This window comes from Vibrio mytili (assembly GCF_049563345.1).
GTDB lineage: Bacteria > Pseudomonadota > Gammaproteobacteria > Enterobacterales > Vibrionaceae > Vibrio > Vibrio mytili.
The window spans coordinates 1-57,671 of sequence record NZ_CP110482.1; the positions used below are offsets into that span (position 1 = coordinate 1).

At 44.6% G+C, this 57,671-nt stretch carries 47 protein-coding genes and 1 pseudogene (1 of these 48 running past the window's edge); 24 read left to right on the forward strand and 24 right to left on the reverse strand.

The annotated features are described in order from the left end of the window. The first annotated feature begins 27 nt into the window (after window positions 1-27). The 4 genes from ONE56_RS13695 (at window position 28) to ONE56_RS13710 (ending at window position 6,496) form a co-directional block, all read left to right on the forward strand. Entirely contained in the window at window positions 28-1,245 is a 1,218-nt protein-coding gene (locus ONE56_RS13695; RefSeq protein ID WP_041155229.1) for an AAA family ATPase, read from the forward strand. 7 nt (window positions 1,246-1,252) lie between these two features. After that, a complete protein-coding gene (locus ONE56_RS13700) occupies window positions 1,253-2,227 on the forward strand; it encodes a ParB/RepB/Spo0J family partition protein (protein ID WP_331437951.1) in 975 nt (324 codons plus the stop codon). 121 nt (window positions 2,228-2,348) lie between these two features. Continuing rightward, entirely contained in the window at window positions 2,349-4,385 is a 2,037-nt protein-coding gene (locus tag ONE56_RS13705; protein ID WP_423840819.1) for a tRNA(Met) cytidine acetyltransferase TmcA, read from the forward strand. Window positions 4,386-4,819: 434 nt separating this feature from the next. Beyond that, on the forward strand, window positions 4,820-6,496 hold the full coding sequence (locus tag ONE56_RS13710; protein ID WP_423840820.1) for a DUF342 domain-containing protein: 1,677 nt from the start codon (window positions 4,820-4,822) through the stop codon (window positions 6,494-6,496). A 71-nt stretch (window positions 6,497-6,567) separates the two neighbouring features. Here the strand turns inward: ONE56_RS13710 and ONE56_RS13715 are convergent, their stop codons facing one another. Next, window positions 6,568-7,221, reverse strand: coding sequence for a glutathione S-transferase family protein (locus ONE56_RS13715; RefSeq protein ID WP_041155167.1), 654 nt, complete (start codon window positions 7,219-7,221; stop codon window positions 6,568-6,570). A gap of 101 nt (window positions 7,222-7,322) precedes the next feature. On the opposite strand from ONE56_RS13715, the gene ONE56_RS13720 reads away from it, so the two are divergent. The 3 genes from ONE56_RS13720 (at window position 7,323) to ONE56_RS13730 (ending at window position 10,314) form a co-directional block, all read left to right on the forward strand. Continuing rightward, window positions 7,323-8,222: a LysR family transcriptional regulator gene (locus ONE56_RS13720; RefSeq protein ID WP_423840821.1), complete on the forward strand. Its 900-nt coding sequence runs from the start codon at window positions 7,323-7,325 to the stop codon at window positions 8,220-8,222. A gap of 122 nt (window positions 8,223-8,344) precedes the next feature. After that, window positions 8,345-8,770, forward strand: a complete 426-nt coding sequence (locus tag ONE56_RS13725; protein ID WP_423840822.1) for an NUDIX hydrolase — start codon at window positions 8,345-8,347, stop codon at window positions 8,768-8,770. A 518-nt stretch (window positions 8,771-9,288) separates the two neighbouring features. Next, window positions 9,289-10,314 carry a zinc-binding alcohol dehydrogenase family protein gene (locus tag ONE56_RS13730; RefSeq protein WP_423840823.1) on the forward strand — a complete coding sequence of 342 codons (1,026 nt, stop codon included), beginning with the start codon at window positions 9,289-9,291 and terminating at the stop codon, window positions 10,312-10,314. 228 nt (window positions 10,315-10,542) lie between these two features. Here the strand turns inward: ONE56_RS13730 and mpaA are convergent, their stop codons facing one another. Further along, window positions 10,543-11,256, reverse strand: a complete 714-nt coding sequence (mpaA, locus tag ONE56_RS13735; RefSeq protein ID WP_041155164.1) for a murein tripeptide amidase MpaA — start codon at window positions 11,254-11,256, stop codon at window positions 10,543-10,545. Between the two features lie 232 nt (window positions 11,257-11,488). Between mpaA and ONE56_RS13740 the strand changes: the two genes are divergently transcribed. Continuing rightward, window positions 11,489-13,114, forward strand: coding sequence for an ABC transporter substrate-binding protein (locus tag ONE56_RS13740; protein WP_423840824.1), 1,626 nt, complete (start codon window positions 11,489-11,491; stop codon window positions 13,112-13,114). A 44-nt stretch (window positions 13,115-13,158) separates the two neighbouring features. Here ONE56_RS13740 and ONE56_RS13745 read toward each other — a convergent pair whose 3' ends face one another. Beyond that, a complete protein-coding gene (locus ONE56_RS13745) occupies window positions 13,159-13,752 on the reverse strand; it encodes a mechanosensitive ion channel family protein (RefSeq protein ID WP_331437944.1) in 594 nt (197 codons plus the stop codon). 530 nt (window positions 13,753-14,282) lie between these two features. Here ONE56_RS13745 and cyaB point away from each other — a divergent pair. Continuing rightward, the gene (cyaB, locus tag ONE56_RS13750; protein ID WP_331437943.1) at window positions 14,283-14,876 is read left to right on the forward strand and encodes a class IV adenylate cyclase; all 594 of its coding nucleotides are present in this window, start codon (window positions 14,283-14,285) and stop codon (window positions 14,874-14,876) included. Window positions 14,877-15,251: 375 nt separating this feature from the next. Here the strand turns inward: cyaB and ONE56_RS13755 are convergent, their stop codons facing one another. Beyond that, window positions 15,252-15,452: a hypothetical protein gene (locus ONE56_RS13755; RefSeq protein ID WP_423840825.1), complete on the reverse strand. Its 201-nt coding sequence runs from the start codon at window positions 15,450-15,452 to the stop codon at window positions 15,252-15,254. Window positions 15,453-15,626: 174 nt separating this feature from the next. Between ONE56_RS13755 and ONE56_RS13760 the strand changes: the two genes are divergently transcribed. The 5 genes from ONE56_RS13760 (at window position 15,627) to ONE56_RS13780 (ending at window position 20,039) form a co-directional block, all read left to right on the forward strand. Next, window positions 15,627-16,424 carry a hypothetical protein gene (locus ONE56_RS13760; protein ID WP_423840826.1) on the forward strand — a complete coding sequence of 266 codons (798 nt, stop codon included), beginning with the start codon at window positions 15,627-15,629 and terminating at the stop codon, window positions 16,422-16,424. 263 nt (window positions 16,425-16,687) lie between these two features. Continuing rightward, window positions 16,688-17,284 carry a tyrosine-type recombinase/integrase gene (locus ONE56_RS13765; RefSeq protein WP_423840827.1) on the forward strand — a complete coding sequence of 199 codons (597 nt, stop codon included), beginning with the start codon at window positions 16,688-16,690 and terminating at the stop codon, window positions 17,282-17,284. A 243-nt stretch (window positions 17,285-17,527) separates the two neighbouring features. Next, entirely contained in the window at window positions 17,528-18,304 is a 777-nt protein-coding gene (locus ONE56_RS13770) for an MBL fold metallo-hydrolase (RefSeq protein ID WP_069522899.1), read from the forward strand. Window positions 18,305-18,400: 96 nt separating this feature from the next. Further along, the gene (locus tag ONE56_RS13775) at window positions 18,401-19,372 is read left to right on the forward strand and encodes a GlxA family transcriptional regulator (protein ID WP_065771895.1); all 972 of its coding nucleotides are present in this window, start codon (window positions 18,401-18,403) and stop codon (window positions 19,370-19,372) included. Between the two features lie 310 nt (window positions 19,373-19,682). Further along, the gene (locus tag ONE56_RS13780) at window positions 19,683-20,039 is read left to right on the forward strand and encodes a hypothetical protein (protein ID WP_423840828.1); all 357 of its coding nucleotides are present in this window, start codon (window positions 19,683-19,685) and stop codon (window positions 20,037-20,039) included. A 398-nt stretch (window positions 20,040-20,437) separates the two neighbouring features. On the opposite strand, the gene ONE56_RS13785 is transcribed toward ONE56_RS13780, so the two are convergent. From ONE56_RS13785 to ONE56_RS13810, 6 genes are all read right to left on the reverse strand, one after another. Then, complete coding sequence (locus ONE56_RS13785; RefSeq protein ID WP_423840829.1) at window positions 20,438-22,549, reverse strand: type I secretion system permease/ATPase; 2,112 nt, start codon at window positions 22,547-22,549, stop codon at window positions 20,438-20,440. Window positions 22,550-22,561: 12 nt separating this feature from the next. Then, window positions 22,562-24,475: a bifunctional diguanylate cyclase/phosphodiesterase gene (locus ONE56_RS13790; RefSeq protein WP_331437932.1), complete on the reverse strand. Its 1,914-nt coding sequence runs from the start codon at window positions 24,473-24,475 to the stop codon at window positions 22,562-22,564. 5 nt (window positions 24,476-24,480) lie between these two features. Continuing rightward, a complete protein-coding gene (locus tag ONE56_RS13795) occupies window positions 24,481-25,185 on the reverse strand; it encodes a transglutaminase-like cysteine peptidase (protein ID WP_041155137.1) in 705 nt (234 codons plus the stop codon). Between the two features lie 114 nt (window positions 25,186-25,299). Further along, complete coding sequence (locus tag ONE56_RS13800) at window positions 25,300-26,691, reverse strand: HlyD family type I secretion periplasmic adaptor subunit (RefSeq protein WP_041155136.1); 1,392 nt, start codon at window positions 26,689-26,691, stop codon at window positions 25,300-25,302. 142 nt (window positions 26,692-26,833) lie between these two features. Next, window positions 26,834-28,063 (reverse strand): sigma-54-dependent transcriptional regulator, encoded by a 1,230-nt coding sequence (locus ONE56_RS13805; RefSeq protein WP_331437930.1) that lies wholly within the window; start codon window positions 28,061-28,063, stop codon window positions 26,834-26,836. A 12-nt stretch (window positions 28,064-28,075) separates the two neighbouring features. After that, on the reverse strand, window positions 28,076-30,016 hold the full coding sequence (locus ONE56_RS13810) for a sensor histidine kinase (protein WP_423840830.1): 1,941 nt from the start codon (window positions 30,014-30,016) through the stop codon (window positions 28,076-28,078). 41 nt (window positions 30,017-30,057) lie between these two features. Here ONE56_RS13810 and pdxH point away from each other — a divergent pair, with 41 nt between their 5' ends. From pdxH to ONE56_RS13845, 7 genes are all read left to right on the forward strand, one after another. After that, the gene (pdxH, locus tag ONE56_RS13815) at window positions 30,058-30,693 is read left to right on the forward strand and encodes a pyridoxamine 5'-phosphate oxidase (RefSeq protein WP_423840831.1); all 636 of its coding nucleotides are present in this window, start codon (window positions 30,058-30,060) and stop codon (window positions 30,691-30,693) included. Between the two features lie 486 nt (window positions 30,694-31,179). Next, window positions 31,180-31,986 (forward strand): AraC family transcriptional regulator, encoded by an 807-nt coding sequence (locus ONE56_RS13820; RefSeq protein WP_423840832.1) that lies wholly within the window; start codon window positions 31,180-31,182, stop codon window positions 31,984-31,986. Window positions 31,987-32,414: 428 nt separating this feature from the next. Beyond that, window positions 32,415-35,546: a bifunctional proline dehydrogenase/L-glutamate gamma-semialdehyde dehydrogenase PutA gene (gene putA, locus ONE56_RS13825; RefSeq protein ID WP_423840833.1), complete on the forward strand. Its 3,132-nt coding sequence runs from the start codon at window positions 32,415-32,417 to the stop codon at window positions 35,544-35,546. Window positions 35,547-35,557: 11 nt separating this feature from the next. After that, window positions 35,558-36,283: a 1-pyrroline-5-carboxylate dehydrogenase gene (locus ONE56_RS13830; protein ID WP_423840834.1), complete on the forward strand. Its 726-nt coding sequence runs from the start codon at window positions 35,558-35,560 to the stop codon at window positions 36,281-36,283. Between the two features lie 136 nt (window positions 36,284-36,419). Further along, window positions 36,420-37,913 (forward strand): sodium/proline symporter PutP, encoded by a 1,494-nt coding sequence (gene putP, locus ONE56_RS13835; RefSeq protein WP_423840835.1) that lies wholly within the window; start codon window positions 36,420-36,422, stop codon window positions 37,911-37,913. A gap of 443 nt (window positions 37,914-38,356) precedes the next feature. Further along, window positions 38,357-38,605 carry a hypothetical protein gene (locus tag ONE56_RS13840; RefSeq protein WP_041155131.1) on the forward strand — a complete coding sequence of 83 codons (249 nt, stop codon included), beginning with the start codon at window positions 38,357-38,359 and terminating at the stop codon, window positions 38,603-38,605. Between the two features lie 561 nt (window positions 38,606-39,166). Continuing rightward, on the forward strand, window positions 39,167-39,643 hold the full coding sequence (locus ONE56_RS13845) for an Lrp/AsnC family transcriptional regulator (protein ID WP_041155130.1): 477 nt from the start codon (window positions 39,167-39,169) through the stop codon (window positions 39,641-39,643). Window positions 39,644-39,755: 112 nt separating this feature from the next. Here the strand turns inward: ONE56_RS13845 and ONE56_RS13850 are convergent, their stop codons facing one another. After that, the gene (locus ONE56_RS13850) at window positions 39,756-40,463 is read right to left on the reverse strand and encodes a DUF445 domain-containing protein (RefSeq protein ID WP_041155223.1); all 708 of its coding nucleotides are present in this window, start codon (window positions 40,461-40,463) and stop codon (window positions 39,756-39,758) included. Between the two features lie 1,201 nt (window positions 40,464-41,664). Between ONE56_RS13850 and ONE56_RS13855 the strand changes: the two genes are divergently transcribed. Then, complete coding sequence (locus ONE56_RS13855; protein WP_041155129.1) at window positions 41,665-42,657, forward strand: arginine deiminase-related protein; 993 nt, start codon at window positions 41,665-41,667, stop codon at window positions 42,655-42,657. A gap of 179 nt (window positions 42,658-42,836) precedes the next feature. Here the strand turns inward: ONE56_RS13855 and ahpF are convergent, their stop codons facing one another. From ahpF to ONE56_RS13870, 3 genes are all read right to left on the reverse strand, one after another. Next, window positions 42,837-44,405: an alkyl hydroperoxide reductase subunit F gene (gene ahpF, locus ONE56_RS13860; RefSeq protein ID WP_415679430.1), complete on the reverse strand. Its 1,569-nt coding sequence runs from the start codon at window positions 44,403-44,405 to the stop codon at window positions 42,837-42,839. A 162-nt stretch (window positions 44,406-44,567) separates the two neighbouring features. Beyond that, a complete protein-coding gene (ahpC, locus tag ONE56_RS13865) occupies window positions 44,568-45,125 on the reverse strand; it encodes an alkyl hydroperoxide reductase subunit C (RefSeq protein ID WP_331437924.1) in 558 nt (185 codons plus the stop codon). A 209-nt stretch (window positions 45,126-45,334) separates the two neighbouring features. Beyond that, on the reverse strand, window positions 45,335-45,793 hold the full coding sequence (locus ONE56_RS13870) for a MarR family winged helix-turn-helix transcriptional regulator (RefSeq protein ID WP_041155127.1): 459 nt from the start codon (window positions 45,791-45,793) through the stop codon (window positions 45,335-45,337). A gap of 136 nt (window positions 45,794-45,929) precedes the next feature. Here ONE56_RS13870 and ONE56_RS13875 point away from each other — a divergent pair, with 136 nt between their 5' ends. Next, on the forward strand, window positions 45,930-46,352 hold the full coding sequence (locus ONE56_RS13875) for an organic hydroperoxide resistance protein (RefSeq protein ID WP_041155126.1): 423 nt from the start codon (window positions 45,930-45,932) through the stop codon (window positions 46,350-46,352). A gap of 54 nt (window positions 46,353-46,406) precedes the next feature. Here the strand turns inward: ONE56_RS13875 and ONE56_RS13880 are convergent. From ONE56_RS13880 to ONE56_RS13925, 10 genes and pseudogenes are all read right to left on the reverse strand, one after another. Then, window positions 46,407-46,862 (reverse strand): annotated as a pseudogene (locus ONE56_RS13880) (AraC family transcriptional regulator); the annotation flags it as partial. A 127-nt stretch (window positions 46,863-46,989) separates the two neighbouring features. Then, on the reverse strand, window positions 46,990-48,099 hold the full coding sequence (locus ONE56_RS13885) for a lipocalin-like domain-containing protein (protein WP_423840836.1): 1,110 nt from the start codon (window positions 48,097-48,099) through the stop codon (window positions 46,990-46,992). Next, on the reverse strand, window positions 48,099-50,588 hold the full coding sequence (locus tag ONE56_RS13890) for an FtsX-like permease family protein (protein ID WP_423840837.1): 2,490 nt from the start codon (window positions 50,586-50,588) through the stop codon (window positions 48,099-48,101). Before ONE56_RS13890 ends, ONE56_RS13885 begins: the two co-directional genes overlap by 1 nt. Beyond that, on the reverse strand, window positions 50,585-51,310 hold the full coding sequence (locus ONE56_RS13895; protein ID WP_331437921.1) for an ABC transporter ATP-binding protein: 726 nt from the start codon (window positions 51,308-51,310) through the stop codon (window positions 50,585-50,587). Before ONE56_RS13895 ends, ONE56_RS13890 begins: the two co-directional genes overlap by 4 nt. Window positions 51,311-51,522: 212 nt before the next feature. Then, window positions 51,523-51,768: a DUF3297 family protein gene (locus tag ONE56_RS13900; protein WP_041155123.1), complete on the reverse strand. Its 246-nt coding sequence runs from the start codon at window positions 51,766-51,768 to the stop codon at window positions 51,523-51,525. Between the two features lie 86 nt (window positions 51,769-51,854). Next, on the reverse strand, window positions 51,855-52,694 hold the full coding sequence (gene araC / locus ONE56_RS13905) for an arabinose operon transcriptional regulator AraC (RefSeq protein WP_041155122.1): 840 nt from the start codon (window positions 52,692-52,694) through the stop codon (window positions 51,855-51,857). 64 nt (window positions 52,695-52,758) lie between these two features. Then, on the reverse strand, window positions 52,759-53,268 hold the full coding sequence (locus tag ONE56_RS13910; protein WP_423840838.1) for a hypothetical protein: 510 nt from the start codon (window positions 53,266-53,268) through the stop codon (window positions 52,759-52,761). 49 nt (window positions 53,269-53,317) lie between these two features. Continuing rightward, window positions 53,318-54,808 carry an L-arabinose isomerase gene (gene araA, locus ONE56_RS13915; RefSeq protein WP_041155120.1) on the reverse strand — a complete coding sequence of 497 codons (1,491 nt, stop codon included), beginning with the start codon at window positions 54,806-54,808 and terminating at the stop codon, window positions 53,318-53,320. 9 nt (window positions 54,809-54,817) lie between these two features. Then, entirely contained in the window at window positions 54,818-55,558 is a 741-nt protein-coding gene (locus tag ONE56_RS13920; RefSeq protein WP_041155119.1) for an L-ribulose-5-phosphate 4-epimerase, read from the reverse strand. Beyond that, window positions 55,551-57,251 (reverse strand): ribulokinase, encoded by a 1,701-nt coding sequence (locus tag ONE56_RS13925; protein WP_423840839.1) that lies wholly within the window; start codon window positions 57,249-57,251, stop codon window positions 55,551-55,553. Before ONE56_RS13925 ends, ONE56_RS13920 begins: the two co-directional genes overlap by 8 nt. Before the next feature lie 370 nt (window positions 57,252-57,621). Between ONE56_RS13925 and ONE56_RS13930 the strand changes: the two genes are divergently transcribed. After that, on the forward strand, window positions 57,622-57,671 hold the 5' end (the start) of the coding sequence (locus tag ONE56_RS13930) for an arabinose ABC transporter substrate-binding protein (RefSeq protein ID WP_331437916.1). The gene runs 949 nt beyond the window's last position; 50 of the gene's 999 nt are visible here — the first part of the coding sequence; it begins with the start codon at window positions 57,622-57,624; its stop codon lies off the right edge, out of view.

A 57,671-nucleotide genomic window follows, 5' to 3' on the forward strand; every position in this document is an offset into this window, starting at 1 on the left:
TTCTACATCCTTTCAACGGAATTTGGCATGAAAAGAGAAAAAACGATTGAGAATCTTCATGAGTTAGCTGAATTGACACAACAGGTTCAGGCTGACCGTATAGAGATTGTTTTAGAAGAGCGAAGTGATAACTACTTCCCTCCAATGTCTAAGGCAATGATGGAAACGCGTTCTGGTTTGACTCGTCGTAAACTGGACGACGCTATCGGCAAAATGGAAGCAAAAGGCCATCAATTTACAAAAAACAATGCCAACCACTACTCCATTACGTTAGAAGAAGCGCACATGCTTATGGATGCGGCGGAAGTACCAAAATTCCATGAGCGTAAAAAAAATTCAAACAACAAGCCTTGGATTATCAACGTACAAAACCAAAAGGGTGGTACGGGTAAATCAATGACGGCCGTACATCTGGCAGCATGTCTCGCATTGAATTTGGATAAACGTTACCGTATCTGTCTGATTGACTTGGACCCTCAAGGTTCTTTACGTCTATTTTTGAATCCACAAATCAGTATGGCCGAGCATGACAACATCTATTCTGCTGTCGATATTATGTTAGGTAACGTGCCGGATGAAGTTGAAATTGATAGTGAGTTCTTACGTAAGAATGTGTTGTTGCCCACACAATATCCAAACCTAAAATCCATTTCAGCTTTTCCTGAAGATGCGATGTTTAATGCTGAAGCATGGCAAACACTTTCCGAAGACCCATCGCTGGATATTGTTCGTTTACTCAAAGAGCAACTGATTGACAAAATTGCTGACGATTTCGATATCATTATGATTGATACGGGTCCTCACGTTGATCCACTTGTTTGGAATGCCATGTATGCGTCTAACGCGCTGCTTATTCCATGTGCGGCTAAGCGTCTTGACTGGGCTTCTACTGTGAACTTTTTCCAACATTTACCGACGGTATATGAGATGTTCCCAGAAGACTGGAATGGCCTTGAATTTGTGCGCATGATGCCGACCATGTTTGAGGACGATAACAAGAAGCAAGTTTCTGTATTAACTGAGATGAATTACTTACTTGGTGACCAAGTGATGATGGCAACGATACCGCGTAGCCGTGCATTCGAGACGTGTGCAGATACTTACAGTACAGTGTTTGACTTAACCGTTAGTGATTTTGAAGGTGGTAAGAAAACGCTGGCAACCGCTCAAGATGCAGTGCAGAAGAGCGCTTTGGAACTAGAGCGTGTATTACACTCTAACTGGCCATCATTAAATCAGGGGTAATAAGTAAATGGCTTTAAAAACGTCTGAATTAAACGCAAAATTGTTTGGTAAAACCAACAAACGTCGTGTAGCGACTCCGCAAGAAGCACAAACTGCAGCAAAAGATAAAGCGCAGGTGATCGAGTTGGCAGTTGCGGGTGAGAATACGGTTCAATTTGAACTGGTTCGTGTACCTGCCCATAAAGTAGAGACTGATACCACGGTCTTTGAAAACAATGCTCGTGAACAATCGTTTTTAAATGAACATGCTTTGTCTGATGTTCTGATTACGCTAAAAGAACGAGGACAGCAATATCCCGCGGTTGGTCGTCGTACTAAAGATGGCAAGATAGAAGTTCTTGATGGTAGTCGTCGACGCAAATCTTGTATTTTGGCTGAGCAAGATTTCCTTGTTTATGTTGGCGAAGAGATTAACTCTAATCACGCTAAATTTTTATCTGATGTCGCAAACGCGCACAAGCCGCTATCACTTTACGAGAAAGGTAAAGAGATGCAGGCCAAGCTAGAAAATGGTGAAGCGGAAGATCAAAAAGCGTTAGCAAAAATGTTTCAATGTAGCGAGGCGTTAGTTAGCGGTGCCTTAAAAGCAGCGGCGCTGCCATTGGAATTGCTGCAAGCGTATCCTAATGTAGCGGATCTTGGCCGACCAACGATCGTCAAGTTGCACAAACAGTTTTCGACTCTAACACCTGACAAGCAGCAAGAACTTTTAGATAAATGCCGCACAAGCGAAGGCTTTTTATGGCAAAGAAGCCAGGCTCAAGGCGTTGCTCGCTTAACTAAAGAAGTCACAGAGAATCTTGAGTATTGGATTAAAGAGTTGTTACCAGCGAAGCCGAGTGAAAAAGCTGAAAAAGTTGAGCTGATTAAGGGCCGCGCTAGTTATAGTCGTAAAGGCAGTAATTTAGCCTTAAACCTTAAAAAGGTGGACGATACCTTGATGGAGGAAATACTTGCCTTTGTGCAGAGTAAGATGCAATAGCCTCTTTTTTTGACGTTTCAAGCCGCCTCCGGGCGGTTTTTTTATCGCTGTCATTTATAGTCAGAGAGCATAGAGTTAGTGATGTGATACCATAGATTCAGTTCAACGTCGGATAGCTTACATGTACGCACATTCTCAATTTCTTTCACAGCTTCAACACCAAGTATCGGCAGCTTTTCAGCGTGTCGGTGTCGTGATTAGCGGAGATTCTGATTGGCAAGATCAAGTCATTAATGAGTTTCACCAATACCAACAACATCAAACCTGGTTTTGTATGGGAGATTGGCAATGGGCTGATGACTATTGTGTCTCCGTGAAGCAAGGTCATATGTTGCTCGGTAGAGAGTGTGAAGTCTTGTTATTTGACGCGAGGCAAGGCTTCGATGCTAATAGCTTCAGCGCCGCGATTGGCTCGCTCGTCGGCGGGGGTATTTTGATTATTGTTGTACCGACACAAACGTCAAACGACCCTGCGCAACAGTGGCTGAAAGCACAATGGGATAAACTGATAGTACTTGAACAACATCGCCCAGTACCCTCCGTGCCGGCATTCTCATCGGCGGCACGACCCACGAAGTATCTACAACAATTGGATGCAATTGCAGCGATTGAAAAAGTGATCACTGGTCATCGCAAGCGTCCACTTGTTTTAACTGCCGATCGCGGGCGAGGAAAAAGTAGTGCTCTTGGTATCGCAAGCGCTAATTTGCTGGTAAAAAAGCCATTGCGTATATTAGTTACCGCACCATCGCTCAATGCGGTAGAGCCCGTTTTCGTTCACGCTTCACGTGGAACGAAGGATGGACATAGAATCAGAAAAGATCGATTAGATGTCGGGCAGGGCAGTCTTCAATTTGTTGCCCCAGACGAGCTGCTTAATCGCTTACCTGAGTGTGATCTACTTCTTGTTGACGAAGCAGCAGCGATTCCCGTTCCGTTATTAAAAAGAATAACCGAGCACTACCATCGTCTTGTGTTTTCCTCTACGGTACATGGTTACGAAGGGTGTGGCCGCGGTTTTACCTTAAAGTTTGTTGACTGGCTAAAAGCCAACAGACCTGGGATGCATGTTTGTCATTTAAAACAACCGATACGTTGGAGCGAGACGGACCATTTAGAAGCGTGGTCTTATGACGCGTTTTTGCTGGATGCTGAAATCAGGCAGTCATCATTAGAACTCTCTGGGCAGATACAATTAACAAAAATGGATAAGCAACAACTTATCGCTTCCCCTATGCTGTTGCGCGAGTGTTTTGCGCTGCTCGTTAATGCACATTATCAAACTTCACCCAATGATTTACTTCACCTGTTGCAAGACGAACGTAGCCATATGTGGGTTGCCAAAGATCAACATCATATTGTAGGGGTCATGCTCACTGTCGAAGAGGGCGATTTAGACGATGATATTATTTGCGATATCGCCATCGGTAAACGTCGTCCTCGAGGGCATCTGACGCCTATTACCATCGTGAATCAACTTGGCTACCCTCAAGTTGGGCGCCTTTCAACATTACGTATAATGCGAATTGCTGTTCATCCGTCACTTCACCGACATGGCGTAGGTCAGTCGATGTTGAAACTTCTAGAGGCCACGCTCGACTCCCATATATCGTATTTGTCCACCAGCTTCGGCGCGACAGACGAGCTTATTCAGTTTTGGCTTAAAGCGGGATACCAACCGATTCGGCTCGGTACTACTCGCGATGCTGCTAGCGGATGCTATTCATTATTGATGGTTAGGCAAACCGAACATCAACAGCAGGTATGGATCGATGAAGCGAGCGCATTAATGCACGAACTATTATCGCGAAGTGTCATTCAAACGTATCCGAAAATTGAAGCTAGTTTGTATCGTCGCTTATTACAATCACCATCCCGGACAGACAAATTACATCCGAATAAACTCACGCTGATTCACAATTATTGCCAAGGTGGTGGGAGCTACGAATCGGTACTTTTATGGTTGCAACAGTGGTTGCTGCAGTCTGGCTTAGACTCGACTTCCGATTTACTCATTAGCAAGGTTTTTCTCAATCATGACTGGGCTATGTGTGCGAAGCAGTTTCAACTGGCTGGCAGAAAGCAAGTAGAGCAGCGGCTACGAAGTGAGATCAATCAACGTTTAAAGCAAATTTACACTGTAAAAGGCGTATCTTGAATTTACACTGTAAACTTAGCCCGACGAAAAGAGAGAGGTTTACACTGTAAATTTGTCTTTTGCTTTTCAATATAGAGAAGCTTAACTTAAACGCAAACAACGACGGCCATCCGAGTTTTTAATCATGTCGGAGTGATAACGTTTATTGATAGTTTGCCGTTGGTGCTGCTCACGTATATCGACATCGTAAGATTCTATTGATAGAAAGCCCCCCAAAATAGTCAAAATACATAACCGAAAAGAGAGAGACGGACATCCCAAATCAGAACTGAGTAATAGGTATCCAACACTTTGTTTCGTAAGCCATAACTATAACTCTGCTTTAGTGACGTACTGCTTATATTCACTACGGAATTCTTTTCCAAAAAATTATTTGAAGTAGACTGGATACGTTGATAGAAAACTAAATCAGTTATAAAAAGAGCGGTGTCGAAATGTGGAACTTATGTCTTGGTTGGTCTGAAAATAAAACAGAAATTGTTGCCAGTCTTCCGAGGGATGCGGACGTTAGTTTTGAGCTAAACCCACAACAACTCGAAGACGAGTTAAAAGTGCTAAAAGCAGACAAGTTGCTCGTCGACCAAAAGGAAGTGGACGCTTTCATTGTTAATGCGAGAGAACACAAACCAGAAGCTTACGAAGGAACGGTCATTGCTCGGAAAACCAATGCCCAACTCGATGTTGTATTGTCTGATGATAATATGTTGGCGAGTATTAAAGTGACTGGGGCGTACGGTGGACGTGGTTTGCGTGGCCCTGAAGTGATCTATGCACTTGCTAATGCTCGAGTAACGAAAGGCATCAATAAATTAGCGCTCAAAAAAGTGCTAGTTGTCAGCACAAAGCTTAAACCAGGTAGCACCTTTGTCCAACCAGTCGCCGTCGGTAAACAACCAATCAAAGGCAAAGACTCTGTCTTCAAACCACTTGTTAAAGATATCACTAAGAGAATCCTCAAGCCGAAAGAGGGACAATCAACCAGTGATAAAATCGACTTAAGAAACCTCGGAGAAATCATTGATGTGGGGGTAGGGGATCAGGTGATGCGCCGCATCCCAGCAACAAAAGGGACAGCTGGTTATACTGTACAAGGCATTCCTGTCCCTGCGCAAGAAGGGCAAGAGCGGCCCTTAAAGCCAGGTAAGGGAACGCAAATCAGCCCTAATGATCCGAACCTTCTCATCGCGAGTGTCTCTGGTACGCCGCTCATTAAAGATAGGACAATCGAAGTCGACAATGCGATGTTTCTGAATAATGTGGGTGTGAACACAGGGCACGTGAAGTTCAAAGGCAATGTCATTATCGGTGGTAACATTGAATCAGGGATGATCGTGAAAGCAACAGGGTCTATTACAGTTGGTGGGTTCATTGAATCTGCTGACGTTGAGGCTCATGGTGATATTCAAGTAAGCAAAGGTATCATCGGACATACAGTCAGTGACGGCCAGCCAAAAAGCTGTCTGGTAAAAACCAAGGGCACAATACGAGCGAGCTACGCACAATATTCCGATCTTGTCGCCGACGAGGATATTGAGTTATCGGTACATAGCATGAACAACGACATCGTTTGTGGAAATAATCTGACGGTGATGGACGCTTCTGAAAAGAATGGCACATTAAGCGGCGGTATGGCAAAAGTTGGCGGCCGAGTACGGTGTTTGCAGTTAGGTGTTGAAGGTGATGCAGCTACAGATGTTGAGGCATTCTCACGCTATCAAGTATTCAAAGACGGAATCGCCGATTTAAAACAGCGATATAAACAAGCACAACAAGAAACGATGGATGTCGTCCGTAAGGAACTAGAATACAAGAAACGTCCAAAGTCAGAGCGTAGCGACGAAGAGCTCGTTCTTATTGAGCAACTTAAACAACAAAACAGTACTCAACTCGAAGACATTAAACAAAAGTTAGATCTTATGGAAGCTGAGTTAGAAGTGGCACTTACGGAGTGCACTGTTGAAGCAAAAGAGAAAGTTTTTACGCGCGTTACGGTAAAATTTGGAGATGAACAAGTCACGACTAAGCGCAGTCACGGCGGATGTTCATTCCAGTTCAATCAATATGAAATCAAAGTCTCCGCTAACCTTGAAGAAGAGGACGTGCCCAATTAACTCGCCCTTCAGGCGCATTTTGACGTTTTTTGGGTGCATCAACTGCACCTCTTTTTGCAATCACATTTAAACTAACTAGTTTTTTGGCTGACATCACGCTTAAGTGCAGTTTGTCTTAGTCCGACCTTCGAACATTTCATTGGAACAAATCCTGGCAGTGCTTCTACTCGTTTAAGCCAAGCTTGCAAGCTAGGGTAGTCAGCTAAACTTATCCCACCTTCTGGCGCCACTTTGATATAACTGTATAGGGCTAAATCAGCAATAGTTGGACCTGTACCAACCAACCATTGGCGGTTGCTTTGGTAATGCTCAACTTGTGTGAGGAGCTTATATGCTTCATGACTGAGCGGAGCACTGTCTATGCTGCGATTAAACAAATTCGCCGCACGCAGTTTGGCTATTGAGCCCGCCAGTCGATGAGCTGCGAGAGATAAAAACTGTTCGATATAGGCACGCATTTGAGGTGATTCTGGAAGCCACGTCAGTTCTTTATCATAGACGGTCGCAAGATAAACCAAGATCGCGTTTGAGTCAGAAATGACGGTTTCACCGTCGACCAATACGGGGATCTGACCGAAAGGATTAAGTGTCAAAAACTCTGGCTGTTGATGTTCTCCGCCAGGCAAGTCGACGGTTATGAGTTCAAAGTCTAATTCGAGCATACTTAACAGCATGTGTGCACGGTGTGCATGCCCTGAGAGAGGGTGCCAATATAGCTTTATCATCGTTTTTTCCTCAGCGAGTTGTTTATTCTATTTAAGAACAAGTTGCACAGAAGAAAAACCCCGCTACTATGGAATAACAATTTCCAAAATGTTGACAATAAATGGACACTATCGATGGAATGAGAACAGTCGTGGCGGTGATAGAGACAGGATCATTTACCGCGGCTTCAGAACGTTTAGGCATTTCCAAATCCCTAACTTCCAAATACGTTAATCGAGTCGAAGATCAGCTGGGTGTCAAATTGTTTCATCGCACGACTCGAAAACTTTCGGTTAATCAGTCAGGACAAGAATATTATCTGCAAGCGCGAGCTGTGTTAGCGAAATTCGATAAGTTATACCATCAACTCGATGTAGCGAATAAATCTGTGTCTGGGGTTATACGAGTGACTGCTTCGCAGGGATTTGCTGAGGAATTATTAAGCCCGATTATTCCTGATTTCTACGCACGCTATCCTGAGATTCAAATTGATATCATCGTTACTAATCAAAAGCTGGATTTGGTAGAACAAGCGATAGACGTTGCATTTCGTGCCAGTGAACTAGAGGATTCTGGCTTAAGGTATCGCAAGATAATGTCACTGCAAAGTTCTGTGTACGCTGCGCCCAAGTTCGCCAAAGAGTACGGACATGATGTGGAATTGGATCAGTTGCCTTGCCTTATCGATACGAACCTTCACCCCATCGCTCGCTGGCCCCTAGACAGCTCTTCTCGCCAGAGCAAAGCTTGTACGAGCCTGGCCATACGTCCGGTATACAAAAGTAATAGCCCAAGGCTGATTCGCCAATTGACTCTTTCTGCTGTTGGAGCAAGCTATCAACCTGATATTATCGCAGCGCCGTATGTAGAAAAGGGCTTACTGCAAAAGCTTGATATTGGTTTTAAAACTCTGAAGTATCCGCTATATGCTCTCTATCGCGGTGGCGAATATCACCCAGAGCGAGTGAAAGTGTTTTTAGATTTTGTTGTCGATAAACTTGGTATAATTAACCGAAAGTAAGCAAGTCCCTTTTCGCGTTAGACCTTTATCCTTTAACATGCGATCAATAGGAATCTACCTTGCTATAATCTGTGTAGAAAGCATTCGGCAATCCGGTAAAGTTTCAAATTTTGAGTAATATAATGAATAACGTAATTGATAAGCTCGCTTGGGTTTTGATTCAAGATGGTAAGTTTTTGGCTGTAAGATCTAAAGGTAAAGAGCTGTTTTATCTCCCAGGCGGTAAACGTGAAATTGGTGAAAGCGACACTGAAGCCCTAACTCGTGAAATCAAAGAAGAACTGTCAGTTGATCTTATTCCAAGCAGTATTAAATACATGGGGACATTCACGGCTCAGGCTGATGGCAAAGTACAGGGTGTCTCAGTAAAACTAACTTGTTACTTTGCTGATTACACTGGCGAACTCATTCCTGCTGCTGAAATCGAAGAGCAAAAGTTCATTGACGGTAATGATGAAATCGTTTGTTCAGTCGCAGCGTTGGTTGCGTTAAAGTGGTTAGAAGAAAAATCATTGATAGCTAGAAAAAGCTCCCATACAAGCGTTTAAGCGATCAAGAACCGTCTTACCATGTTGGCTGTGGTCTTGTGCTCACCAAGTCATCCTGTCTTATGTCAACGATTCACTCATTTTTAGGTTTATTAATCACAAACCGCAAATGACGGTTCTATTTCAACAAAAGGCTCTTTGCACAATAGCAACCACTATCCAGACCTTGCTAAGGGTTTACATCATGAGTTCTTCCTCTTGCAACTGTCCCAAAAACTCAGATTAAAGCGAATGTAAACGCAAGCTCTCCAACTGTTTAACTGTATTTTCAATTTATTTTTGATAGTTAATCAAATGAGATGCCGTTTCTCATTACTAATTGTTCCTCTATGATGATTCCATAAAGTATTTAAGTTAGCTAGATAAATTCGAAGTCGATATAGATAGGCCCCTTTCCTGCAATTCGATAGTTGGTATTTAATTGTCAAATTTAATTTGATAATTGTTGTGGGCTTTGGCGATTTATTTAGATACTGAGTTGGCTGAAATTAGCGGAATCATATCAAGGAGACAGAACAATGGCAGTACCATCAAAAATGAAAGCAATTGGCTTTACCCAATCATTTGCAATCACTGAGCAAGACAGTCTGTTTGAATTTGAAACAGACCTTCCTGAGTTAAAAGGGAGCGATCTACTGGTTAAAGTTAGCGCGACATCCATTAACCCAGCAGACGCCAAAATTCGCATTCGTAATGCTCAAGATAAAACGCTTGAGCAACCAAAAGTGCTGGGGTATGACGCAGTAGGGGAAGTGGTTAAAAAAGGCCAAGACGTTACAGGCTTTGAAGTCGGTGATCGTGTCTACTATGCAGGTGATGTGACGCGCATGGGGGCAAATGCAGAATATCAAGCGGTCGATTACCGTATTGTATCTCATGCTCCAAAGAGCCTGTCTGATGAATCTGCTGCAGCTATGCCGTTAGTGACACTTACGGCTTGGGAAGCGTTGTTTGAGCGCCTGCGTGTCCGTCCAGAAGAGAAAAAATCGCTACTGATTATTGGTGGTGCGGGTGGTGTCGGTTCTATCGCAATTCAACTGGCAAAGCAACTTACCCGTCTCAATGTTATCGCAACAGCGTCAAGGCCCGAAACTGAACAATGGGTCAGAGAGATGGGCGCTGATCATGTGGTCAATCATCGTGACCTTGTTGCGTCTGTGCGAGAGCAAGGCATTCAGCATGTTGATTATATTTTCAATGTTGCAGACACAAAGGGGCACTGGGATTCAATGGTGGAGCTGATTGCACCACAAGGCATGATAAGTTCTATAGTGGAGTTCGATAGCGGGATTGATTTATCGGCACTACAAGGTAAGTCTGCAGGTTTCGTTTGGGAGCTCATGTTTACCCGTTCACTCTTCAATACAGACGATATCCAGAAACAACAAGACATCCTATTCCAAGTGGCGAATTTGATTGATGCTGGCCGTATTAAATCTACGCTCACAAATACCTTGTATGGCTTTAGTGCGGAAACGTTGAAAGAAGCGCACAAACGGATTGAAAGCAGTACATCGATTGGTAAAACGGCCGTTAAATATTAATACCAATCAAAATACGTTATGAATCATTGTTGCTGGTTAAAATCGTGGATAGCTGCGTCATAAATTGGAATCACGTGTTACTGCAATTTATGCTTTGCTCTAAGCGATTTTTCCGGCGCAATACATCCATCACTTACTTATTCTGATTGGTATGGTGCTATCTGTTTACAGTGTAAACTGCCTCACTTGGTTGTAAACAGCGCGTCTGTGTCATTCAGTCCTGATGTTTTACTCACTTTTTTCGTCATACTGTAGAAGCGCTATGAACGCCGTGAGATAGTTTTCTATGGTGTGATCCGCGGATACGGCTGGCAACTCCGCCGTAATACAGGGCAACTGTCTTTCCTTACACCATGTTCCAAAGGACCCCGGTGTTTCATAATCCACATCTTCAACGACCTTTAGGTCAAATTGCTTTGCCAGCCATATTGATAATTCTGACTGAGCCGGATCATCGATAAACGCCAGTGGTTCATGAAACGAAACAACGAATTTGGGCTGTCGCTTTTCAATAAGGCTTATCAGCGCAGAGACTTCTGGCTCAAGCTGTTCGACTTTGCCCGTTTTTACTTTCACGTCTCGCACCGGGGTGTGAGAGCTCCAACGATAAACGCTGCCGTGTTCTGTCCAGTTTTCAGTCGGAAAGGCTCGGTTAAGATCAACCTGATTTGCGTTGGCACGGGTTCCCAGCTGATTACCATCAGGGTTCATCGACAGTATCACGTCATGACGTAAGCAGTGCGCGGGTAAGCTTCTTAACGCGCAGGATAAACCTGCTATCGAAGCGGTCTCATCACCATGCGTGCCAGCGAGTATTAAGCCGCGAGAATCACTTTGGATTTGCGCCGGAAAATAAAGCAAAGGTGCGTTCATGACAGAACGACCAAATAGTTTAGGTTGAATTAAAAACGCAGCTCTTTCTGATCTTGGAATCAAACTCACCTTGCTCTCCTAATGTGCGAGCGATTAATTAAATTAACGGCAAACTGAGCGGGTTAAAGTCGCTTTGCATCTTCCAGTTTGAAGTCGTTTTCAGTATTTCATTTTTCGTTTAGGTTAGCTAGATGCCCTCATACTCGTCAATGCTCATATTTCTGCATACGAATGGAATTGGGTATAGAATAAGACATTACAGCGTTTGCTTAACATGATGTATTAGGAGAATAAAAACAATATGGATATCAAATTACCCTCGTCAGGGTTGATTATTTCTTCACTGTTAGCGACCGGTTTATCGGCTTCAGCATTCGCTGATGCATTACCGAATGGTGTGCAACTTGATCCCGTTCAACAATTGATCCGTGCCAATGATGCTGAAGCCGCGACACTTGATCCTGCTAAAGCAGAAGGTTTGCCTGAAATGCACGTATTACGTGATTTATTTGAAGGGTTGGTGATACAGGATAGAGAAGGCAATATCGTGCCTGGGGTCGCAACCTCTTGGGAAACCAATGACAACAAAACTTTCGTGTTTCATCTGCGCAAAGATGCCAAGTGGTCGAACGGCGATCCTGTTACTGCGGATGACTTTGTCTATGGCCTCAGACGAGCTGTGGATCCTAAGTTGGCATCTCCCAATGTTTGGTATCTGAAGATGACCAATATAAAAAATCTTGCAGATGTTGCTGATGGGAAGAAACCTTTGACTGCGTTGGGTATTACTGCGGTAGACAAACACACATTACGTTTTGAACTGGAGAGTCAAGTTCCATATTTTGTAGCGATGACAGGACACACATCGATGATGCCCGTTCATCGAGCAACGGTGGAACACAATGACAAGCCTTGGAGTGAACCTAGTCAATTTGTGGGTAACGGTGCATTTGTACTAAATAAATGGGTGATCAATGAACGCATTGAATTGGTGAAAAATCCGAATTATTGGGATAGCGAGAATACACATCTTACTAAAGTGACGTACATACCGTTCGAGAACCAAAAGGCGTCTATTAACCGTTATGCAGTTGGTGAGGTAGATATCACTTCGGATGTTCCCACCAATTTGGCGCATAAGCTCAAAGAAGATTACCCTGAGGCTTATACAGCCGTGCCTTTACTGTGTACTTATTACTACGCGTTTAATACGACTCGACCACCGTTTGACGATGTAAGAGTGCGCCAGGCGTTTTCCTACTCGATCATGCGAGATGTGGTGACCAATGGTGTGACTCAAGTGGGGAACCTGCCTGCATACACGTTTGCCCACAAATACACGGCGGGCTTTGATGCGACCCAGCCCAAGTATAGCCAATGGACACAGCAACAGCGCGATGAAAAAGCCAGAGAGCTCATCCAACAAGCCGGGTACGGGGATAGCAAGCCACTTAAATTCAAGTTGCTCTATAACACCAGTGAAGCCAATAAGTCGATCGCAGTGGCAATTGCTTCGATGGTCAGTAAAAATCTCGGGGCAGATGTCGAGTTAGAAAATCAAGAGTGGAAATCCTATTTGGTTGCAAGGAAACAAGGTAATTTTGATGTGATGCGTGCGTCTTGGTGTGGCGATTACAACGAAGCGTCCACGTTTTTAAGTCTGTTGCGTTCTGGCTCGTCGGGGAACTTTGCTCGATACAGCAGCCAAGCGTATGATCAAGTAATGAAACAAGCGCTTGCTGCAACAAATGAAAAACAGCGTCAAGGGCTCTACGATCGAGCTGAGCAGTTGCTTACGGAAGATATGCCTATCGCTCCTATCTATTACTACATGCAGGCGAGACTGGTTCGGCCAAACGTTGGCGGTTTTGCTAAGAACAACGTAGAAGGGCGTATTTACTCAAAAGATCTGTACATCAAGCAGTAATCCAATACAAATGGCTCCAAGTCTTTACAATGTAAAGTTTGGGGCTACTTTTTTCTCCGCGTGTAAATTCTAGTCGCTGTTTTGACGGGTACGGGTTTGCTTTTGGCCAGTTTTAGAACGGCTTTTTGCAGAATTTGGTTGTTCGGATAGGTGATCAGGTGACCGTTGTCATGCTTGATCAACACGTGAAACATGCTGATCTCTTGGATCTCACCACTGATGTCTTCATCTTTATCGACCACTTTAATCCGATCGCCGACCCGATAGGGGAACACAAAGAAGATCAAAAAACTGGCAGTGATATTACTAAGTATCGACCACTGGGCGATAAACGCCACACCTAAGACCGCAAAGATAGATGAAATAAAGAGCGAGACGTCACCATAGCCAATGCCGGTAATAACCGCGAAGATAGATGCGGTTACGAACAAAAGGGCGACATTAAAGCAGCGTTGGATAAAGCTCACGCGCGCCTTTTTAACGCGTTTCGCGGATGCAATGTTTAAGATCGCGCGGTTGGCGATTGTCTTAAGTATGCGGTAAGCAATGAGAACGACGATCCCCATTAATATTTTGTACCCCAACGACCCTTCTGTGAGGTACGGGCTTAGTTGATCCAGTTGAATCCAATCATTCATTTTATTACTCGCAGATATCAAGAAAGTCGCTTTTAGAGCCTAAGTCATACTATAACCAAGTCTTGTTAACACCTAAACCTTACGACTAGTCATTATAAATTTGGTATTGCCATAACCATCATCAGTGTATCAGTGCAATTCGCCGGAATTATTTTGCATGACGTATCACTATTGGCACTAAATTTCGCTGTATTCAAGTGTGTTAGCTAATCTTAATGGGTTTCCTTTGTTTTGGGGAGAGTCTTGGTATGAATCGAATGAAAGAAGATGAAAAAGCCATTATGATGCTCGTGGTGATCGTTGGTTTGGTATTGATTTGGGTGGTTCTCGAAGAGCTGAATTACCTTGGCTTGAAATAAATTGGCTTGGACGAATGGTTTGGTTTTGCTGTCGGTGAACAACAAAGATTGAAACGTCTCGACGCTTTTTGTCGTAGCCTGCCTTTTGATCTAGCAAGCTTTTGATCCTTTTTGAGCTGAGATTACCACTTTCACTTATGTTAAAATTCTATTTTTATGTTGAAGTCGATTATGAATCACAATCATTTCCAAGGTAAATACGAGGTTGAGCTCAAGTATCGACTCGACTCGAAGTCGGTTTTCCTCGAAGTATTAAGATTATTACCTCACGAAGTTATGCTCGAAGATAATATTGAACGCGACTGGTATTTTGATTTACCAACTAAAGCCTTACAGACCGAGGGTAAAAGCGTTTGTATTCGAACGATGGAGCCTTCGGGGATCAAGTTGTGGATAGTAAAGGGACCGGAAGCTGATCGCTGTGAGGCGACAAATATTGCTGATGCTTCAATCGCTCGTAGCATGTTGGAAACTATGGGGTTTGAAGTGGTGCTAAAAGCGGAGAAAACTCGGAGTATCTACTTTGTTGGCGATTTTCATATTACCGTTGATTCCTTGGCGGGTATCGGTGATTTTGCCGAGTTCGCAATCATGACAGATGATGAATCTATGTTATCGTCTTACAAAGTTGAGTTGGAAGCTTTGGCTAATAAATTTGGCTTAACACGGGCAGCATTGCAAACGAAATCGTACAAGCAAATGTTTGCTGAAAAAAGTGCATCACAAACGACTAAGGTTTCAGATACTTTTTCTTATCCGAACTGATGTCTCTAAGTCATTTAAGTTAAGAAGCTTTGTCCGTGTGACCTGAAACCGTATCGAGCGTTGCTCACCACAACATAATCCAACGTGACCAGCCACATCTTGGAAAATTGTGTTTTTCAACTTAAGAGGCGCAGCTATGTTTTTCGGCGACCAACCAGACCTAATGCTCTTTGATGTTATACATCCCGTACACTTGATCTTTGGCATCATTGTCTTTTATAGCTTGTTTTATGTCGTCAGAAAGATCCACCTACGTATCAACCGTCTCAAAGTGGAGCGTGAAATATTTGAGTCCGAGCTGGCTAAGATCCGTGCGAGCCATAGAGTCAATGGCGCTCCGTTTCACAGTGATACCAACGGGTATCTTTCCGGGTTTCACCCCGGTACACCCTGCATCCGTACTTCCCCTAGAAGCAGTAGCGCGGCCAAAGACGATGTTTGATGCGCTTGGCTTGTTCGATTAATACCATTAATGCGGTTGTAGTCTTCGGCCTGTGCGGTGTTACGAATGTTCAATGGCTCGATGTCATAAAAGGCCGCAATATGAAGTAAAGCTTGGTCACATTCATTTGACATTAGTTTGCCAATTATTGAGTCAATCATTACTGAGCTGACTCATTTATGCCCCTTTCTGTGCTAGAGCTGATACTCGCAACATTTATATAAATTCCTCTTTGACTTAATTTATCTAATTTCCCTATTATGAAACTAAGTGTCTATATGGTTAGTAACAGTTCAAAGGAGGCATTGATGTTGATATACGAAGTAACCAAACCTGGTACTTGGATAGTTCACGAAGATCAAGATTGGGCATTCGAAGTTGAATCGCTCCTTAGGCACATAGAAGGTCAATTCTATGAAGCTAACTTAACGCTCAATATGTTCTTAGAATCGATTAGTTACCACCGTTCACCACCTAGCCGTGACCAGTGGCAACGCGACTCTGAACGTAGACGTGTAATTCAAACTGAAATCGAAAAGGGCTACCCTGACCCATACGCCCGTGAAGTCCATGATGAAATCTACATCAAGACTGAAATCCAGTTTAAACGTGAAAAGTGGCAAGCGGGTGAACTACCAAGAGAGTTTACACACAATCAGTCGTTCATCTATGCCAGAGCATTTCTATATGCCCTTGATTCATTCGATAAATTCATTAAAGTGCTCAAGAACAAAGAAGGCACACCAGAGGTTGTCGCTGAGCTTCACAATGAAATAGGTGATAATTTCCCTGACCTACGTGGAGTACGCAATACAGCACAACACATGGAGGACAGAGCCAGAGGTCTTGGTGCTGGACATAGAGGTAAGCCGCCTCAACAATTAGACTTAAAACCTATAGACAATCAATTAGCTAAGGCTGATGGTGGCATTCTGTTATTGAACTGTCTCAATGGTACTAGGTATGGCTCTACCATGGCGGATGGCCACTATGGTGAAGTGGACGTATCGCCCGATTCAATGAATCACTTACACTCGATATTTGACCGATTACTCAATGCCTTTGAGTGGAAAGGTCCAAAGGCACATCTACCTAGTAGACCGTGAATGCTAGTTACTAGCTATTACCTCAAAGGCGAAAAAGCGCTCTTTTTGCACCAAAATGCAGTTTAAGTGCGCTTAACAAACGACTTTTAAGGCTTCAAGATACTTTTCTAATCCAAATCTCGCACGTTAGAGCCTGTACTCTAACGCGCTTTTGTCCATGGGCGTTCCTGCACGCCCTGACCGACAGCGATCGACACTGCTGCAACAGTTGTAGTCTATGGCCAGACTTTATGTTGACCAATAACACCTAAGAGGAGGTCAACATGAGAAAGTTATCTTCAGGAAAATGTAGCGGGATAAAAAGACCATTCAAGTTGGAAGAGATTTGGCGAATCAGAACCAGGCTAGAGCTTGAAAACGACCTAATGCAGCTTGCACTATTGAACCTAGCCATTGATAGCAAGTTGAGGGCGAGTGATCTACTAAAGCTGCACGTATATGATGTTTCTTCGCAAGGCGTGATATATGAGAGGGTTCAATGCATCCAGCAAAAAACAGGTACCGATGTACACTATGAGATTACTCCGAGAACGCAACAGAGTATTAGTCGGTGGGTTTACTCAGCACATCTAGAGGCAAGTAGTTTTCTATTTCCAAGCTGTCGCCGTAAAGGCCAAGCCATCAGCTATTCGTTTTATCGTACGATTATCAGGAACTGGGCTGTAAAGCTTGGTTTGAATGCAGACTATTATGGTACGAATTCTATGCGTCGTACTAAAGCTACTCTGATCTATGCCAGAACGAAAAACATCAGGGCGGTACAGATCTTACTTGGTCATTCGAAGCTAGATAACACTATTAGATATCTTGGCGTTGAACTAGAAGACGCTCTGAGACTCTCAGAGCAAACGGATTGCTAGAAGGACTGATACGGGCTTTTCATACCTCTGGAAAGCCTGTGCCCCAAACAGTGTTACGTCAGTTAATGAACACTAAAATGGTTTCTATTAGTTTCCCTCAATTTATCTAATAACAACTAATTCCAAGAATAAATTTTTGTCCCAATAGTATCCTTATGTGTCCTTTAAGCCACTTTTGAGCGTCTATCCTATTGCATAAAATGACTCCATTACAGCAAAACACAGCAATACTGGAGCACAATTATGAAAATCACACAAATTCGCAATGCAACACAAGTCATAGATTATGCAGGTAAAACATTCCTTATTGACCCAATGTTAGCGCCAAAAGGCACTTACTCTGGATTTGAAGGAACAGCAAATTCACACTTACGCAATCCAACAGTTGAATTGCCTCTGCCTCTTGAAAGCATCATCAATGTGGACGCAGTTCTTCTAACTCATACTCACCCAGACCATTGGGATGAAACAGCAGTGAATGCGATACCTAAAGATAAATTGATTTTTGTACAGCACGAAGGTGATGAAACTATTCTTCTATCACAAGGTTTTACCAACGTTAAAATCTTCTCTGAAGAGACTGAATATCACGGTATTTCATTTACACGTACAGTCTGCCAGCATGGCTCTGATGCAGCATTCCAACATGATCAAATGGCTGAAATTTTGGGTGAAGTGACAGGCGTGATTTTTTCCCATGCCGATGAAGAAAAGTTATATGTGGTTGGTGATACGATTTGGATCCCAAGTGTAGAAGAAACCATGAAAAAAGAACAACCAGGTGTCGTTATTCTCAATACAGGTTGGGCGCATGTACTGGGCTTTGGTCCTATTATTATGGGTAAAGAAGATGTACTAAAAACACACCAAGTACTACCTAAAGCGAAAATCGTTGCGACTCATATGGGGGCGGTTAACCATGTATTGGTGACTACTCAAGAAATGCGCGAATACGCAGCTGCAAATATGATTAGCGATTTTGTGTTTGTTCCAGAAGATGGTGAAACAGTGATAATCTAGTTTTGATGTCATAAAGCAAACCTATGGCCTGCGTTTATGAACCGCACAGAGTAGTGTACTAACATTGCTCTGTGCATTTTACTTTGGAAACGAACTATGTATCTCAATGAAAACCATAAAATTCCTTCCGTTGCTGTTGTTGTTTTCAATCGCTTTAGCCCGTTTCATATTTCTGTCCCTAGCATTGTGTTTGGAAGAGATACCCTTAATGAAGCTTTTTTCGAGCTTAAATTTGTCGCTGGAGAGGAAGGACCGATTTTATCTGATATCGGTATGGAAATTCATACCGAGGCGCAGCTTGATTTCCTAGAGTATTGCGACATCATCGTTGTACCTTATTGGAGAACAATTGACGAGCGCCCTAATGAAAAGTTGCTCAATGCTCTCTGTCGTGCTCATGCCCGAGGCGCATTGGTTGTCGGTTTATGTCTTGGTGGTTATGTTCTCGCTTATGCTGGCTTATTAGCGGGGAAGCGAGCTGCGACACATTGGGAATTAGAACAGGATTTTAGTCAACGCTTTCCAGAAGTTTCGCTCGATACGAATGCCTTATATGTTGAAGATAGCGGGGTGATCACCTCAGCAGGTACTGCCGCAGGTATCGATTGCTGTCTGTATGTTTTCCGAAAATACTACAGCAGTATGATTGCGAACCGAGTAGCAAGAAGAATGGTTGTGCCTCCATACAGAGATGGTGGGCAAGCTCAGTTTATCGATCAGCCTATACCTGTGACGACATCTGATTCACGTATCAATGCATTAATGGACAATATCAGGCGTGATATCAATCAAAAATATTCACTGGATGAGCTAGCAGATTCAGTGATGATGACCCGCCGAACTTTTACGAGAAAATTTAATAGAGCTACAGGTATGTCATTTGGAGAATGGCTGACGGCTGAGCGACTAAACTTGGCTCAGGACCTACTTGAATCTACAGATTTGTCTATTGAACAGATTGTCGCAAAAACAGGGTTTAGCTCAGTTCTCATTTTCAGAGATAAATTTAAAGAGCGTTATGAGGTAACCCCTAACCGATGGAGGAAAACGTTCCACCAACAGCCTTAGATAAATATTAAGCGTTCCAACTAAGGTTTGCGATACATTTCCTCATGCCAATTCCGATTATTAAGGAGGTTAGCGTAGCTCATTAATGTCCAGAAGTGGCTTATCAACACTTAATAACTGGTTGGGTAACTAGCTTGATTTCGCCCTAGTGGTTTAGGTCAACGACTGATTCATCTTTTCATTAAGTGTGCTTTCCCTCCAGCAGTCATCTTTCTGATTTTAGTGTTTAAGCTAAACTGGGGTTCGCTTTATTGGTTTGTGGTAGGATATTTGGAAACGGTAATGGAATTGATGGTAGGTGATCGAGGTTATGGAGTTTGTGATAGCGATAGTTCTATTTGCGGTTGCCTTAGTCACCCTGCCTATTTTGTTTGGGATTATTCAAACCCGAGTGTCTAATCTGGACAACATCATTGAAATAGACGAAGGCAATATAATCGTTCGCAGCCTTATGGTAGAGCGTTTTTTTCGGTTAAAGGGGAGGGTGATCGCTTCAGAAAGTATCATGAAAATACAATTTTCCAATGATCCATTAAGAGAGACGTGCATCTCTCTTTTTAACCGCGCCAACGGTGCATTTGATTTTTGGGTACCGACCCATTTAGCCTCCCCTGCAAAATCCAAACTCATGTCGATATGTTTGAATGCTGACGTTGTTGACGTCTAAACGCAAGGCTCTGTTCCCTTTAACTGTTGTAATACTTAAGTAGACAACGATTGGAGGGAACTATTATGCTTCAGTCACAGTTCCACAAGCTTATAAAACTACTCCCCTGTAGTGGATAAATGAATTTGGCCTCAAGGTTAGAGGTTTTTCGATACCTAAGATAATCCGCTAAATGCTAATTTAGAAATGACGCTAACAAGGTTTTGTACAAAAGTGTGCCAGAACCAAAACATGCAGTGACATTCAGTCTGAGAAAAGTTTCAAGCTCTCATGTACTAGTTACGAATTTATTGTCAGAGTTCGATCTTAGTTGTCCACCAACATTTGCCATAAAAAAGCCCTCAAACTTGCACTGAAGTGAGGGCTTGATTGATATCATACAAAATAGAGAGACGATGTTAATCTGCTCGTACTTTCCCTTGTTTCAAATCGTTCAAGATCTTGCTTTTTGGACCATCGGCGATGATGCTGCCTTTTTCCATAACAATGACACGATCGACAATATCGAGCATGGCCGTTTTATGCGTGATGAGTATCAGCGTTTCACTCGGTTTGAGCTGAGCCAACTGGTGCTTTATATGCATTTCAGAGCGGTTATCCATCGCACTGGTTGGCTCGTCCAGCAACAGTACTGGCGGTCTGCCCACGAACGCACGTGCAATCGTTACGGCTTGGCGCTGGCCACCCGAGAGCAGGGCACCACCTTCTCCCACCTGACGTTCTAATCCGGCAGGATCTGATTGAGTAAAGGTGGTAACCCCCGCACGATTAGCTGCATCCATGACATCTCGATCATCTGTCAGTGGACGACCTAAAGTAATGTTATCGCGAATGGAACCAAAGAACAGGTTCGGGTCTTGAGGGACACAGCCAATATTGCGGCGAATATCAACGTGATGTAGCTGAGCAATATCGGTTTCATCTATGCGGACATGACCTTCCGTTGGTTGGTACAATCCCATTATGAGGCGCTCTAATGTGGTTTTCCCTGAACCTATACGTCCAATAATGGCCACTTTCTCGCCAGGCTCTATCGTCAGGCTCAAATCACGAATCGATGGGACTGGCGCATTGGGATAGTGGAAAGTCACGTGTTCTAGCTCAATCTTACCTTGAATGATAGGACGGTGGATGTAACGCTTGCCTTCTTCCTGTTCATCAGGCATTTGCATCACTTGGTGGATGATGGTCATGGATGATTTTGCTTGATTATAGCGCGTAGAAAGTAATGAAAGTTGTACCAGCGGACCAATAGCGCGACTGCTTAACATGGTCGCTGCAATCAACCCCCCCATCGTGAGCTCACCCTCAGCGATGAGGTAAACACCTAAAATGATCATCCCTACGCTACAGCTCTGTTGTACAAATCCGGCAGAGTTTTGGATGCTATCAGTAATGCGGCGGCTCTTAATGTTCCAGTTTGCCATGTGCGCGACCGCCTCTTCCCAACGATATTGGAATTGGCTCTGCGCACTGAGCATTTTTACGGTTTCAAGTCCTGCTAAGCTTTCGATCAGGTTGGCGTACTTCTGTGAAGCGAGACGAGAACCTTCTTCTATCGAGCGTCTTAACGGTCCCTGAATGATTAAAGAATGAATCACCAGCAGCACGACACCAACTAGAGGGACGAGAACAAGGTTGCCAGTCATTAGCCAGATAATAAACAAAAATAGTAGGGCGAATGGCAAGTCAATCAGCGCACTGATCGTTGCTGAAGTGAAGAATTCTCGAATCGACTCAAACTCTTGTAAATGCCGTGCAAAAGCACCAACAGAAGGCGGTTTAGACTCCATACGAATCCCCATCACTTTACTAAACAGTTTGGACGAGATCAGTATGTCGGATTTTTTCCCCGCGACATCGATAAAGTAATTTCGTAATGATTTGAGTATAAAGTCAAAGGCGAAGACAACAAAAATACCACTGGCTAAGACCCACAAGGTTTCAAACGCAAGGTTTGGAACGACTTTGTCATACACCAAGCGTGTAAACATTGGCGCTGCGATAGCAAAAATATTAATGAGTATTGAGGCGATAAATACATCGCGATAGATTCGTTTTGATTGCCACAGCGTGGACCAAAACCAGTGCCCCTGTTTTGTGTCGAGAACTTCAGGCGAGCGCTCATCGAAACGGAATTGTTTCTTAACTAAAAAGTAGCGACCTGAGTACTGCGCTTGTAATTCTTTCAACGGAATGGAGATTGGCACAATGCCGCTTTCCATGGTGGTGATTTCAGCCTCTTGCGTCTCATGATTGATGCTGTTTAGTACGCAAGAGTCTCCGTCATTCAGAACCAATATCGCGGGCAGAATTAAGCTGGAGATATTCTCCAGCTCTGAGCGGTTTTCTTTGGCGACCAAGCCCGCTCTTTCTGCCGCTCTAGGAAGCAAAAACGGGGTAAGTTTGCCCTCTGATAGAGGGAGCCCATTAACCAGAGCTTCTGGTGAATTCGCCAGTCCATAGTAACGACTAACGTAGATAAGCGAATTCAGTAAAGGGTCTTGCATCGTTGAAGCCTTTTATTCTTTGTCGACAATAAATCCTTGGAATACTTCTACAAAGTGTTCGTTGAGGAAGTCCAATTGGATTTGAGTTTCGATACGCGATGCAATGGTCGTAATACCTAAATTATGAGCAGTACGCGAAATCGACGTTAAGGTGAATTTCTGTTTTTCGTCGTTTAAGTTATGGGTAAATAGATAGTCGAGTTTGACGTAGTTTGGACGAAACTCGTGAATGTACTCAAGCGAGTGGAAATTGCGGCCATAATTATCCACTCCGAATACTGCGCCTGCTTGACGAATGGCGTTACACAATAGGGCAGTGTGGTGTGGGTGTTCAATAAAGCATTCTTCGGGGATCTCAAAGTGCAGCTGTGAGACAACGTCGGCATGTTTTGCCAAGGTATTGGTTGCCCAACGAATGAAAGAAGGTTGAGCAATACTACTATGAGCAATATTGATTGCGACGGGATCAGTCTGTTCACCACTTTCAATCATTTTGATCATGGATTCAATCACATACTGGTCAAAAATGTTGGTCGCATTTAATTGCTCTAAAGCAAACAAATACTGGTTGGCACGGAAGGTTTCACCATCCTTTTGGATGCTTGAAAAGACCTCGTTATGAAAAACTTTGCCCCAAACATTTTTGGCAGATTGGAAACGGAAGTTCACCCAGCCACTGTGGATCGCTTCTTCGACCAATGCTTTCCACTGCTGTTTACCCATGAGGTTCGATGGCGATTCACTACCGATAAATCCGTACAATTTATCCGGTTCCGCTTTTGCTTTCGACAGCGCGTTATCCACCATCGATAGCACATCAGAGCGACTTCTGTGCTCTTTACTGTGAGCGACACCCAGAGCGGCTTTAGGTTTAGCAAGTCCGGTAGGATCAGTATTTAAGCCATTGACGCAGTTCATAATACTGTCGGCAACGATACGCAGTTCGCTTTCATCCATGTGCGGGAAGAGCAGACCGAATTCGTCACTGGAAAGGCGAGCGATGGTTGCTCCTGGAACATCAATGGTATTTTTAAGACGTTGGGAAAGCTCTTTTACGTGCGCATCGGCGCGTTGATAGTCTTTGGTTTCGTATATATCGCCGATGTATTCAGCATGGAGCAACGCGATACCGCCTTGGGTTTCCTCAGCCAGCCATTGATCCACTTGGTTTAGATAAAACGAACGGTTACCCAACTTAGAAATTGGATCGAGGTAAGCTCTCGCGCGAAGTAGTCGTGCCTCGTTGGCCTGCTCTCTGAATGATTGTTCAATCTGAGCCGACATGATGTTTATACCATCAACGACAGCGATCAGATCTTGCGTTTTAGGACGAGTCAGAGGTTCACCGAACTGGTTGTTTGCGATGTCCTTCATTTTCTGCACGATCTCTCTTAATGGTTTAAGCGATCGACGTAAGATGTATGAGATCGCAACTAATCCCGCTAAGAAAATGATACTGAACGCAGAAAGTAGGCCGACGAACCCCTTCCAAAGCTGTTCATAAGCGGCGCCCGGATGACTGATGATCTCAACTTCTGCCAGTTGCATCCATCCACTGGTGATGACCCGTTTATCATGAATCGCTTTAAACAGATTGAGATCGATAAACCACTCTGGAACGGTGCTTGGCTTGATAGGATAAGAGCGCACAACCTGGTAGTCAGAGTCAAGCGAAGTGAGTCGAACAACGGAATAAGTACTGCCATCAAACAACGCGTTGATGACTGACTCGATCGCGACCTTATCGTTGTCCTTTAGGTAAGGCGCTAACGCCAAACCTACGGTGTTTATGGTGTTATTGACCTCTGAACGCTGCTGTTGCTCCAAGCTGGTTCGAGTAGTATTGAATTGGATTACGAATACGCATGTCATCAAGAGTACAAAGACCGTAACCATTCCCACTACTAGCTTTTTATATAGGGTCATGTTTCTCACTCGTCGTAGTTTATTTTAGGTTTATTTAACTGTAACTTACGCTCGCGCGAACGTAAGTCATTCCATAGGCTCAATCGTGATGATTTTCCAGCAAGCTCTCCATTGCCTGCAGAAGACTTAATTAACCACAAATTTGTACCATTAAAACTGTATATTGGTAGCAAGTCGCCACGTTTGGAGGCTCTCACAATCTCTGGGTTGATGTTGTCGAGGATCAGCGGTTCAGAGCTTGGGGTAGGGTAATAAGCCAAAACCATGTGAAACTGATTCAGTGCTATCGCTTTTACGTAGACCAAACGCATTTTTGTGTCTGGTATCCCCAACTCAAGCAACGAGAAGTATTTGGCGATGGTGAAGTCTTCACAATCTCCGCCATTACTGCCCAAAAACTCGAGTGGTGTCGCCCAGTAATCCGCCTTTCCCCACAGCTGAATATCATCAACAAAGTATAACTGGTTGAAAAAACTGTTAACGCCCGCAAGTTTGTCACGAGTCTCCATATTGTTTAAATGGGCAAGTTCCTTTCGCCATGTTTTGACGCGGATGCCCGCTCGTTCTCCATACACTCGTGTGACTGCATTCACCCATTGCTGCTCTTCTTTCGTCAATGGTGCGTTAGTATTGTTTTGCCCGTCACTTTGGAACGAAAAACAACTTAAACTGAGTATTAATGTAACTTTACGCTTCAATTTGGCTCGCATATTAGACTCATATCACAAGTGTACTCTTCCAATGGCGTAATTAGTTACAAGTAAGTGCTTTTTATTTAACCACTTATCGAGCGCTGTCGCACATTGTGAATGCTTTTGTGTGACTCACTCCTTCAAGGCGTTCGTTTTGGCTCTTAAAATCGGTTCAAGCAAATATTCCAAAACGGTTCGCTTCCCGGTGATGATATCGATTGAAGCGGTCATACCCGGGATAATCGGTAAATCCGCGTCTTGGCCAAAATTGGTTTTGTCTGTTCTGACGCGCACGATATAAAAACTGTTGCCGTCTTCATCTTGCGTGGTATCTGCACTGATGTGTTCCAACTTACCTTCTAGGCCCCCGTACTTAGTAAAGTCATAAGCGCTAAACTTAACAATGGCGTGGAGATCTGGGCGTAGAAATGCGATGTCTTTTGGCGCAATTTTCGCTTCGACGAGTAACGTGTCTTCGGTTGGCACAATTTCGACAATATCCATTCCCGGCTGTATAACGCCACCCACAGTGTTCACGTTCAAGGTTTTTATTTTGCCTGTGACGGGCGAGTTGACGACAGTTCGATTCACTCGGTCTTCCAGCCCTACGGCAGATTCTACTAATGCGGAAAGCTGGTCTTGGGCGTCATTAAGTTTTTCTTGTTGCTCTGAGCGAAATCTTAATGCGACATCCAGGCGTTTAAGCATCGCTTCTCTTATGGCGGATTTTAGAACGGGAATTTTCAGTTCACTTGATGTCATTTCGCGACGAGTGTCGTTTACTTGTCGCTGAAGTTTAAGTAGTTCCACTCGAGGTACGACACCTTCATCTGCGAGAGGTTTGGTGATATCCAGCTCTTTGTAGGCGTATTGATAGCTTTGGCGTAAGTTGCGTACTCGAGCTTCTATTTCGACCAAGTCTTGTTGTTTTTGCTGTACTTGCTGATCGATGACAGAAAGCTGACTTCTTAAATTATCCAAATTTTCTCGGTATTCTGCCTTCTGGCGTTGCGTGAGTTTCGGTTGACTCTCTTCGAGTGCCGGCGGGAAGGTGAGTTTGCCATAATCTAACACCACACTTTGTCGCCAGTCCTTGGATTCAAAATCACGGTTCACGGTCACACTGCTGATGGACGCAGACAGTTGCAGTACTGATGCTGTAAGGTTGGCCACTTGCTGTTCGCGCTCGCGATAGTCAGAACGAAAGCGAGTGTCATCAATCAACAGTAGCTGCTGACCTTTTTCAACCAGTTGGCCTTCTTTGACCAGGATTTCTTTAACCAAGCCGCCTTCGAGATTTTGTACTACCTGGACTTGTGATGAAGGGATCACTTTGCCTTGACCAACCGTCACTTTGTCTATTTGTGCCCAAGATGCCCATGCAATGGCCGCAATAAAAAATAACATCATCACCCAGAGCATTAAGCGTGCACTGTGTGGCGTGTTGAGAAGCAACGCCGCCGTTTTATCATCGACGAAGTTCAATTCATTGTTGCTTAGCTTGCTGTAATTATCTCGGCTCATCTTACTTCTCTAATTTATGGCGACTGCTTACCCTTTTGATTCTATTTCCTTTACTAGTGTCTGTCAGCAACGACAGCCAACAATGATATGAAATTAGTGGTATTTTCTTCATTCTCGTTGGAGACAATGCTTCAACCTGTGATTAAAACGCCTTGAATTTGGTTTTATCCAGTTGATGCTTTTTCAGTTTGTCGTACAAGGTTTTACGTGATACTTGTAATTCTAGTTGAACCTCTTTGAGTCTGCCTCTATGTCGTTGTAACGCATCAAACAACAGGCAATATTCAAAGTGCTCTGTGCGTTGAGTCATGCTTTGTATTTCAATGCTTTTTTCAGAGTTCCAATCTTCCATCCGAAAGTGCTCTGGTTTAAGTGCGCGAAGTTCAGCAAATTGCCGTAACTGTCGAATGTTTTCTGGCCAAGATAAGTTGGTCAACTGCTTTACTTCCTCTGAGCTGATATGAGGAGGTTGAAGTTGATATCGACTCGCGGCGTGACGAACAAAATGTTTGTAAAGAGGGCCGATATCTTCTTTCCGTTCATCAAGAGGAGGCAAGTGAATCAATGTTGCTAGTTGGTTCAGTTCTGTTTCTTGTATTCGAGTGGTCGCACCAAACACGCGCTCTAACCCCGGATGGTTAAGTAAGCGTTGCCATTGCGAAATCGATACGTGCTCTGCGCTATGCAAATACAAGCTGCAACGCTCTTTTCCCTGCGTCAAATGGTAGATGCTTTTGTCCAAGCCTTCGAGTGAAAGCTCGCATATGTCTTCGCCAGACGCTGCAATCAATTCGCTATCAGGAAGCGCATGGATATCATGAGCGAATTGTGCCGCTAATCTTCGTCCTGTGCCCTCTTGTCCGACAAAAATTAGAGGCCGCCTTTCAGGAGCGCTGATTAATGCTCGGCGAATGTCAACGATGGCTTGACTGTGCCCAATCATTTTTGGTCCAACATGCGTTTGCATATCGAGTTCTTTTTTCAACAAAATGTTTTCTTGCAACAGGCTGAGTTTATCGCTGGCCTTATGTAGGGAACTCAGTAATTGTTCCGTTGAAAACGGCTTTTCGAGAAAGTCATAAGCGCCACTTTTCATTGCTTCCACTGCTGTTTTGACGTCTCCGTGTCCCGTTAAAACGATAAATTGGAAGTGAGGGTTTTTACTGATAAGTGTTCGCATAAATTCCAAGCCGTTCATCACTGGCATGTGGATATCAGTAATGATGATGGCAGGTAAATTGGGGTCTATCTGACGTAACGCTTCGACAGCATTGGGAAAACAAGTTACATCCACCCCCTCGATGACAAGGGCTTGTGATACCGCATCTCGAATATGCGGTTCATCATCGACAAAGAAAACAGAATTATTCACCGTTGTTTTCCTTTATTGGTTATCTTTTCTATGTTTGTGGCTTTGTGCTGTTGCCATTGGCACGGTGACCACAAACGTCATACCGGTAGGTTGATTTGACTCAAGATCGTAATGTTTGTGAGCGCTCAATGAACCTTGGTAGCTTTCTAGAATTCGCTTTGAGATAGTTAACCCAAGTCCTAGTCCTTCCGGCTTAGTGGTAAAGAATGGATCGAATATTTTATCTAGCGCTTCATCTGACATACTTGGGCCATTATCCGACACTAAGATGTCGCAATGCGATTCATGGCATTGAACCGAAATAGAAATCACAGGATTGAGACTATGCCCATCCATCGCTTGTGCGGCGTTGTGGAATAGGTTGATCAATACTTGTTCTAACTCTACGCTGTGAATGGCTAATCTCAAATTATTATCTATATCGGGCACTTTCAATGTCACCCCTTGTTTGATTAATTTGTTGCTTAATATGCTGGTGGCGTTATGAACGGCATCGTGCAATATCGATACTTCATGATGAAACCCGTGATCGGTTTTGCGGGTAAAGACTTTTAATCGTGCGATCACTTCTGCAATCGTATCATTGAGCATCAGCATCTTATCTAAATTATCTGCCACCATAGAATAGCGTTCCATGGTTAACAAACGCTGCGAGTTTTCCGTGAAGGTTTTTAATGCCGATAGAGGTTGATTGATTTCGTGGTTAATACTGGCAGAGAGTTCACCTAGCAGCGCGAGTTTGGCGGCTTGGGTCAATTCTTGTTGGGTTTGCTTCAGCTCTTCTTGGCTCTGCTCATATTGAAGGATCGTTTGCTGCAGTTTTTGGTTGGCTTCACTCAAAATGTGTGTTCGTTGGACGACCTTCTCCTCAAGTTCGACATTAAGGTTCGCTAGACGGGCTTTATTGGCTAGCATTTGGAACCAAGCAAGGGCGATTAAGGCGAGCAGCGCATATAAAATTAAGTAAATCACGTCGGCTTGGATAACGGACGTAAGTACTGTGTTGTGATTAATAAACGCAATAACCCGAAAACCTTTGTCTAACAACGGCGATGCATAGGCGAGATAGTGTGGTGAAAGAATCAATTGATTATCAGTAAACGTTGATGCGTTTCGGTACCCTGTAAGCTCTCCATAATAGGCTGGTAAAGTATCGCCATACTGTCGGGTTTTGGTCAGTTCATCGACGGCGGCCGTGGAGAGTGGAAACAACGCTCGGTAACGCCACTGTGGTAGGCTGCTCATGAATACGACGTTATGTTTATCGGTGAGCAACACATCCGCTCCATTTTGCGCAAGTCGTTGTTCCAGTTGTTCTAGATTCACTTTTATTGTAATGACACCGATTATTTCGCCTTTTTTCCACAAGGGAGAGGAAAAGAAGTAACCGCGTTCGTTCGAACGAATACCTAACGCAACATATTGTGCGGCCTGTCCGCGGCGGGCAATTTGAAAGTACGGGCGAAAACTGAAATTCGAGCCAACGAATGAATCAGGCTGCAGATAGTTACTTGAAGCGATGACCAGTCCAGAACGATCGTGTACATAGATGGTGTCTGCCAGGCTTTGCGTTAACCAGTTGGCAAGTAATAGATTGAGCTCTTTAGACTCGGTGCCTTGTTTAATGGCTTGGAGCAGGCGCGGATCATGACTGAGAAGATTTGGGATTTGCTCAAATTTTGCGAGTTCGTAATCGACTTCCTGCGTGACTTGTGCGGCTTGACGTGTGAGCTTTTGTTGCCACTTATCGTGCTGGTAAGTTGTCGCGTACTGATGAGTAAATACAAGCCCTGTCAAACCAATGGTAAACAAGAGCATTAAAAAGTAGCGTACGGCTTTAGGGTTGAGTAAATTCACAGACGACTCACTGGTTTTTTGCGCTATGTTATCAAAATGTATTGACTGCTGCTGTGAGCCGTAACGACAACGAGAGATGTCCTTGTATTTAGCCATTATCAAGCGCACAATCGACAAAAAATTGTGAAGGAGTAAAGATGGAACTTGCTGATATTCGTAGAGAGTACACCAAAGGTGGCCTACGTCGTAAAGATTTAAAAGCGGATCCGATTGATCAGTTCAATTTCTGGTTGGAGCAAGCAGTAGAGGCTGGATTAACTGACCCGACAGCAATGACTGTCGCAACTGTTGATGAAAATGGTATGCCTTATCAACGAATCGTACTGCTGAAAAATGTCGATAAAAATGGTTTCGTATTTTATACCAATTTAGGCAGTCGCAAGGCATTACAACTGGAACACAATAGAAACATCAGCCTTCACTTTCCATGGCATCCGCTAGAACGCCAAGTCCACATTACGGGTACCGCAGAGAAGCTGACGGCGATGGAGAATATGAAGTACTTTACCTCTCGCCCGAAGGAAAGCCAGCTTGCTGCTATTGCCAGTAAGCAAAGTAGCCGTATTTCGGCTCGTGGGGTGTTAGAAGGCAAATTCCTAGAGTTGAAGCAGAAATTCGCCAAAGGTGAAATTCCAATGCCATCGTTCTGGGGTGGGTTCCGGATAAAACCCCAGAGTATTGAATTCTGGCAAGGTGGCGAGCACCGTCTACACGATCGCTTCTTATTCTCCCAGCATAATGGTGAGTGGGATATTGATCGTCTCGCTCCATAAGGCGTTCACTGAACAATCAATACCGCTCATTCGTAGCGGTATTTTTATTTGAGCACAGCAAACATAGTCTTCTCACCTATAAGTAGGTTCTTGCTTTATCCTTGATCATGCTTTCGCTATTTTAACGTCTATTACTGGCATAACGCCGTTAGGGTGGGGCGTCTCTGTGCTGTACATAGGCCAAATCGTCTTATTAAAGTGGCTGATTGAACATTTAAGGATAATTTGATGAGGATCTTTGGCGATATGTTACAAAGATGCGCTGCTCGTTTATTATTATATTGTTTTATATAGGGAAATTGATTGTTCGTTGGCCGTAACTTAACCAGGCATGATCATCGTTCCGGAACAATGATCATGATGTTTTCCTTGAGCATGTGGGTTTGATCGTGCTTGTTGAGAGGGGAGTAATTCCAAATTTTTGGCATAAAGTATATTATGCACTGATATACGCCTAGTGCATGATATGAAGGTATGAGATGAGTGATGTCAGATAACGTGAAAGCCCCGTTGCATAAAGGAAGTACGCTGCCTCGTCCAGCAGAACTTATTACACTTCCTTCTTATATGGAGTGTCACGATCATTCTTATACCCAGATCGTGATCGGTTTGAAAGGGCAGGCGGAGTTTGAAGTGCGTGGCCAGGGCAATTTAGTCGGTCCTGGGCAAGGGTGTGTAGTGAGTGCCTGCTCTGATCATGCTTTCGGCGGCGTGATTCATCAATCGGATATTTTGGTATTGAATATGCCCAAACCGAGCAATGATGATCCCGAAATGTTGCAGAAACTCAATAATATAGAAAGGTCGCACCTTTATTTTCAGTTAGATGCTCAAATTCAGAAGCTGATCCAAATGCTGGTTCATGAGATGAACAATCATCCTGATGATCTACTGCTGAGCCGTGCTTGTAACGATACCGTGATTGCGTTAATGCAACGGCATATTTCGGCTTTTGAAACGGGTCGAAAGGAATCGCGTTTTGACCTGGAAGTGATAGATCGCTATATCGAACAGCATTTAAGTCACAGGATCAGTGTCGCTCAGCTAGCAGGACGAGTGTTTTTAGGCGAAAGTCAGTTTCATTGTTTGTTTAAAGAACAAATGGGGATCACGCCTCACCAGTATGTCTTGGGTAAGCGCATCGATATGGCTCGTGACTTAATAAAGCAAGGCAATCTTACTTTAGGTCAAATCGCGGAGTTTACTGGCTTCTCGAATCAAAGTACTTTCACACACACATTTACTCGTCTTCAGGGCCTGTCTCCTTCTCAATACAAGAAACAAGTCGGCTAAATTCTTCTCTGTGCTTTTTGACTTTTTAGGGGTAAATCATCTCGAAAGGTCAAAGGTGTTGTATCCATCCGATAAAACCATTTAATTTATAAGGCCTATTTTGTGATCTTGGCCGTAGTTTGTTTGGGTCTGGGTCAACAAGTTGGTTAAACCCCCCATTTGTTCTGAAAAATACAATTCTATCGATAATTCAGAGAATAACCTTATTGATATTATTAATGTTTTGTTTTTTATTACCCATAAAAATTAAAATTTACAAAACAAAATATTACGTATTTGCATGTGATTGTGTGGATGTTTTGTTATAAAAGCGAGTTTTTAGCAAAAACTCCGTAGTTTTTGACAAGTATTATTGTCGGCCTCAAAATACACTCCAGCCATTGATGATCCTCGAAGCGGTTTTCGAGGAGTGAGATTGAGGAACACACATGTTTACAGCTACAAACGTGTTGACACCGGAATTTATCGAGCAACCGCTTGATAAGTTGTGGTCACTGATCTCGCCATTGTATATGGTGGACGAGTCTCAATGGCTAGAGCAACTACTGCCGCTAGCGACGCCGACAGAGGACGAAAAGTCGGCGATCACTATCCAAACAACCCAACTTATAGAAGCCATTCGTGCGGATAAAAAATCAATCCAGATGATTGATGCTTTACTGCTGGAATACAGCCTAGACACACAAGAGGGCATTTTGCTGATGTGTCTAGCAGAAGCGCTCATGCGTATCCCTGATTCACTGACGGCAGATGCGTTAATCAAAGATAAGTTAAGTGTTGCGGACTGGAAATCCCACCTGAAGCACTCCGACTCTGTTTTTGTGAATGCATCGACTTGGGGCTTAATGCTCACAGGTAAAGTGGTTGGTCTTGGCGAACAGGGTAGCCAAAGCCCAGGTCAAGCTGTAAACCGCTTGGTGAACAAATTTTCAGAGCCTGTGATTCGTAAGGCGATGTACCAAGCGATGAAGATTATGGGCCATCAATTTGTGCGTGGTCGCACGATTGAGGAAGCGCAGAAAAATGGCCGACCAATGCGAGATAAAGGATTCACCTACTCGTTTGATATGCTCGGAGAAGCGGCATTAACGACTGCGGATGCCAATAAATACTTCAAAGATTACCTCATGGCGATTGAAGCCGTTGGGAGAGATACCTACGGCAACGATACCAGTCCAGCCCCGTCGATTTCCATTAAGCTGTCTGCGCTACATCCACGTTATGAGGTCGCCAATGAAGAGCGAGTGATGACAGAGCTGTATGACACGGTAATGCAATTACTCAAGCGTGCGATCGAAGTGGACGTTGCTATCACGATTGATGCAGAAGAAGCGGATCGTCTCGAGCTTTCTTTAAAGCTGTTTGAGAAAGTATACCGCAGTGAGCTGGTGCAAGGGTGGGGTAAATTCGGTCTTGTTATCCAAGCCTACTCAAAACGTGCGCTACCTGTATTGGTGTGGATAAACGCTTTGGCTAAAGAGCAAGGTGACTTAATCCCACTTCGTTTAGTGAAGGGCGCATATTGGGATAGCGAAATTAAGTGGTCCCAGCAAGCTGGCTACGAAAACTACCCAGTCTATACGCGTAAAGAAGCGACTGATGTCGCTTATCTTGCGTGTGCTCGTTTCTTATTAAGTGAAGGCGTACGTGGCAACATTTTCCCACAATTTGCCAGCCATAATGCGCACACTGTTACCGCGATAGCCGTGATGGCTCAACATAATGACTATGAGTTTCAGCGTTTGCATGGCATGGGCGATTCTCTGTACAACCATGTAATGAAGAAGTACGGTCAGCCGGTACGAATTTACGCGCCAGTCGGCAGTCACGCTGATTTGCTGCCTTACTTGGTTCGTCGCTTGTTAGAAAACGGAGCGAACAGCTCTTTTGTCCACCGCCTGGTTGATGCTCGATGTCCTATCAATGAGCTCACTCATCACCCTGTCGATGTATTAAACAGTTTTGCAACGTTAAATAACGACAAGATCCCACTACCGACGGATATTTTCCCGGAACGCAAGAACGCTTACGGTGTAAACATTGATATCGATAGTGAGGCCAAGCCATTCGAGGCGCAAGTTGAACGATTCCTGACAAGTCAATGGACCGCGGGTCCAGTGATCAACGGTGAGACGTTTGCCGAAAGCATGATCAAGGATAACGCTTGCGAGACCATTACGGCACCTTATGATCGCCGTATTGAAGTCGGCAAAGTCGCTTTCGCAAACCTTGATCATGTTTCCGCAGCAATCAATGCGGCGCAAGCGGGTTTCCCTAATTGGAAAGTAACGCCGATCGAGCAAAGAGCACAATGCTTAGATACGTTGGCTGACTTGTTGGAAGAAAACTTGGCAGAGCTGGTGGCTATTTGTCATCTGGAAGCGGGAAAAACCATTCACGATAGTATCGATGAAGTTCGTGAAGCGGTTGATTTCTGTCGTTATTACGCCAAACAGTCCCAAAACCTGCAACCATTTGAGCTAGAAGGCTTTGAGGGTGTGAAACGTATTTCCAGCCGTGAAGGCCTAGGGGTGTTTGTTTGTATCAGTCCATGGAACTTCCCGTTAGCGATTTTCTTAGGTCAAGTTACCGCTGCGTTGGTTGCCGGTAATACGGTCGTCGCGAAACCTGCAGAGCAAACAAGTTTAATTGCGGCTCGTGCGATTGATTTGATGTTGGACGCTGGCTTCCCTGCGGATGTAATTCAATTGCTGCCTGGTCGTGGCAGTGAAATAGGCCATGCATTGACATCTCACGATGCGATTGCAGGTGTCGCCTTTACTGGTTCTACAGCAACTGCGCAACGTATTAATGTGACGTTAGCTGAGCGTAGCGCAAAACCCGTTCCGTTTATCGCCGAAACCGGCGGTCAAAATGCGATGATTGTCGATAGTACCGCACTACCAGAACAGGTCGTTCGTGACGTGATTCGCTCTGCTTTTGCATCTGCGGGTCAGCGTTGTTCAGCTCTACGTGTGTTGTTTGTGCAGCAAGACGTTGCCGATCGCATCATCACATTAATCCAAGGGGCGATGAATGAGCTGCATGTTGGTTTGCCATATTTACATAAAACCGATGTGGGTCCAGTTATCGATCAAAATGCGAAGCAAAAACTTCTTGCTCATATCGAGCATATGAGTAAAACGCAGAAAAAAGTTGCGGAGTTGGCGTTGGATGACGTGTGCCAGTATGGTGATTTTGTGTCGCCAAGTGCGTTCGAAATTTCAGGTATTGATGTGCTGAAAGAAGAACAATTCGGTCCTATCCTGCACATTGTGCGCTTTAAAGCGTCAGAATTGCCGAACGTCGTTGAGAAGATCAATCAAACAGGGTTTGGTCTGACAATGGGTATTCATAGCCGTAATGAAACGACGTACCGTTGGATTGAAAAGCATGCGCGTGTCGGTAACTGCTACATCAACCGAGATCAAGTTGGTGCAGTGGTTGGTGTCCAACCATTTGGGGGGCAAGGGTTGTCTGGTACTGGTCCGAAAGCTGGTGGACCTCATTACTTGTATCGCTTTACTCAACATTGTCTTGCGCAACCAGAGAACGCATAAGGAGTCGCATTATGGTTCATCAGATCACCTATTTTAAAGATGCATTCTCTGCGTGGCAGCAGTGGAATTTGACAGATTTTGATTTTAAGTGTGAGCACGTACTCGCCTTTAAATCCGCTTTTGAAGCTCAGCAACCCTTGGTAGCCAAACTGGTGTCTTACCACTTACAGCAAGCTTCTGCTCTGCTTGCTGAAACGCATCAGTTGGTCGGTCCTACGGGTGAAACCAACGAGTTGTACTCTGCGGGACGCGGCGTAGCGGTTGTGATATGCGAAAATACTGTCGTCAATGAAAATACTGTCGTCAATACTGAAAACGCGCTATACAGTGCCATTTCAATGATCACTTGTGCTCTTATTGCGGGTAACAGTGTGATTGTTTGTAGCGACAACACAGATCTAACCGAATTGGTTAAGCAAGCTGTGGTGTCGGCAAATGTCCCATCTGACTTGATCCAAGTGGTTGCGTACGATGCATCAGCTTCGCTGCTTGAATGTGACGTACGTAGTGTTGGTTATGTGGGCAATTCTCAGGTTGAGCATACGCTCAATCTTCAATTAGCTAAGCGCGACGGGGCGATCGTCGGTTTGGTTTCTGAAACGGATCTTGATTCACCTAAGTTGATTCATGATCCTCACCTTTCGTTGCGTTTTATTACTGAGCGCACTCGAACGATAAATATTACCGCAGTGGGTGGCAACGCGACTCTACTCGAGTTAGGGAACGAAACTCACTAACCTGACTTGCGATACCAACCGAGTGCAACTACGTTGAGTACTTTGCCCGGTTGGTATCTCTTACTTTGATGTATTGCTGAGAGGGCAAAATATCAAAGAAGACAAGGACGGAAATAATTATAACGAGGACTATCTAATGATAGAAAATAGCTTTGCTATCACGTCCACTTTTGTGGCGTATTTAATACTTATGATTGCGATTGGCGTTTACGCGTATAAGAGGACTTCCAATTCATCAGATTACTTCCTAGGTGGCCGTAGCCTGGGTCCGTGGCCTGCTGCGTTATCCGCCGGTGCTTCAGACATGAGTGGTTGGTTATTGCTCGGCCTACCTGGTTACGCCTATGCTGCAGGATTTGAAGCATTCTGGCTCGCAGGTGGTCTGCTTGCAGGTACTTGGGCAAACTGGTTGATCAGTGCGAAACGTCTTCGTACATACAGTATTCAGACTGATTCGCTTACGCTGCCGGAGTTCCTGTCGCGTCGATTTAATGACAACTCCAAACTGATTCAGACTATCTCTGCGTTCTTCATTCTTCTATTTTTCCTTTTCTACACCAGTTCTGGTCTAGTTGCAGGGGGCAAACTGTTCGAAACAGTCTTTGGTCTTGATTACACCTATGCCGTTATCATTGGTACTGTGTGTGTGGTGTCCTACACCTTATTTGGTGGCTTTTTAGCGGTATCTTGGACTGACTTAGTCCAAGGTCTTCTGATGGCTGCTGCCCTGATGATTGTGCCTGTGGCTGTGATGGATGGTGGCCTTGGTCAATTATCTTCTGATTTGCACAATATCAATCCAGAGCTGGCTACATTTTGGAATGATGTGAAAGGGGAGCCACTTTCGGCTATCGCGATCATCTCTCTTGCTGCGTGGGGCCTAGGTTACTTTGGTCAACCACATATTCTCGCTCGCTTTAAAGCGGCGCGTTCAAACGCGTCACTAACAAGCGCTCGCCGTATCGCTGTTGGTTGGACTGCGCTCTCTATGGCGGGGGCTATGTTGGTTGGTCTTGTTGGCCTTGTTTGGGTCACAGGCCATCCTGGTACGCAGTTAGAAGATGGTGAGAAGATCTTTATGCTACTTGTGAATACCGTTTTCCATCCAGTGATTGCTGGTATTCTATTAGCTGCGATTTTGGCTGCGGTAATGAGTACTGCGGATTCTCAGCTTCTTGTTTCATCTTCAGCACTTGCAGAGGATTTCTACAAGCAAGTGATTAAACCTGGCGCATCTTCTGAAGAGATTGTGATGATTGGTCGTATAGGTGTGGTGGTCATTTCAATTATCGCGCTATTTTTAGCAATGACGCCAGACAGCTCTGTATTAGGTCTTGTTTCTTACGCTTGGGCGGGCTTCGGTGCGGCATTTGGTCCGGCAGTTGTGTTAAGTCTTTACTGGAGTGGTATGAACCGCAACGGAGCGTTAGCGGGCATCCTAGTTGGCGGTATTACTATCGTGATATGGAAGCAGTTGTCTGGTGGTTGGTTCGACGTGTATGAAATTGTCCCGGGTATCCTCTTCTCAACGCTTGCTATCGTATTGGTAAGTAAGTTAACGGGTGGTGCCGCACATGACGTGCTAGAGCAACATAAGTCATACAAGCAAAAATTGATTGATTTAGACTAGACTGACTTTATCTGAATGTACTAACCACAACGCCCGCTATTAAGCGGGCGTTGTTTTTCCTGTTAATCCAATCTGATACGGTACTGATGTCCACTGTTCGTGGTGAGTTCAAGTCAAATGTGGTCTTAACAATGTAAATTTTTATAAGAAGTTAATACGAACTTGCGGTTTTTAGAGGCAATTAATTAACATTAAATTGTCACCAATCATCTTTTTTAACAGTAAGTTATGCGCGTTGTATCGTAGCCTTGAGCTCACCTATACGAGTTTGTAGATAAATCGAACAAAAATTGATATCTGACCAATGTCTCAGTTTTTTGGGGAATTGGGGCTATTTTTTGAATATGCGACACAAAATAGTAAAGATACTTTTTCTTTGTGGAATTATTTTGAACAAAATATGTCAATTATCAGTAGTAACGAAAAACTTTAGGAGAATTAAGATGCCAGAGATGTATTGCTCGGCGTGCAGAAAGTCAACTCAGCACAAAGTGGTCATGAAGCGTTGTGAGCCTCAAGTAGGTGAAACACTGACGGGCAAGGTAGTAAGTTTTACACAGTTGATGGCGAAGTTCGTATCAGGTGAGCATTATTATGAAATGGAGCCACATTACTATTGTCGCTGTTGTAACCATCGAGCGATAGGTGAAGTTGTCTCCCATCCAACGAGACGAAGATCTGCCGTGGTTTAATTTGAGCGTTGTTTATATGTCGTTTTTGCCCGTATTACTGTTCTGTTTGAAAGTGATGATGAGTAGATCGTGGCAAGTCAGCGTTTTGAATTAAATAAAAGGTACTCAAGATCCAATTAGGTATACAGCGATGCCGCGACAAAGCGGTTGGTGATCTATTCTCTTTATCTATACTCTTAAGATGCTCTGTTGTTAAAACTATTTGCCGTTCAGATAGTGCTTTGCATCGCATGGTAAACGTACTTTGCTAATCCTTAGTGCGTCTGGTGATTTTATTGGGTGTTTTTTCCTTTAGGTGGCGATACGTTTTCTGTTAGGCGACCCGCAGAAGTCTTTACCTTGGAAACTGTCTCTGTTTTTCTGATTTACTTCGTTTAAAAACTCTCCCCGTATGAGCAAACCCTCGGACATAAAGCGTGCGAGTTAGGCTATGTTGGTCTGCTTTTCATGCTCAGACATCATAAAACAAATCTAATTTCACACCTTCTTTATTAATCCATTTGCAAATCTCCTCGTAACGATTAATGTGGAGCTCTTCGAGTTGTTACAGGAATGTAGTTGATGAGTTATCAATTGGATAGAATTGACTTACATATTTTGCGAGTGCTGCATTCGCGAGGGCGAATACCTGTTGTTGAGCTAGCAAAGCTGATTAACTTAACCACTTCTCCTTGCTCCGACCGGGTTAAGCGCCTTGAGAAAGAAGGTTATATTAATGGCTATCATGCCGAGCTAAATGCGGAGAAGTTAGGCTTGGATGTACAAGTGTTCATTCATATCCGCCTTGATCAAACCAGTTTTTCTATTTTCGAGAAGTTCGCAAAAGCCGTTGAGTTGATACCGGAAGTCGAAGAATGCTATTCGTTGTCTGGTGATTTCGACACCATGATCAAAGTGCGAGTAAAAAGTATGAAGGCTTACCAGGAGTTTATGTCAAGTAAGATGGGGACGTTACCCGGCGTGATCCAGACAAGAAGTGAAGTGGTGATCGAGGAGCATAAAAAGGGATTTGGAGTGAACCCAGAATTACTTGGTTGATGCTGTTTGTATCACAGTGGTAGTAGTCGCTGAAAAAGTATTTTGAGGTTACTTGAGTATACGAAAAAGGAGCCGAATCGTCAGGCTCCTTTTGGGGTAAGAAAGAGAGTGTTTAAGCACTGATCACACTGGTTATCACACCAATTAATCCACCAAAAACACCACCCCAAACCACGAGCCAGCCGAGGTGTTCCTTAATCATTTTCTGCACCATTTCCTTAACGAGAGCGGGGGTAAGCTCGTTTAAGCGTTGGTCGATGATGCCCTCAATATTCTGTTTGATTTCATCCATCATCGCGGGTGACTCTAGCTGCTCTTTTAGCGCTTCTTTAACGGTATCGCTTTGGCTTAATTCGACTAGCGATTCCTGCATTTTTTCAACGAAAGGCTGTTTCATCGGTTGAAGTGCTTCTGCGCCTCCGAACATGGCCAACATACCACCAAATTGAGAACCTTCAATCACCTCTACCAGCGAGTCAAACGCCGGGTTGAAGTCAACTTTATCAATGACTGGTTTTAAATTGATGTTGATTCCACCCGTCATTTCTTTATTTAAAAAGCGATCGATGTTCGTATCGGTGAAAAATTGTTCCATCATCAAGTTTTTGATCGCACGTTTGAACTCTTCAAAGCGCGCTGGGATAACACCAGAACCGTACAATCCAGGCACTTTCTCAAACAGCATATGTATAGCAAGCCAGTTGGTAATTGCACCAGAAAACGCAAAAAGACCTGCATACCAAAGGTAATCGTTATGCGATTGATAGCCGGTTCCCATCAATATAATTGCGAGGATATTCGTTAGCAAACTTTTGTTCATAGTGACCAGTAATGTGTTAGGGATGAATGAATTGGAGCAAATTTTATACCCAAATAACCTCAAGATGCTAGGTTCAGCGAGAATGACTTGGTTCACAGACGCGGCAACGATTTGAACCCTGCATCTTGAAGTCATTTGGTATACACCTAAGCAAGGTCGTGCTGCAATTGGTCTGAAAAGTGGATAGGGTGAAGATGGGATAAAACAAACCCGGCCTCAAGGTCTAAAAGCCTTTCGCCGGGTCACTGCTTTTTCTTAGAGAAACTAAGTATAACCAAATAACCTCAAGGTGCTAGGTTCAGCGAGAATGACTTGGCTCTCAGACGCGGCAACGATTTGAAGATCTAGTGGTTCTAAATCAAAAATCGTTAACAAAGGCTGTGAGCCAAGGCAACTCGCCCTTCGGGAGCATGTCACTGACACGATTTCAGCGTCAAATAGCTTGGAAAGAGCTCACTATTCCGCTGCGCTATTTTCCTTGAACTCATGCCAGTGACAGTGCTCTGAATCCTGCATCTTGAAGTCATTTGGTTATAATTTTTTTGTTTTTATATGCGGTAGATCTTACAGCAAAGCTGACATTTCCATCGTTCTGAATAGCCAAATAATTTGTCAGCCCAACTCGGTTTGATTTGCACTATCTGCATTGAACCACATTTACACATAAGCCAATTTACCTTTTTATAATACTTAAGCCGTCTATCAAGTATAGCGGCTTCTCAAAAAGTAGATTCACAAAGAAACCAGCCGAAACTCCGTATCGTGCCCATTACTCAATATACGTAACGAGTTGTTATTTTAGCAGAAAAAGTGTGAGCGTTATCATCATTTGTGTCCCATGAATGAGAAAGGCCATCAGGATAAATGAACGTTTTTAATCGTATTACACGAAGTAGTGAAGAAGGCATGACAGTCCAGTTCAAACCAACATGATAATTATGAGTTATGCTTTATGGGTAATGTATATGTTTTTAAATGCGGCTAGTTGTGTATGGTTGGGCGCTTAATTCACGGTATGACGCGGATTGTGTCGTAACCATGGAACGCCCTCAACTGACAAGCTGACCATAAAAAGTCGGGAGATAGGACTTAGATCCAGTGGAAATTACTTTTTGATAATTAAATTGATAGTGAAAACAGCAAAACTGGACGTAACAATAAATTTACAATCTCCTCATTCTAGTGAGAAGGAATGTTTTGGATGCGATTACACGAATCTGTGCCGCCACTTTCAGGTGGGCAACAACAGAGCACAAAAAGTACTTTGCGCCATACCGCAAATTGCGTAGTGATGGTGCCACCAAAAGAATTTCGGTTTAATGAAGAGACGGCTCAAGACAATGAGTTTCAAACCAAGGTTGCGCTCAGCCAAGAAGAAGTGTTAAGTCAAACCATGGAGGAGTTCAATACCATGGTTGCTGGGTTACGTCGGCACGGAATTCAGGTTGTGGAGTTTGACTACCCAATGTCTAATACAGCGACGCCCGATGCTGTATTCCCCAATAACTGGTTTAGCACTACCCATGACGGTACCTTGTACACCTTTCCGATGGCTTGTGAAAATCGTCAGCTCGAAGTGCGGCCAACTGCACTTGTCGATACGCTCACGCAAGCGGGAAGGTCAGTGCTTCAACAAAGTAGTCTCACACAGTACGTCGAAGAACAAGCGTATTTAGAAAGTACCGGAGTGATGGTTTTCGACCACCTTAATAAGACGGTTTATGCTGCGCTTTCTCAGCGCTGTGACCGACTGGTACTTGAAGATTATGCGGACCGCATTGGTTATGAGCGCGTGATTTCATTTCAAACGCATTTACCATCAGGGGCTCCGGTTTATCACACCAATGTCATGATGTCTGTGGGTGAGCAGTTCTGCGTGATTTGTGATGAAGTGATCCCAGAATTTGAGCGTCGCTTTGTGATTAAATCATTGGCAAAAGATAAGCAGGTGATTTCGATTTCACTCGCTCAGATGAATCAGTTCTGTGGCAATATTCTTCAGTTAGAGACCGCTGACGGTGACAAGGTGATTGCGATGTCTCAGTCAGCGCATAACGCCTTTTCAGCAGCGCAAAAAAAGCAGCTTGCTACTCATGGTAAATTGCTGCCGTTTGATGTTTCTACCATCGAGTCGATTGGTGGTGGCTCGGTGCGGTGTATGTTGGGTGAAGTCTTTCTACCAAGGTCTTTATAATCGGTGTAAGTATTCACTTACTTTTATTTGTTTAGCTTGTCGCGGTCGTTATTACGTGATGTTTGTTTAGCGATAGCTATTACGCGATAGTTGTTTCGAGATAGTTTAAAGCCAATAGCTTCGTGCTACTGGCTTTTACTGTTACGCACCCTGTCGGCGATGTTAGCGGAAACGAGTGGTTATCCTTGTTTACGTATCAAGTAATCAAATGCGCCTAAACTTGCTTTTGCACCTTCACCCATCGCAATGATGATCTGTTTGTAAGGTACTGTTGTTGCGTCACCTGCCGCAAACACACCTTCCAAGCTGGTTTCACCATGGTTACCAACTTCAATCTCACCGCGTGGAGACAACTTCACGTCTGAATCTTTCAGCCATTCAGTATTCGGAACCAAACCGATTTGGACGAAGATACCTGATAACTCCAGCTCTTTTATTTCATCGGTGTGGCGGTCTTTGTATTTAAGACCTGTTACGCGTTTACCGTCGCCCACAACTTCGGTTGTCTGTGCCATGGTAATGATGTCAATGTTTGGCAGTGAATTCGCTTTGTTGATCAGTACTTGGTCGGCACGTAGTACATCCGCAAATTCAAGTACGGTAACGTGCTCTACAATTCCAGCCAAGTCGATTGCCGCTTCGATACCTGAGTTACCGCCACCGATCACCGCTGTTTTCTTGCCTTTAAACAACGGACCATCACAGTGCGGGCAGTAGGCAACCCCTTTGTTGCGGTACTCTTGTTCACCCGGTACGTTCATTTCACGCCAGCGTGCGCCAGGACTAAGGATGACGCTTTGACTTTTAAGCGTTGCGCCACTTTCCAGCTCGATATGGATAAGACCATCATCCGTGTGTGCTGCACCCATGAGCTTTTTCGCTTGTTGCTCAGTAACCACATCCACATCATACTCTTTCAAGTGTTCGCCAAGATCAGCGGCCAGCTTAGGACCTTCAGTGCGCTTGACCGAGATGAAGTTTTCAATCGCCATAGTATCCATCACCTGACCACCAAAACGTTTGGCCACCACCCCTGTGCGGATGCCTTTACGTGCTGCGTATAGAGCTGCTGCGCTACCACCCGGACCACCACCAACAACAAGTACATCGTATGGGTCTTTTTCGCCCAGTGCTTTCGCCGCTTTCTCGCTGGCGCTGTCGTCGACTTTGTTAAGGATTTCAGTCAGTGACATACGGCCTTGGCCGAATAGTTCACCGTTAACAAACACACTTGGTACCGCCATGATATCGCGCTGTTTCACTTCTTCTTGGAATAACGCACCGTCGATCATCGTCGCTTTGATTTTCGGGTTGATCGCCGCCATCATGTTGAAGGCTTGAACAACGTCAGGACAGTTTTGGCACGACAGAGAGATAAAAATTTCTACATCCAAATTTTTGTCTAGTGCGGCGATTTGCTCGATAACTTCTGGCTCAAGCTTGATTGGATGACCGCCTGAGTGGAGCAGTGCAAGAACCAACGAAGTAAACTCGTGACCCATTGGCAGACCAGCAAAGCGAAGCGAAGTGCCTTTCGCTGGATTTGTTACTGCCATTACTGGTTTGCGGTCACTTGCCGCGTCGTCACGAACAACAGTTATATGTTCACTCATCTCTGCAATTTGATTCGCGAGAGATAAAAGTTCGTTTGCCGCTTTGCTTTCATCTAGGCTAACCACTAGACGGACGTCTTCTTTTACATTAGCCAGATATTGTTTGAGTTGTTGTTGGATCGCTTGGTCTAACATAGTCGTTACTACCTTTAATAAATAGACAGAAGAATGGTTACTCTGGATAAAAACAGTGAGGGAGAGCAAATCGGGCAGAAGGTCGTCAAGGTCTCTGACCCGATCTGCTCTCATTAATTAAGTCTGGTTCTTGAATTGAAACCGATAGAGGCTAATCTGAGATTAGATTTTGCCTACTAGGTCTAGAGAAGGTGCCAGTGTTTCTTCGCCTTCTTTCCATTTTGCTGGGCAAACTTCGCCTGGGTGAGCAGCAACATATTGAGCTGCTTTTACTTTGCGTAGTAGATCTTCTGCATCACGGCCGATGCCTTCTGCTGTGATTTCCATCGCTTGGATTGTGCCTTCTGGGTCGATTAGGAACGTTGCACGGTCTGCAAGGCCTTGACCTTCACGCATTACGCCGAAGTTATTGGTGATATTGCCAGTCTGGTCGCCAAGCATGTAGTAGTTGATCTTACCGATTGTGTCAGAGCTGTCGTGCCAAGCTTTATGAGTGAAGTGAGTGTCAGTTGAAACTGAGTACACTTCAACCCCACGTTTTTGAAGCTCTTCGTAGTGGTCAGCTAAGTCACCTAGTTCAGTTGGACATACGAAGGTAAAGTCTGCTGGGTAAAAGAAGAATACCGCCCATTTACCGAGAACATCTTGCTCAGTTACTTGTACGAATTCGCCTTGTTTAAATGCTGTAGCTGTAAATGGTTTGATTTTAGTATTGATCATAACTTTACTTTCCTTTCCTTTCGGTTAATTTGGTTGAGCAAATCTTGCTTTCGGAAAGTATATTCGCATCGGAGTGAGGTTAAATAAAATTGCTTTTAGCTATCTCATTGATAGCTGATTCCTATGTACCGAATTAACCTCAACGCTTCTGGACAATGTAAATCAATGCGTGCGGGCTTCTTGTTGTTGCTGTGTTGGGTGAGTGTGAGTTATGACAGTGTATCTAATAGCTTATTGCACAAATTCTTTAAAGTAACCAGTTCATCCAATTCTAATGTTACTTTGCACGCTATAGCGTCAGGAACCGATTGAGCGCGTATTTTTAACTGCTCTCCTTGCATGGTGAGATTCAAAACTCGCACACGCTCATCGTTTTCGCTTCTGCCCCTCGTAACGAACCCTTTCGCCTCTAGTCGTTTCAGCAGAGGCGTGAGTGTGCCTGAATCCAAATAAAGACGTGATCCCAGCTCTTTCACACTGACACCGTCTTTTTCCCACAGAACCATCATAACCAGATACTGAGAGTAGGTCAGATCCAGCTCATCAAGTAGGGGACGATAAGCGCGAATGACAGCATTCGCCGCACTGTAGAGTGGGAAGCAAACTTGATTCTCCAACAGTATTTTCTCTTGGTCGCTCAGTGAGTTTTCTGTATTGCACTGGTTCATGGCGTGGCCTATTTAATGACTTGAAAATGGGGTATGAAAATAAATTGCGCACAATATAGTTGCAAATCATCTTGGTTTCGATATAGAATTGCTAACAATTAAATTGTACACAACTTAAATTAAAAGGGGTACTCTTATGTCAACACTATACAAAACTCAAGCGACAGCGCTTGCTGGTCGTAATGGTCAAGTAAAAACAGACGATGGCTTGCTAGAGCTTGAACTGGCGTACCCAAAAGAAATGGGTGGGACTGGTGCGGCAACCAACCCTGAGCAATTGTTTGCGGCTGGTTACTCTGCATGTTTCTCTAATGCGGTTTTACATGTGGCACGTGAAGCAAAAGTAAACCTAAAACATGCGCCAGTAACAGCAGAAGTAGGCATTGGCCAGAACGGAAATGGCGGTTTTGCTCTTACTGTTAGCTTAGCGGTAGAGCTGGAGTTACCACAAGATCAAGCACTTGAGCTGACTCGTATCGCACATCAGGTTTGCCCTTACTCAAATGCAGTCCGTGGTAATATCGACGTGGCGGTAACGGTTAATGGTGAAGCGATCTAATGGCGTGGTAATACGCAACCCGATAAAAATGCCTGCTTCTTCGCAGGCTTTTTGTTATTTGATGGCAGTGCAAAAACTGACATCTGCATGGTGAGTTTGTGGGTCAACGCTATGGTAAAGCTCGAAGCAAGGACGATCATCACTTTCAATGCCAGATTGAACCACTTTACTCAGTAATTCATCCCACGCTTTTGGGTATTGGCTCTTTTCCGTAATGTGTTGACGCATAACCGCGTATTGGCCTCCCGAAAAGTCTTGCAGTTCAATATCTCTTGGGACTTCGGTGTCTTCTGATACCATCAAACAGATGTCAGTACGGCATTTTTCGCTGGGTGTGGTTTCTGGGTTATCGTGATAAATGAAAATACAGGTATTGCCTGCTAGTCCATTGATGCCCGCCCATGTGTAAAGATGGCGCGCTGGTTCTTCATAGCCTTCACCGTAAGGCCCAGTCACACGTATATACGCTAGCTTGGTGGGGGCAAAGTGTTGTGTTTCCATAATGATGCTCCTTGTTGCTAAGGTTGCGATCGTAGATATCATTCTTATCGGTGTGATTGCCTACACACTGGATTTTTTATGCCACTCCGTTGGTGAACTCATCCCTAGTCTTTCAGTTTAATAGCATAATCTGTATTCAATAGCCCGTCAGTTCCATATAGCCAGTTCCTGAATGGGAGCCTTCAATCGCCACTGGCCCTTCCCAATAAGACACAGAGAGTGGCATTTTCGCTTTTGGATTGAGCGCGGTAATCGTCAGTTTAACGTATTGGCTTGGAATGGAAAGCTGCCACTTTGTCGGGTAATGGTGCCCTTGAATTTTGGTCTGCTTGATAACTTGCAAATGGATGTCGTCATGTTGAATCGCAGTACTTGTTCCGTTTTGATTCATCAATCGCGCATGGGAATAACTGGATTGTCCGGTTTTTGAATCGCGCAGCTGGAACACAACTAAGCTCGTATGCTCATTCAGTCTAAGGGCGAACCAATCCCAACCTTGCTGTGAATCGAGTAAGAATTGTGAACTCCACTCTCTGTCAAACCACCCTTTACCAGTCACCTGATGCGTTTTTCCATCAATAGTGACTTCTCCTTGAACATCAATAAACGGCTGACTGTAGTAATACGATGCGACCTGACCATCGGCACTCTTTATGCTGTAACCGTGCTCGCCTTGTTTTTGGTAAGGAGCATCGCTGGTTAGCGTCAGTGAGTAAGCGAACAGCTCGGACTGGGTTACTAAGGTTGCCGGGAAAAGGTCATCGCTGGATGATAACCATTGCCAGTCATCGAGATAAACACGAAATGGTGAGTCATCTACACCGGCTAACTGAGTGTGATCCCGAGACCACTTCTCATCGGCATAGTGTTGCTCGAGAGTTGTGACGGCACTGTGCGCCATATAAATTTGTTGGCTGTGCCATGTGGTTTGTTTTATTGATGGCTTATTTTTTTGAGGCGCCGCTGCAAAACGAAATTGTGTCCATTGCAAACCGAGCGGGCGGCCGTGTTCATCGTTTAGGTTTGCAGTTAAGTACCACCACTCATGACGAAAATCTCGATGGGCTTGATGGTCGGTAGGGAAGGTGATCGTAACGCCCCTCTCCACTGGCGTGAATAACTCACTTTCCGTTTGGCTTGCACTGTTCCCCAATAGCAACGTCATACTTTTTGGCTCCGGCTCTTCACAGCCAATAACAGACAACCAACCGAGAATTAGCGTGATGCTTTTCATAATGCGCTTCATCACAGTACCTCGCTCTGTAAACTGGACATCATAGGTTTGCTTACTAACCGCCAGAGAGGAATCAGGGTCGCTAATACTGCAACGATAACGGTGATGCAGGCGATACTCATCGCGTCACTCCAGCTCCAGAGGTAAGTTAAACTCCAGCCAAAAGCGCGCAAGGTGACAACGTCAGTCAGTATATATCCGACTAACGCACCAAGGGGTAAAGCGATAACCAGTGTGAAGCAGACTAAGGTGACGATTTGACCGACCACCATGACCATCAGTTTGCGACGATTGACGCCCAGCGCATACAATCTTGCGATAGCCGCTTTACGTGCATCGAGCAACATGAAGCAGGCGCTGAATAATCCTATTACGGCCACCATTAAGGTCACGCTGTTGAGTGCGCGAGTGATCGCAAACGTTCGCGAGAAGATATCTAACGCCGTGGACTTGATTTCCTCCTGATCGTACAGCTGGCTAGGATGCAGATTGAGCTGGCGTTGCAGTTGTTCGTAGATCACTTTTTTGTCTCCCAATACTTTGAGGCCAAGGCTGGTTGGGATATTGGTAAAGCCGCTTTGCTGCCAAAGTTTGGGCGCGATTAATACTTCCCCTTGAGGTGAGCCGTAATCGTGGAATATGGCGCCAATGAACAGAGTTTTGTCTTTCAGCGCGTCGAGCTTCAATGGGTCTCCCACGGATAAACTCAGTTTCACCGCGGTGGGTTCACTGATCGCAACCAACTCCCCTTTGTAAAAGCGCGGCCAGAAATTAGGAACGTGAGATTTAAACACCATGGTTTGTTCCAATGTGTCGTTATCTTTGGTGCCGAGCAAGATGGGTAAACCTTGTAAGTCATCTTCGACATAGTACTGCTTATAGACCTTTTCAACGTTGGTGAATTGCTCCAGAGCTCTAGCGACGTTAATGATTTCTCTTTGTGAAGGACTAACATAAATATCCGCATGCAGCCTTTGTTCTAGCCACTGTTTTAACGTGGATTCAAAACTGCCGACCAAGGTATTCATGCCTATGTTGGCAGTCACCGCGAGCAGTAACGCCATCATGGCCAGTGAAAGTGGAGCAATCAGTTCAATCAATTCGGCAAAAAGATATTGGAGTAGGCCGGGTTTACAACGTCGCTGACTCCAGTGGGCTAACACGCCGAGCGTTTTTGGCAGATACAAAGGAATGGCGACAACGAACAAACCCAGCCAGGCCATAGTGAAGCGATGGTGCTCACTCAACCACAAGCCAGACATCGCAAGTGCTGTGAGAAAAGCGCCAAAGGCAAGGAGTTGCCCGTCATTGGATGTCTCCGGTGTGTAATAAAAGCCGCTGTGCGAGGAAAGCGGTTGGTGAACTCGCTGTTTAAAATGCTGCCAACACGCGATGAGGGTCGCGACTAAAGTAAGCACTAATGCTTGCCCCCACCATAGCCACTGCCAAGTGCCGGGCAACAACGTCGCGCCATACAGTTGCTCTAGAGTCAGAGCAACGGCCGGATGTAACCAGTGGCTCAGCTGAATTCCGAGAATAAAGCCAAGGGATGCGCCAAATATCACCAGTATGGTTAATTCGACCAATAACGCAGAGAGCACGACCACGGGCTCTATACCCGCCTGTTGAATTTGCACCAGTAGGCGGTGACGTTTGAGTAAACTGTATCTTACGCCGTTGTAAGCGATAAACAGGCCAACCAAAAACGCTAATAAGCTCATTGCAGTGAGGTTGAGGTGGAAACTTGCCGTAAGCGAACCAAGATCTGCACTTTGATTGTTGGCTACCCATTGCCCTTGTTCTCCGACGAGATTCTGCCATTTCGATTGCGCATCACTGCCTGTGTTAAAGACTGCGATATAACTTAGTTGGCCTTGCTTGTTGAGTAGCCGCTGGGCGAAACCAATATCCATCAACATCCGGCTGCCGAGTTGCCATTCATCGGGCAGTACAACCACGTTGGTTTTGATGTCATCCAGAACCATGAATGTTACTTCACCTAAGCTTTGGTACTGGGATTCACTCATCATAACCAGCGGTTTGCCAGCCAAAAGCTGAGGCAGAGGCAGTGTGCTATCGAACAAAGAAACATCTTGCTGGCTATTGGCTTCACTGGAGTTACGAGATCTTAAAGCGATCGCTGCAATAAGGTCACTGCCCTGTACTGACCATCGGCGACCTTGTGCATCCCTGACTTTACCTTCAATCACTGGAAGTGAAGCGCTTAATCCGTTTTGCCTTAACGAAAAGTAGACTGATTCAGAAAAGTAACGCTGCCCGGCTGGTGGAATAATGAAATGTTGTGCTTGTGATCCAAGTGGTTCGGTCGCTTCAGCATAGCTGTTTTTAGCATTAAGATTTATGGCTTGTACTGCGACAAATAACGTGACCGCTAGTACGATGCCAACCATAATCGCCGTCGCTTGGAGTGGTGCATGCCGGTAATGGCATGCAAACAAATATAGCGTCAGTTGGGTGTGAGAGATCCTAGTTGGCTTCATAGCAATGCTTGTCGTTTTCTTGGTTGCGGGCAAGCGGGATCTGATGCGGATGACCATTGTTCAAGATGACCGTCGTTCAAACGCAACTGAGACTGCATAAAATCGGCGCATTCTTGGCTATGCGTGACCAATAATACCGCAGTGCCGCCCTGGATGGTGAGGTCACGAAGCAACGCCATTACCTCTAGACCGGCTTTTTGATCGAGGTTGCCTGTTGGTTCATCCGCTAGTAAGAGTTTTGGTTGTTGGGCTAAGGCTCGAGCGATCGCGACACGTTGTTGCTGACCACCAGAGAGGGAAGAAATATGTCTATTGAGTAGAGCTTGTATATCTAACTTTTCTACTAAGTAATCACACCAGCCGTCCCATTTCTTCTGGTTCAAATGCAGCGGGAAGGCAATGTTTTGTTTCACATTTAATGGCGTTAACAGATTGAATTGTTGGAAGATAATGCCCAGTTTATTGTGTCTAAAGCGGCTCCATTGAGGGTCTTTCCACACAACCGTGTTTTCTCCGTCTAACCATAATTCACCGTTGGTGAGTGGTTCAAAGCCTGCAATCACATTGAGCATCGTACTTTTACCACTGCCGCTTGCGCCTGTTAAAGCAACGCTTTCTCCATTCGCAAGGTTGAAGTTGATCTCTGTTAGCACGCGATGTGTCTCTTTGCCATCGACAAAGTTTTTGCTAGCACTTTTCAGTGTAACGAGTGGGGCGTCCATTTCCTCTTCCTGAATCCCGCGTCTTTAAGCTGTTTGGGTACATCTATAACAGTCTAGACAACAAAGTAATAAGAATAGTGATTTATCGTTATTGGTCTTTTTACGAAGAAGGGAAGATGTTGGATTAGTTGAGGGCGTAGATGGCGGGGGAATAAAAAAGCCCGAGCGAAGCTCGAGCTTTAGCATTTCGTCGTTGTCGCTTGTTGACGAGCTTACACGTAGTAGGCTTCAACCGCGCCTTTAAGTTGAATCAGCATTGGGTTACCGAAGCGATCTTTTGCTTTTGGAGAGGCAATTTTTACCCAACCTTCGCTGATGCAGTATTCTTCTACGTCAGTACGCTCTTTACCATTGAAACGGATGCCAATTTGGTGCTCAAAACATTCTTTGATAAAGAATGGGCTACGAGGGTTACCCGCTAAGCGGTCTGGTAGAGCTGGTTTAGTCGTATCGTTCATTTTATGACTCTGGGTTTCGTAAAAAGTGCTTTATTGTAGTCAGGGTGTGTTTGGTGTTCAAGGTAAGGTTTATGCTCATGCACTGATTAACTGATTTGTTCGCGGTACAGTTTTGGACTTGCGCCAGCTTTTCGCTTGAAAACACGAGAAAAATAAAGTGGATCAGTATAGCCAACAATTCTAGCGATGTGGTTTACCGAGTAGTTGGTGGTCACCAGTAGTTGTTTGGCTCGACTGATGCGCTGGTCATCACGCCACTGGGTTATGGTCATACCGACTTCGTCACGAAAGAGGTGACCTAAACGCGAAGCCGATAAGCAAATACAGTCTGCAATGTCTTCCAATGTAAAGTTCTGGTTTAAATTTTGCGTCATATAATTCATCGCTTCAATCACACGTGGGTCAAGCGGCTTACTGACGACATCGGGTTGAATACTTTTACAGCGAATGAGCAATTGCTCGAGTAGGTTGATGGCGAGATCATCGCGATAGGGCATATCGGATTTAGAAATATACTCAATATCGGTGAACAAACGCTCAATTTGGGATACCGTACCGTTATCCAGTTCTTTGGTGACATACACACCATTTCGGTTATCGTGCCAGCACAGCCAGTCATTCCAAAATGCACGTGGGCGAAAATAGACCCAACGGTGAAACCATGACGAGTTATCTTTTTTACGATGATAGTAGTGAGTCGCACTGGGTGGAAAAAGCAGTAAGTCGCCTGCTTTGACATCAAAAGCATCATCACCATGGAAAATCGTCCCTTCTCCCTGGCAAGTGATATTAATGATAAACCCTTTCATGCCACCAGGACGATCAATAACAAAATCCAGCTCGTCGCCTTCAATGATTGGAGTAAGGCCAGCAACTAGATGAGCGTCGAAGTTGTACCCAGGTTTTAATGGATCGTTGTTTTGCATGCAGTATCAATTTAGGCTTTTAACTTATTGTATTGTGGAATCATAAGCTTTGCTCTGCCGCTTCTCACAGTTCTTTTAAAACTATCCACTGCTTAGCCGAGAAAGCCTCTCTGAAAAAGTCGGTTTTTTCTGTTTGAGGAAAAAAGTCGCTCGGAAGCCCATCTCGCTTATGCTGCCAATTGGGCGTTGAATTTCGTGACTCTATTTCGTTTTGTTGCGGTAAGTGTTGAATCGCGTGTCGAATGTCTAAACGAGTTGGTACCGTGTTGCGTGCTAAGTACTCAATCACGAGGGCATCATCAGCGAAGTAGTAATTCATATTTATGGACAAAGTGTCGGTGTGGTGAACTTGACACCATTGCTCTAACTTGTCGGGTTTGTGACGAAATTGCCAATTTGCCTCACTGACAGAAATATGCTCTCCGTTGTTTACCACTTCCATCGTGCCGACATAGTATGTTTTTCCGTCATATTGAAGTTCAAAATTCGCAGGTTGTGCGGTAGACAGCTTCAATACCCAGCGTGATTGGTTTATCTCAAAGGTTGGGGGAATTACGACATCTGTATCATTCACAAGTGGACTCCAAAGTGCCCCCCTCAGGGAGCACGTTTGTTGGGTGGCATTAACGACGGTAGTATACCCCGTTGTTACGAAGATCTTGTTTGAATTGACGTAGGTTAGTGTCGTTATCAATAACCACCATCTCAATCCCAAGGATTTCTGCGTAGTCAGCAAGCATTGGTAGTGTTACTGCTTGGCTGTATACTGAGTGGTGAGCAGCACCAGCATGAATCCAAGCTGCGGCTGCAACATTTAAATTAGGCTGCGGCTCCCAAAGCGCATGCGCCACCGGTAAGTGAGGCAGTGATTGCGGAGGAGTGACGGTATCCAATAAGTTCACTACCATTCTGAAGCGATCGCCAAGGTCTATGATCGACACATTGAGCGCTTCGCCAGATGCACCGCTAAAAATTAAACGCGGAATATCGCAGCGACAACCAATGGTGTGACGATGGATTTCTAGTTTTGGTTTGGCTGCCGCAATGGATGGACAAACTTCCAGCATATGAGCACCGAGCACCTGACCTTTACCGCCAAAGTTGTAAGTGTAGTCTTCCATGAACGACGTGCCGCCTTGCTTACCTTGACCCATGATCTTCATAATGTGCGTCATTGCTGCGGTTTTCCAGTCACCTTCGCCACCGTAACCAAAGCCTTTGCTCATCAAGCGCTGTGTTGCTAGGCCTGGAAGATTTGTGATTCCGGTTAGGTTTTCAAATGTGTTTGTGAAAGCACTCGCTCCGACTGACGTCAAGAATGACTCCATACCGAGCTCTAGACGTGCTTCTTGCACCATCAGTTTCTTGAGATCAGCATCACTGAATAGCTCTGGTGACATCTCGTACGTTGAAGCGTATTCATCCAACAGACTGTTTACATCTGCATCTGATACCGAGTTAACCACGTCGCTCAACTCACCAAGGCCATAGGCATTCACTTCGTAACCAAACTGAATCTGCGCAGAAACTTTGTTGCCTTCTGTGACCGCTACTTGGCGCATGTTGTCACCGAAGCGAGCGACCTTAAGTTGTTGACCAGCATTGACACCAATCGCCGCACGACACCAGTCATCAACGTCTTTATGTACTTGCTTGTCTTGCCAGTGCCCAACCACGACTTTCCGTTCAATATTAAGGCGAGTGCCGATGAAACCAAACTCACGACAACCGTGCGCACTTTGGTTTAGGTTCATGAAATCCATGTCGATTTCATCCCACGGTAGCGCGGCGTTGAACTGAGTGTGAAGATGTAGGAATGGCTTGTTGAGCTGGGTCAGACCTGCAATCCACATTTTGGCTGGCGAGAATGTATGCATCCACAGCATCAAACCAACACAGTCAGGATCGTTGTTCGCAGCACGGCAAACCGCAAGAATTTCGTCTGGTGTTTTTACGGTTCCTTTATTTGCGATAGATACCGAGATACTTTCGGTAGCGTTTAAGCCAGCGACAATCTCTTCACTGTTGTTGGCAACACTTTCTAGTACTTTTGGACCGTAAAGGTGCTGAGAGCCTGTTACAAACCATACCTGCTTTTCATTGAAAGTTTTCATCTTGTATCCTTATTTTTTGGTTTGACCGTAGTAGGCGTTTGCGCCGTGCTTACGTAAATAGTGTTTATCGAGAAGCGCTGAGTTAATTGCGCTGACGCTTGCGTTGATTTGCAGAGTTTGCAGTGCCATGCCAGCAACAACTTCAACCACAACCGCGTTGTGAACGGCTTGATGAGGATCTTTTCCCCAAGTGAACGGCGCGTGCTCTTTAACTAGAATCCCGGGTGAAGCCATCACATCAGAATCACCAATGGTTTCGACAATGACTTTGCCAGTATTGAGCTCGTAGTCCGTCGCAATCTCTTCATCACTTAATGCGCGCGCACACTCGATGGGGCCGTAGAAATAATCAGCATGGGTTGTACCTAGGGCTGGAATGGCTTTTCCGGCCTGAGCCCATGCCGTTGCTTGTGGTGAATGGGTATGGACGATGCCACCGATTTCTGGGAACTGACGATAAAGCTCCAAGTGAGTAGCGGTATCAGACGACGGATTAAGATCGCCTTCGACAATTTGACCTTGCAAGTCAACCACCACCATATTTTCTGCACAGAGATCGCTATATTCCACACCGCTTGGTTTGATGACGATTAAACCAGACTCACGATCAATGCCGGAGACATTCCCCCACGTAAAGGTCACGAGATTGTGGCGTTCGAGGTCCAGATTGGCTTGCCATACCTGATGGCGCAGTGCTTTGAGCCTGTCAGATAGCGCCGACACTTCATTCAAAATGCTTTGTTCAGACATCTTTTCGCTCCTGCTCTTGATGGAATTCCGCAATTTGTTCCATATGTTGACCTAATTGACGATACGTCGCGTAACGGTCTGCACGTAACGCTTGGACGCTTGGATCTGGCTGGTAAGTCTGACGAACAGGGCTTGCCATCACGGCTTGTGCCGCGTTGGTATCTTGGTACACACCGGCTGCAACGGCGGCAAAGATAGCTGCTCCTAAAGCACAGCATTGATCCGATTCGACTACGATGATCTCGCGACCAATCACATCAGCACACATTTGCATCACGTAAGGTGACTTTTGGGCGATACCGCCAATAGCAATGACGCGCTCTACGTTAACATCTTGATCGATGAAACAATCAACGATCGCTTTAGCGCCGTGTGCAGTGGACTCGACTAAGGCTGAGAAAATCGCGGGTGAAGCACTGCCGAGATTTAAGTCGCAAATTGCACCTTTTAAGCGCTGATTGGCGTAAGGCGTTCTTCGTCCATTGAGCCAGTCCATGGCCACTGGTGTGTATTGATCAATCCGTTGCTGTGCCGCAGCATCTGACAACATTGGCAGTAGCTCAGAAGCAATGTCATCTGCTGTTTTAGCGAAGTCTGGATTTTTCTCTGCATACGCTTGCAGCGGCCATATTAGGACGTTTTTGAACCACGCGTACATGTCACCAAACGCGGATTGACCGGCTTCTAAGGCGAGCAGGTTTGGCATTGCACTGCCTTCTACTTGGCCGCAGATGCCGTGAATTGTGCGGTCGCCGACTTGGTCAGCTTCAACCATCAGAATGTCACAGGTTGATGTGCCGATAACTTTTACTAAGTCATTGGCACCAGCACCAGCGCCGACCGCCCCCATATGGCAGTCAAATTCACCAATCGCAATGGCGATACCTTCTGGCAATCCTAATTTCTCTGCCCAGTCTTTAGACAGGTGCCCAGCAGCTTGATCGGAAGTAAATACTTCGGTAAACATGCGTTCACGCATGCCATCCAAAGTTGGTGAAATTGCACTTAAAAACGCTTGGTCTGGCAAACCACCCCAGCTGTCATGCCACATTGCTTTATGCCCTGCAGCACAAATGCCGCGTCGCAATTTTGCTGGATGTTGAGTCTCCGCTAGAGTTGCTGGGATCCAGTCACAAAGCTCAACCCAGCTGTAAGCGTGTTTTGCAACCTGTTCATCTTGTTCACTGACCCAGGCAGCTTTTGCCCAAAACCATTCCGAGGAATACACCCCACCAATGTAACGCGTGTAATCGGTAAATTGGCCTGAATGTGCCAGCTCGTTAATCAGATCCGCTTTGGTCACAGATGTGTGGTCTTTCCACAGTACAAACATCGCATTTGGGTTGTTTTCGAACTCAGGTAATAGCGCCAAAACTGTACCGTTTTCATCTACCGGAGCTGGGGTTGAGCCAGTCGTGTCCACGCCAATACCAACAACTGAAGCCGAAATTGATGCTGGAACAGTGGTTAACACTTCTTGAATTGCGCTCGTCATTGCATCTAAATAATCTTGCGGGTGATGTCGGAACTGTGATTGAGCTGGCTGGCAGTAGAGACCCTTCATCCATCTGGGGTAGTAAACAACAGAAGAAGAAACTTCTTGGCCTGTTTCTGCATTTACAATAAGAGCACGTACGGAATCCGACCCGAAGTCCAAACCAATTACATGCTGCTGCGTATTCAATGTATCCATGACAACTCCAACGTTTGGTCAGCAAATTAAATCTACTTGATGTTATAGACTCAGCTTGCCATTTATCCCATAAATAACGTTGCTATATTTATGGACAAAAACGTCGAGGGTGGTTTTTTGTGTCACTTGTAACTTAGTATTTCAATTGGTTAATCATTAAACAAAAATGGTCTCATTTAACGTTTTGATAACTAAAATTAGGTTAATTTCTCGAAATGGAGAATAATTGCGAGCTGAGTCATATCCTCTTTAGCTAAATGGATGGACAAAATTGCTACATTTTTTTGCTGTGATTCTCGTCACTAATAATCTTGTCAGAATGCTCAAATATGTATAGCGAACACTTACCTCTACCAGTGGATGGATAACAATGAAACTAAAAAAACTACTCACAATTGCTGCTCTATCTGGCATGACTAT

Bases quoted from the DNA above. Each gene is read 5' to 3' on its own strand.
- ONE56_RS13925 (WP_423840839.1), bottom strand. From the start codon at position 57,251: ATGGATACATTGAATACGCAGCAGCATGTAATTGGTTTGGACTTCGGG.
- ONE56_RS13830 (WP_423840834.1), top strand. From the start codon at position 35,558: ATGGTTCATCAGATCACCTATTTTAAAGATGCATTCTCTGCGTGGCAG.
- ONE56_RS13695 (WP_041155229.1), top strand. From the start codon at position 28: ATGAAAAGAGAAAAAACGATTGAGAATCTTCATGAGTTAGCTGAATTG.
- ONE56_RS13920 (WP_041155119.1), bottom strand. From the start codon at position 55,558: ATGTCTGAACAAAGCATTTTGAATGAAGTGTCGGCGCTATCTGACAGG.
- araC (WP_041155122.1), bottom strand. From the start codon at position 52,694: ATGCAAAACAACGATCCATTAAAACCTGGGTACAACTTCGACGCTCAT.
- ONE56_RS13785 (WP_423840829.1), bottom strand. From the start codon at position 22,549: ATGCAAGACCCTTTACTGAATTCGCTTATCTACGTTAGTCGTTACTAT.
- ONE56_RS13800 (WP_041155136.1), bottom strand. From the start codon at position 26,691: ATGAGCCGAGATAATTACAGCAAGCTAAGCAACAATGAATTGAACTTC.
- ONE56_RS13765 (WP_423840827.1), top strand. From the start codon at position 16,688: ATGAGAAAGTTATCTTCAGGAAAATGTAGCGGGATAAAAAGACCATTC.
- ONE56_RS13900 (WP_041155123.1), bottom strand. From the start codon at position 51,768: ATGAACGATACGACTAAACCAGCTCTACCAGACCGCTTAGCGGGTAAC.
- ONE56_RS13810 (WP_423840830.1), bottom strand. From the start codon at position 30,016: ATGGCTAAATACAAGGACATCTCTCGTTGTCGTTACGGCTCACAGCAG.
- ONE56_RS13775 (WP_065771895.1), top strand. From the start codon at position 18,401: ATGTATCTCAATGAAAACCATAAAATTCCTTCCGTTGCTGTTGTTGTT.
- ONE56_RS13790 (WP_331437932.1), bottom strand. From the start codon at position 24,475: ATGACCCTATATAAAAAGCTAGTAGTGGGAATGGTTACGGTCTTTGTA.
- ONE56_RS13855 (WP_041155129.1), top strand. From the start codon at position 41,665: ATGCGATTACACGAATCTGTGCCGCCACTTTCAGGTGGGCAACAACAG.
- ONE56_RS13745 (WP_331437944.1), bottom strand. From the start codon at position 13,752: ATGAATGATTGGATTCAACTGGATCAACTAAGCCCGTACCTCACAGAA.
- ONE56_RS13770 (WP_069522899.1), top strand. From the start codon at position 17,528: ATGAAAATCACACAAATTCGCAATGCAACACAAGTCATAGATTATGCA.
- cyaB (WP_331437943.1), top strand. From the start codon at position 14,283: ATGAATCACAATCATTTCCAAGGTAAATACGAGGTTGAGCTCAAGTAT.
- ONE56_RS13755 (WP_423840825.1), bottom strand. From the start codon at position 15,452: ATGTCAAATGAATGTGACCAAGCTTTACTTCATATTGCGGCCTTTTAT.
- putA (WP_423840833.1), top strand. From the start codon at position 32,415: ATGTTTACAGCTACAAACGTGTTGACACCGGAATTTATCGAGCAACCG.
- ahpC (WP_331437924.1), bottom strand. From the start codon at position 45,125: ATGATCAATACTAAAATCAAACCATTTACAGCTACAGCATTTAAACAA.
- ONE56_RS13870 (WP_041155127.1), bottom strand. From the start codon at position 45,793: ATGAACCAGTGCAATACAGAAAACTCACTGAGCGACCAAGAGAAAATA.
- ONE56_RS13890 (WP_423840837.1), bottom strand. From the start codon at position 50,588: ATGAAGCCAACTAGGATCTCTCACACCCAACTGACGCTATATTTGTTT.
- ONE56_RS13730 (WP_423840823.1), top strand. From the start codon at position 9,289: ATGGCAGTACCATCAAAAATGAAAGCAATTGGCTTTACCCAATCATTT.
- putP (WP_423840835.1), top strand. From the start codon at position 36,420: ATGATAGAAAATAGCTTTGCTATCACGTCCACTTTTGTGGCGTATTTA.
- ONE56_RS13705 (WP_423840819.1), top strand. From the start codon at position 2,349: ATGTACGCACATTCTCAATTTCTTTCACAGCTTCAACACCAAGTATCG.
- ONE56_RS13885 (WP_423840836.1), bottom strand. From the start codon at position 48,099: ATGAAGCGCATTATGAAAAGCATCACGCTAATTCTCGGTTGGTTGTCT.
- ONE56_RS13725 (WP_423840822.1), top strand. From the start codon at position 8,345: ATGAATAACGTAATTGATAAGCTCGCTTGGGTTTTGATTCAAGATGGT.
- ONE56_RS13850 (WP_041155223.1), bottom strand. From the start codon at position 40,463: ATGAACAAAAGTTTGCTAACGAATATCCTCGCAATTATATTGATGGGA.
- ahpF (WP_415679430.1), bottom strand. From the start codon at position 44,405: ATGTTAGACCAAGCGATCCAACAACAACTCAAACAATATCTGGCTAAT.
- ONE56_RS13845 (WP_041155130.1), top strand. From the start codon at position 39,167: ATGAGTTATCAATTGGATAGAATTGACTTACATATTTTGCGAGTGCTG.
- ONE56_RS13820 (WP_423840832.1), top strand. From the start codon at position 31,180: ATGTCAGATAACGTGAAAGCCCCGTTGCATAAAGGAAGTACGCTGCCT.
- ONE56_RS13895 (WP_331437921.1), bottom strand. From the start codon at position 51,310: ATGGACGCCCCACTCGTTACACTGAAAAGTGCTAGCAAAAACTTTGTC.
- ONE56_RS13840 (WP_041155131.1), top strand. From the start codon at position 38,357: ATGCCAGAGATGTATTGCTCGGCGTGCAGAAAGTCAACTCAGCACAAA.
- ONE56_RS13760 (WP_423840826.1), top strand. From the start codon at position 15,627: ATGTTGATATACGAAGTAACCAAACCTGGTACTTGGATAGTTCACGAA.
- pdxH (WP_423840831.1), top strand. From the start codon at position 30,058: ATGGAACTTGCTGATATTCGTAGAGAGTACACCAAAGGTGGCCTACGT.
- araA (WP_041155120.1), bottom strand. From the start codon at position 54,808: ATGAAAACTTTCAATGAAAAGCAGGTATGGTTTGTAACAGGCTCTCAG.
- ONE56_RS13795 (WP_041155137.1), bottom strand. From the start codon at position 25,185: ATGCGAGCCAAATTGAAGCGTAAAGTTACATTAATACTCAGTTTAAGT.
- ONE56_RS13720 (WP_423840821.1), top strand. From the start codon at position 7,323: ATGGACACTATCGATGGAATGAGAACAGTCGTGGCGGTGATAGAGACA.
- ONE56_RS13875 (WP_041155126.1), top strand. From the start codon at position 45,930: ATGTCAACACTATACAAAACTCAAGCGACAGCGCTTGCTGGTCGTAAT.
- ONE56_RS13780 (WP_423840828.1), top strand. From the start codon at position 19,683: ATGGAGTTTGTGATAGCGATAGTTCTATTTGCGGTTGCCTTAGTCACC.
- ONE56_RS13700 (WP_331437951.1), top strand. From the start codon at position 1,253: ATGGCTTTAAAAACGTCTGAATTAAACGCAAAATTGTTTGGTAAAACC.
- ONE56_RS13715 (WP_041155167.1), bottom strand. From the start codon at position 7,221: ATGATAAAGCTATATTGGCACCCTCTCTCAGGGCATGCACACCGTGCA.
- ONE56_RS13740 (WP_423840824.1), top strand. From the start codon at position 11,489: ATGGATATCAAATTACCCTCGTCAGGGTTGATTATTTCTTCACTGTTA.
- ONE56_RS13710 (WP_423840820.1), top strand. From the start codon at position 4,820: ATGTGGAACTTATGTCTTGGTTGGTCTGAAAATAAAACAGAAATTGTT.